This window comes from Luteimonas padinae (genome assembly GCF_014652935.1).
GTDB classification, from domain to species: domain Bacteria; phylum Pseudomonadota; class Gammaproteobacteria; order Xanthomonadales; family Xanthomonadaceae; genus Luteimonas; species Luteimonas padinae.
On the sequence record NZ_BMZT01000005.1, the window covers coordinates 167,934 to 225,049 of the forward strand.

Genomic DNA, 57,116 nt, shown 5'->3' on the forward strand with positions numbered 1-57,116 from the left:
GTGCGGGATGACGATGCTGCCGCCCACCACCAGGCCGATCGAGAAGGCCTCGAACATCGCGTCGCGGCCGACCCCGGCGTCGCGGCACTTGGCCACGTGGTAGCTGATGCAATCGTCGCAGCGCAGCACCAGCGAGGCGACCAGGCCCAGCAGCTCCTTGGTCGCCACGTCCAGCGCGCCGGCCTGGTAGGCCTGGGTATCGAGCGCGAAGAACCGGCGCACCACCTGGTTGGGCTCGGCCAGGATGCGTTGGTTCATGCGCTCGCGGAACTCGGTGAAGGCGCGGACGCGGTCGTCGCTCATGCGCCCTTCCCTCCCAGCAGCGGCTCGAAACCACCGGCGCGGTGCAGCGCCATCATGTCGTCGTAGCCGCCGACGTGGACGTCGCCGACGAAGATCTGCGGCACCGAGGTGCGTCCGGCCAGGGCGACCATCTTCTCGCGCTCGGCGGGGTCGGTGTCGATCCGCACCTCGGTCCACTCCAGGCCCTTGCTGCGCAGGAAGTTCTTGGCGGCGACGCAGTAGGCGCATACGGCGCTGGTGTACATCGTGATCTGGGGGGTGGCTTGCTCGTTCAAGTCGGTCTCCGGAAACTTGCGGGGTCGGCGATGGTCCGATTGTGCGGCCCCGGCGCGTGAAAGCCACCCCGCACGTGCGGGCCGCAGCGTCGCGGCCATGCGGATTAACACGGTATTCACTCCCTGCGCCGGGCACGCCCGCATCCTGTCCCCAGCCTTTTCAGGACCCGACCGCACATCCACATGCGCCCGCTTTCCGCCGCCATTGCCATGGTCTTCGCGCTCGCCGTCGCGCCTTCGGCCGCGCAGCAGCGCCTGCCCGACATCGGATCCTCCGCCGACACCGTGCTCGCACCCGCCCAGCAGGAGGAGTACGGCCAGATGCTGCTGGCGCAGCTGCGCCACTACGACTACGTCCTCGACGATCCGCTGGTCGACAGCTGGCTGCGCGGCCTCGGCAACCGCCTGGCGGCCGCCAGCGACCAGCCGGCCCAGCCCTTCACCTTCTTCATGATGAAGGACCGTTCGATCAACGCCTTCGCCACCCTCGGCGGCTACATCGGCACGAACGCCGGGCTGGTGCTGGCGGCGGAGACCGAGGACGAAGTCGCCGGCGTGATCGCCCACGAGGTCGCCCACGTCACCCAGGCGCACGTGCTGCGCAGCGTCGAGCGCGCGCAGCGCGACAGCATCCCGCTCCTGCTCGCCATGCTGGGCGCCGTGGCCGTGGCCTCGCAGAGCGGCAGCTCGTCCGGCGACGCCGGCATGGCCGCCCTCGCCAGCCTGCAGGGCCTCGCCCTGCAGCGGCAGATCGACTACACCCGCTCCAACGAATCCGAGGCCGACCGGCTCGGCATGCGCACCCTGTCGCGCAGCGGCTACGACACCGCGGCCATGGCGCGCATGTTCGAGCGCATGCAGGCGATGTCGCGCACCAACCAGGGCGGCGAGCGCGAACGCCTGCCCGACTACATGCGCACGCACCCGGTCACCACCACCCGCATCAGCGAGACGCGGCAGCTCGCCGAGCAGTACCAGGGACGCGAGGCCGGCGCCTTCGCCACCGGCGGCCTGGCCGGGAACAGCCTGCTGCTGCCGCCGGGCCTGCGCCCGGGTGCGGGCGGCGGCGTCCCGGGGCCCGCCGACACCACGGTCCAGTTCGGCTGGGTCCGCGAGCGCCTGCGCGTGCTGAGCGCCAACACACCCCGCGAGGCGATCGCCGAATACGGCCGGCTCGGCCGCGCCGGCCCGCTCGACGACGCCCAGCGCTACGGGCTGGCGGTGGCGCAACTGCTCGCCGGCAGCGGCGCCGAGGCGGCGCGCGGCTTCCAGGCCCTGCTGGCCACGCACCCCGACGACACCTGGCTGCTGCTCGGCCTGGCCCAGGCCGAAGCCCGCCAGGGCCACCACGCCGCCGCCGACGCCCGCTTCGAAGCGCTGGTCCGGCGCATGCCGCGCAACCGCGCGGTGGTGCTGGCCTATGCCGAAGTGCTGGCCGAGCGCAACAACGCCGAGGCCGGCCGCCGCGCCCAGGACATCCTGCGGCCGCTGATGGCGGCGTCCGGGGACGATCCCGTGTTCCAGCGCACCTTCGCGCGCGCCAGCGAGATCGCCGGTGACCCCGTGCGCGCGGGCGAGGCCTGGGCGGAGAGCGCCTACCTGAACGGCCGCGCCGAGCAGGCGCTGATGCAGCTGAACACCCTGCGCCGGCGCGACGACCTCGACTACTACGCCCGCGCGCGCATCGACGCCCGCATCGCCGCCATCACCCCGACCGTGCTCGAACTCCGCCGCCAGGGCATCCGCGACCCCGACCTGCGCAAGTAGGGCCAGCCGGCCGCCTCGTGACAGTGTCACCAGACTGTCACCAAACCGTCGTCTAATGGCGCCGACCCCCCAGAAGCGAGCGGTGACCGCGTGCAGAAGCGCATCCTCATCGTCGATGACGAACCCGCCATCCGCGACATGGTCGCCTTCGCCGTGCGCAAGGGCGATTACGAACCGGTGCATGCCGGCGACGCCCAGCAGGCGCAGGAAGCGATCGCCGACCGGGTGCCCGACCTGATCCTGCTGGACTGGATGCTGCCCGGCACCAGCGGCATCGAGCTGGCGCGCCGCTGGCGCCGCGAGTCGCTGACCCGCGAAGTCCCGATCATCATGCTGACCGCGCGCGGCGAGGAGAACGATCGCGTCGGCGGCCTCGAGGCCGGCGTCGACGACTACGTGGTCAAGCCGTTCTCCGCGCGCGAACTGCTGGCGCGGATCCGCGCGGTGATGCGGCGCTCGCGCGACGACGACGAGGACGGCAGCGTGACGGTCGGCGTCCTGCGCATCGACGGCGCCGCGCACCGCGTCTTCGCCGGCGACGAGCCGGTCTCGATCGGGCCGACCGAATACCGCCTGCTGCACTTCTTCATGACCCATCCCGACCGCGTCTACACGCGCTCGCAGCTGCTCGACCACGTCTGGGGCGGCAGCGTGTACGTGGAGGAGCGCACGGTCGACGTGCACATCCGCCGCCTGCGCAAGACGCTGGAGCCCTTCACCCTCGACGCCATGGTGCAGACGGTGCGCGGCGCGGGTTACCGATTCTCCGCCTCGGTCTAGACTGGCGGCATGCCGCCGACCCTCCAGCCCCCCTGGCAGCGGACCCTGGCCACGCTTGCCGTGGTCCTCGGCGCCGCCGTGCTCGCGGGACTGGCCGTGGGCCATCCGTGGCCGGCGCTGGCACTGGCGGCGCTGGCGCTGCTGGCCGCGCACCTGCTGCGCCTGCGCCGGATCTCGTACCTGCTCGAAGCGCGCGTGCGCCTGCCGCCACCGCGGTCGGGCGGCGGCGCCTGGGCCAACGTCGAGCGCCTGCTGCACCGCGCGCGCGCCGAAGTGCGCGGCCGCGAGCGCCGGCTGGTGGAGATGATGCGCGCCTACCGCGCCGTCGCCACCGCCCTGCCGGACGCGCTGGTGGTGGTGGATCGCAACACCCAGCGCCTGATCTGGTGCAACGCCGGCGCCGACCGCCTGCTCGGCCTCGACTATCCACGCGACAAGGGCGCCAGCCTGGTCGAACGGCTGCAGCCGCTGCCGATCTCGCACTGGCTCAGCGCCGGTCGCCACGCCGAACCCATCGTCGACGCCGCCTCGCCCGCCGACCCGGCGATCCGCATCAGCCTGCGCCTGATCCCCTACTCCGACGCGCTGTGGCTGCTGGTGGCGCGCGACGTCGGCAAGCTGATGCGCCTGGAGCAGGTGCGCCGGGACTTCGTCGCCAACGTCTCGCATGAACTGCGCACGCCGTTGACCGTGGTCCATGGCTACCTCGACATGCTCGACCCCGCCGACAACGAGGAATGGGAGCCGATCATTGGCGAGATGCGGCGGCAGTCGCAGCGCATGACCCAGCTGGTCGAGGACCTGCTGGCGCTGTCGCGGCTGGAGGCGCAGGACGCGCTGGAGGACGAGGACGTGGCCATGGGGCCGATGCTGTCCACCCTGCGCCGCGAGGCAGAGGCGCTCAGCCAGGGCCGGCACGCGATCGTGGTCGAGGACCTGGCCGGCGTCGACCTGCTCGGCTCCAGCCGCGAACTGCACAGCGCGTTCTCCAACCTGGTCGCCAATGCCGTGCGCTACACCCCGAGCGGGGGCCGCATCGTGGTGCGCTTCGCCCCGTCCGAAGGCGGCGGTGCGACGCTGTCGGTGGAGGACAGCGGCTACGGCATCCCCGAGTCGCATATTTCGCGGCTGACCGAGCGCTTCTACCGCGTCTCGAGCAGCCGCACCCGCGAGACCGGCGGCACCGGCCTCGGGCTCGCCATCGTCAAGCACGTGCTGCAGCTGCATCAGGCCCGCCTGGACATCACCAGCGAGGTCGGCCGCGGCAGCACCTTCACCTGCAGCTTCGGCGCGGACCGCATCGTCCAGCGCGGAAAGGATCCCCATGAGCACCCGCAAGACCAGCACGCCTCCAGGCAGGGCGCCTAGCCCGCGCACGCGCCGCGCGAAGGCCCCGGCCGACGCCGCCTCGCCCGTCGTGGCCGCGCAGCCGCAGGCCGAGGATCTCCTGCGCGATCCTTCGCTCTACCTCAACCGCGAGCTGTCGCAGCTCGACTTCAACTTCCGCGTGCTCGCACAGGCGCGCGACGCCACGATCCCGCTGCTCGAGCGCCTGCGCTTCCTGTGCATCTCCTGCACCAACCTCGACGAGTTCTTCGAGATCCGCGCCGCGACCGTGCGCCACGCGCAGGACTTCGACGTGCCGCTGGCGCCCGACGGCCTGTCGCCGGTGACCGTGCTGCGCCGCATCCACGAGCGCACCGCCGAGCTGGTGGACGCGCAGTACGCCTGCTGGAACGACGTCCTGCGCCCGGCGCTGGCCGATGCCGGCATCCGCGTGCTGGCGCGCGAAACCTGGAACGCACGCCAGCGGCGCTGGCTGCGCGCCTATTTCCGCGAAGAGATCCTGCCGGTGCTGTCGCCGCTGGGCCTGGACCCGGCCCATCCGTTCCCCAAGATCCTCAACAAGTCGCTCAACCTGGTGGTGGTGCTCAAGGGCCGCGATGCGTTCGGCCGCAGCGGCCACCTGGCCATCGTCCGCGCGCCGCGCTCGCTGCCGCGCATCATCCGCCTGCCGCAGCGCGTCTCCGGCGGCGAGCACGACTTCGTGTTCCTCTCGGCGATGCTGTCCGAATTCGTCGAGGACCTGTTCCCGGGCATGGCCGTGCGCGGTGCCTACCAGTTCCGCGTCACCCGCAACTCCGAGCTGATCGTCGACGAGGACGAGGTCGAGAACCTGGCGCTGGCGCTGCGCGACGAGCTGGTCGGCCGCGGCTACCTGCGCGCGATGCGCCTGGAGATCGCCGCCGACTGCCCGGAACCGATCGTGCGCGACCTTCTGCGCAACTTCGACCTGCCGGACAACGCGGTCTACCGCATCAACGGGCCGGTGAATCTCAACCGGGTCATCCAGGTCTACAACGAGGCCGACCGGCCGGAGCTCAAGTTCCCGCCCTTCCAGCCGCGCCAGCTGGCCGGCAGCGACGCCATGTTCGAGCGCCTCGCCGCCGGCGACGTGCTGCTCCACCATCCGTTCGACGCGTTCACCCCGGTGCTGGAACTGCTCAAGCAGGCGGCGTCCGATCCGGGCGTGCTGGCGATCAAGCAGACGCTGTACCGCACCGGGCGCGACTCGCCGATCGTCGAGCACCTGGTGCAGGCCGCGCGCAACGGCAAGGACGTGACCGTGGTGGTCGAACTGCGCGCGCGCTTCGACGAGGAGGCCAACCTCGGCCTCGCCGACCGCCTGCAGGACGCCGGCGTGCAGGTGGTCTACGGCGTGGTCGGCTACAAGACCCACGCCAAGATGCTGCTGGTGGTGCGCCGCGAGGGCCGCCGCCTGCGCCGCTACGTGCACATGGGCACCGGCAACTACCACAGCGGCACCGCGCGCGCGTACACCGACCTCAGCCTGATGACCGCCGATCCCGACATCGGCAGCGACGTGCACCAGATCTTCCAGCAGATCTCCGGCCTGGCGCCCGCGATCCGCCTGGAGCGCCTGCTGCAGTCACCGTTCACCCTGCACGACGGCGTGCTGGAGCGCATCGAGCGCGAGGCGCGCCTGGCCGCCAGCGGGCGCCCGGCGCGCATCATCGCCAAGATGAACGCCCTCAACGAGCCGCAGGTGGTGCGCGCGCTGTACGCGGCCTCGCAGGCCGGCGTGCAGATCGACCTCATCGTGCGCGGCGCCTGCACCCTGCGTCCCGGCGTGCCGGGGGTCTCGGACAACATCCGCGTGCGCTCGATCGTGGGCCGCTTCCTCGAGCACACCCGCGTGTACTGGTTCGGCAACGACGGCGCGCCGGAGACCTGGTGCGCGAGCGCCGACTGGCTCGAACGCAACCTGCTGCGCCGGGTCGAGACCTGCTTCCCGATCCTCGACCCCGCGATCGCGGCGCGCGTCTTTCGCGAAGCGCTGCAGACCTACCTCGACGACAACACCAACGCCTGGGAACTGCAGGCCGACGGCAGCTACGTGCAGGTGTCCCCGGCCGACGGCGAAGCGCCGCATTCGGCGCAGTCGGCGCTGCTGGCGGGGATCTGCGGATGAGCCCCGCGGTCGCCGCGGCGTCGCAGAGCCAGCCCTTGGCCGACGGCGACATGCTCGCCGCCATCGACCTCGGCTCCAACAGCTACCACATGGTCGTGGCCCGCTACACGCTGGGCCAGCTGCGCATCGTCGACCGCCTGCGCGAGACCGTGCGCATGGCCGAAGGCCTCGATGCGCGCGGCGGCCTCGAGGCCGAGGTGCGGCAGCGCGCGCTGCAATGCCTGGCGCGCTTCGGCCAGCGGATCCGCGACATCCCGCCGCACCGCGTGCGCGCGGTGGCGACCAACACCGTGCGCCGGCTGGCGGCGCCGCAGGCCTTCCTGATGCCGGCCGAAACCGCGCTCGGGCATGCGATCGAAGTGGTCGCCGGCCGCGAGGAGGCGCGCCTGGTCTACCTCGGCGTCGCGCAGGCGCAGCCGCCCAAGCCGGGCCACCGCCGCCTCGTGCTCGACATCGGTGGCGGCTCGACCGAATGCATCATCGGCCGCGGCTTCGAGACGCTCGAACGCGAGAGCGTGCAGCTCGGCGCCGTCGCCGGCACGCTGCGCTACTTCGGCAACGGCCGGCTGTCGCGGCGCAAGTGGCGCGACGCGCTGATCGAGGCATCGGTGGAGTTCCAGCAGTTCGCCGCGACCTATCGCAGCCTCGGCTGGCAGGAGGCGGTCGGCGCCTCGGGCACCAACAAGGCGATAGGCGAGATCTGCGCGGCGATGAAGCTCACCAAGGGCGCGATCACCGCCGAGGCCCTGCCCGTGGTGCGCGACGCGCTGCTGCGCGCCGGCCACGTCGACGACATCGACCTGCCGGGGCTGTCGGCCGAACGCCGGCCGATCATCGCCGGCGGGCTGCTGGTGCTGGAAGCGGCGTTCACCAGCCTCGGCCTGCAGCGCATGATGGTCAGCAAGGCGGCGCTGCGCGAAGGCGTGCTCCACGACCTGGTCGGCCGCGCCGGCGACCAGGACCCGCGCGAGGCCTCGGTCGACGCGCTGGTGCAGCGCTACGGCATCGACGTGGCGCAGGCGCTGCGCGTCGAGGCCAGCGCGCTGCGGCTGTTCGACCTGGTGGCACCCGCCTGGCAGCTGACACCCGACGACCGCCTCATGCTGTCCTGGGCCGCGCGCCTGCACGAGCTCGGCCTCACCATCGCGCACAGCCAGTACCAGGTCCACGGCGCCTACATCCTTGCGCACTCCGACATCGCGGGGTTCTCGCGCCAGGAGCAGGAGTTCCTGGCCGCACTGGTGCGCGCGCACCGGCGCAAGGTGCCGAAGAACGTGTTCGAGGCCCTGCCCGACCGCCTGCTGCCGGCGGCGCGACAGCTCTCGGTCCTGCTGCGGCTGGCCGTGCTGCTGCACCGTGGCCACGAGAGGCCCGAGATCCCCGGCCTCGATGCCGTGGCCCGCGGGGCCACGCTGGAGCTTCGCCTGCCCGCCCGCTACCTCGATGAACGCCCGCTGCTGCAGGCGGATCTCGCGGGCGAACCGGCCGAGATCCCGGCGCTGGGCATCACGCTGCGCATCGGCTGACGCGCACCATCCGCCACCGTATCGAGCGGTGCTATGCTCCGGCGATCCATTCCGGAGACAGCAATGGGTCGTCGAATCACCGTCCTGGTCCTGTCGCTGGTCGTCGCGCTGGCGGCGGCCTGCTCCAGCGGTCCCGCGCGCCGCGTGTCCGAACCCGCCGCAAGCATCCAGGAGCTGGCCGTGCAGGCCGACGGCAGCTGGTCGATCAGCCTGCGCCTGCAGAACTACAGCAGCGTGCCGATGCGCTTCGACGCGATCGACCTCCAGGTCACCGTCGGCGGCCAGGCCGCGGGCACGCTGGCCGACGCACCCGCGCTGGAGATCGGGCCGGAGTCGGCCGACGTGGTCGCCGTGCGCATGCAGCCCGCATCCGGCGCCCGCATGCTGCTGGCCGACACGCTCGCCGCCGGCCGCGGCGTCGACTACGCACTGGACGGCACCATCAGCGCGGCCCCCGCCGACCGCGGCAACGCCCGCAGCTACCCCGTGAAGCGCAAGAGCGCGCTGAGCCCCGCCCCGGGCCTGGCAGGCGTGCTGCGCTGAGCGCGTCCCCCATCGCAGACAGACAGGATCCTCCCTGCCCATGAGCCAGTACACCGCCCCGCTTGCCGACTTCCGCTTCGTCCTCGACGACGTGCTCGACGCGCAGGCGCAGTTCGCCCGGCTGGGCCATGCCGACGCCACGCCCGACGTGATCGACGCCGTGCTCGAGGAAGCCGCGCGCTTCAGCGGCAGCGTGCTCGCGCCGCTCAACGCCGTCGGCGACCAGCAGGGCTGCCGCCACGACCCCGCCACCGGCGACGTCACCACGCCCGAGGGCTTCAAGGCCGCCTATGCGCAGTACGTCGACGGCGGCTGGCCGGGCCTCACCGCCGCGCCGGAGCACGGCGGCCAGGGCCTGCCGCACCTGGTCGGCACCGTCGTGAGCGAGATGATCAACGGCGCCAACCTGGCCTGGGGCAACTTCCCGCTGCTCTCGCACGGCGCGGTGGAAGCGCTGCGCCAGCACGGCCAGGACTGGCAGCGCGAGGTGTTCCTCAAGCCGCTGATCGAAGGCCGCTGGACCGGCACCATGTGCCTCACCGAGCCGCACTGCGGCACCGACCTCGGCCTGCTGCGCACCCGCGCCGAGCCCGTCGGCGACGATGCCTACGCGATCACCGGCACCAAGATCTTCATCACCGCCGGCGAGCACGACTTCACCGACAACATCATTCACCTGGTGCTGGCCAAGCTGCCCGACGCACCGGCGGGCGCCAAGGGCATCTCGCTGTTCGTGGTGCCGAAGTTCAAGGTGGCGCGCGACGGCAGCGTCGGCGAGCGCAACGCGGTGCGCTGCGGCTCGATAGAACACAAGATGGGCATCAAGGGCTCGGCCACCTGCGTGATGAACTTCGACGGCGCCCAGGGCTGGCTGGTCGGCGAGGCGCACGGCGGGCTCAAGGCCATGTTCACCATGATGAACTCCGCGCGCCTGGGCGTCGGCCTGCAGGGCATCGGCCTGTCCGAGCGTGCGTACCAGAACGCGCTGCGCTATGCGCGCGAGCGCCTGCAGTCGCGCGCGCTCAGCGGCCCGAAGCGCCCCGACAAGCCGGCCGACCCGATCATCGTCCACCCCGACGTGCGTCGCATGCTGCTGTCGGTGAAGGCGCTGACCGAAGGCAGCCGCATGCTGGCGATGCACGCCGGCAGCCTGCTCGACGCCGCCAGCCACGCCGACGACGCGGCCGAACGCGAGCGCGCCGAGACCCTGGTGAGCTTCCTCACCCCGATCTCCAAGGCCTGCCAGACCGAATGGGGCATCGAGAACACCTACAACGCCCTGCAATGCTTCGGCGGCCATGGCTACATCGCCGAGCACGGCATGGAGCAGCTGGCGCGCGACGCCCGCATCACCACGCTCTACGAAGGAACCACGGGCATCCAGGCGCTGGACCTGGCCGGACGCAAGACCGCGTCCTCGCGCGGCGCCGGCCTGAAGCTGTTCCTGGCCGAGGTCGAAGCCTTCTGCGCGGCGCACGAAGGCGACGGCGAGCTGGCAGCGGACATCGCCACCCTGCGCGCGAAGTGCGTCGAGTGGAGCGAACTCACCACCGGGATGCTGCAGGCGGCGGCGGGCAACCCCGACGAACTCGGCGCGGCTTCCTGGGACTATCTCTTCTATTCCGGCTACGTGGTGCTGGCGTACTGGTGGCTGCGCGCGCGCGCGGCCGCCCGGGACTCGTCGATGCCTGCGGCGTTCAAGGACGCCAAGCGCGAGGCGGCGCGGTTCTACTTCGCCCGCATCCTGCCGCGCACGCTGGCCCATGCCGAGGCGATCCGCGCCGGCGCCGGCCCGCTGATGGCGCTCGACGCCGACAGCTTCGGCGACTGAGGCCGCGCCGCTACACAAGCTGTCACCATGGGCGTATAAGCTGTTGTTCCCATGGAACCCGACAGAGCGCGGCTACGCCTTGTCAGCGGCATTGAACCCCCGGCAGCGCCGGCGTCCCGGCAGGTGGCCGGCACGGGGGTCCCGGCGCTGGGACGCGTGCGCCTGCTGGCCTTGGATGCACACGGGCGCGCCCTCGACTGGATGAGCTGGCAGGAAGCCACCTGCCTCTACGTGCGCGGCGCGGTGGCCTGGACCCTCGGCCAGCCCTGCCTGTCGGTGCGCGGCGGCACCAGCCGCGCGACCGGCCTGCGCAGCCTGGTGGAACTGCATCCGATCGTGGCCGCGCGCGGCCATGCCCACGCCCGGGCCATCGACCCCACGCCGGCGCTGACCAACAGCGCGCTGTTCGCACGCGACCAGCACCTGTGCATGTACTGCGGACAGGGCCATCCCCGCCAGCAACTCACCCGCGACCACGTGCATCCGGTCTCGCGCGGCGGCGCCGACATCTGGGAGAACGTGGTCACCGCCTGCTTCGCCTGCAACTCGCGCAAGGGCAACCGGACGCCCACGCAGGCTTCGATGCCGCTGCTGGCGGTGCCGTACCGCCCGAGCTGGATCGAGCACCTGATCCTCTCCAACCGCAACATCCTGGCCGACCAGATGGCGTTCCTGTCCAGCCAGCTGCCGAAGCGCCGCAGGCACTGAGCACGGCAGCGCCGCAGTTCGCAGCGCAAGCGCGACAGACGTCACCAAACAACGCCACGAGTGACGCGCAGCAGCCGGAACTGCCGCGCAGCGCGCGTTGACGCAGGTGGCGGCCTCCGCAACACTCCTCCGACTCACCACCGTCGGGAATGCCGCGCGATGTCCTTGACCCTCGGCCTGACCGGGATGGATCCAGCTACCGAAGCCGCCCTCAAGGCCGCGTTCCTGGAAGCCAACGCGCGCCTCGGCGATCGCTGGTCGCTGGTCCCCGATGCGGAAGCCGGCCATGTCGTGGTCGACATGGACAGCATGTACGGCCCGATGAGCTGGCTGCGGCTGCACGCCGCCGGCCGCCACGTGATCGGACTGACCTCGGCGCCGCGGACGCAGACCGACTTCCGGCTGGGCCGCCCCTTCGACGTCGAGCAGCTGATGCAGCTGCTGGCCGAGGTGGCGCGCGCCGCAGGGATCGAACTGCAGGCCGCTGGCGAAGCGCCGCCGGCCGCGGACGCCACCCGGGCCACGGCACCGCCAGCCGACGCGGCGATCGCAACGGAGGCGACCACCGCGCCCGCGGCGGCACCCGAAGTCGAACCCGTTCCGGATCCGGCGGCGACCTCCGGTTCCGGGCACGCCGTACACGAGTCCTCGGTTCCCGAAGCTCCGACTCCGAACCCGGCCCCAGCATCCGAGGCCGAGGCCGAGCGAGAGTCCGCGTCCGCTCCCGCACTGGACCCCGCCCCCACCGCTGCGGACGAGCCCGCACCACACGCCGCACCCGCGGCCGTCGCGGCCACCGAAGCCGGACGCGACCTCGCGGCCTGGCTTCAGCCGGGCGCACTTGCCGGGCGCGTGCGCTGCCGCGGCGCCGATGGCACCGTGCTGCTGATCGATGCGGGCGCGGACACCTGGCACGGGCCGACGGCCCTGAAGCCGGTGGCCGGATGCTTCGAAGGCGTCATCGCCGCAGACGAACTCGAGAGGGTCGACGATGCCACTTGGCTGCGCGAATCCGCGGCCGCCGGTGCCCCGCAGCCCCTGTCCCGCCTGCGCTGGCTGGGTGGCCTGCTCGCGGGCAAGGGCGAGCTGCTGCCCGGCTTCAGCGCCTCCGACCGCTTCCAGCTCAACAAGTGGCCGCAGACCGAGCGCGAATACCCGCGCCACTTCCGCATCGCCACCCAGATGATGAAGGGCCCGGCGACGCTGTCCGAGATCGCGCAGGCCAGCGGCGTGCCCGAATCGGACGTGGCCGACTTCATCAACGCCAACCTCGCCACCGGCTTCGCCGAACCCGCCGTCGAAGCGCCGCCCGTGGCCGAGGAGCCGGCCAGGGCGCGCGTCGGGCTGCTGGGCCGCCTGCGCAACCGCTGAACAGGCTCGACGGCGCCCCGGCGGCGCACATGCGCCGCGGTACGCCGCACCGTCTTACAATGCGCGGATGATCGACTCCACGCGCCATCCGCGCCTCGCGCGCATCGACAGCCCGGCCCGCCTCCGCGAATTCGACGAAGCGGAACTGCCCGCGATCGCCGACGAACTGCGCGCCTACCTCATCGAATCCGTCGGCCGCAGCGGTGGCCACTTCGGCGCCGGCCTGGGCGTGGTCGAGCTGACCACGGCCCTGCACTACCTCTACGACACGCCCCGCGACCGCATCGTCTGGGACGTCGGCCACCAGGCCTATCCGCACAAGATCCTGACCGGCCGCCGCGACGCCATCCACACGGTGAAGCAGAAGGACGGCATCGCGCCGTTCCCCAAGCGCGAGGAAAGCGAGTACGACACCTTCGGAGTCGGCCATTCCTCGACCAGCATCTCGGCGGCGCTGGGCATGGCGATCGCATCGGCGCGCGCCGGCGACGACCGCCGCGTGGTCGCCGTGATCGGCGACGGCGCGATGACTGCGGGCATGGCCTACGAAGCGCTGAACCACGCCGGCGGCATGGAGCCCGAGCCCGACATCCTGGTGATCCTCAACGACAACCGGATGTCGATCAGCGAGAACGTCGGCGGCCTGACCAAGATGCTCGGCCGCGCCACCGGCAGCCAGACGCTCAACGCGCTGCGCGAAGGCGGCAAGAAGCTGCTCGGCGACAGGAACGGGCCGCCCGCGCGCTTTGTGCGCCGCTGGGAAGAGCACTGGAAGGGCATGCTGCTGCCGTCCACCCTGTTCGAGGAGATGGGCTTCCACTACACCGGCCCGATCGACGGCAACGACATGAAGGCGCTGGTCTCGGCGCTGAAGGTCGTGCGTGGCATGAAGGGCCCACAGTTCCTGCATGTCATCACCACCAAGGGCAAGGGCTACGAGCGCGCCGAGGGCGACCAGATCGGCTACCACGCGGTCTCGCCCTTCGATCCCGACCAGGGCGTGGTGGCCAGGCCCGGCGCGGTGAAGAAGCCCACCTACACCGACGTCTTCGGCGACTGGCTGTGCGACATGGCCGCCGCCGACCCGAAGCTCATGGGCATCACCCCGGCGATGCGCGAAGGCTCGGGCCTGGTGCGCTACTCGAAGGAGTTCCCGGAGCGCTATTTCGACGTCGCCATCGCCGAGCAGCACGCGGTGACGCTCGCCGCCGGCATGGCCTGCGAGGGCGCGAAGCCGGTGGTCGCGATCTATTCCACCTTCCTCCAGCGCGGCTATGACCAGCTGGTGCACGACGTCGCGATCCAGAACCTCGACGTGCTGTTCGCGATCGACCGCGGCGGCGTGGTCGGGCCGGACGGCGCAACGCACGCCGGCAACCTCGACCTGAGCTACCTGCGCTGCGTGCCGAACATGGTGGTGATGGCGCCGGCCGACGAGAACGAGTGCCGGCAGATGCTGTCCACCGGCTTCCGCTTCGAAGGCCCGGCCGCGGTGCGCTATCCGCGCGGCAGCGGCCCCGGCATCGCAGCCGACGCTTCGCTCGACACCCTGCCGATCGGCAAGGCGCAGCTGCGCCGCCAAGGCACGGGCATCGCGCTGCTGGCCTTCGGCGCCACGGTGCCGGCCGCCGAGGCGGTGGGCGCCGAGCTCGGCCTGACCGTGGTCAACATGCGCTTCGTGAAGCCGCTCGACCGCGAGCTGCTGCTGGAGCTGGCGCGCACGCACGAAGGCTTCGTGACCATCGAGGACAACGTGGTCGCCGGAGGTGCCGGCTCGGGCGTCTCCGAACTGCTGGCCGCCGAGCGCGTGCTGCTGCCGGTGCTGCACCTCGGCCTGCCCGACGCCTTCCAGCACCACGCCAGCCGCGAGGACCTGCTGGCCGAGGCCGGCATCGACGCCGCGGGCATCCGCGCCGCAGTGCTCGACCGCTGGCCGCAGGCCGGCCAGGCCGACGCCGCGGGCCCTCGCAGCGCGGCGGGCTGAGGTTTTCCGCGGGGCCTATACTCCCGGCATCCGGCGCGCCGCTGCCCGGCGGCCGACCGGGGGGAGGGCCAGGTGAACACAGGACCATCGGGCACGGAGGCCGCGCAGGCGACGGTCTTCAGCTCGCCACGCGCACGCGCCGCGCTGCCCAGGCGCATCTATCGCTATCGCATGCTCGGCATGGGGCTGGGCGCGCTTGCGATGGCGATGGTGCTCTGGGAGCTCCAGGCCGGGCCGCTGCGCTGGATCCTGTGCGCGCTCACCGGCCTGGCCTGGCCGCACCTCGCCTACCAGCTCGCGAAGCGGAGCGCCGATCCGTTCAAGGCCGAACAGCGGAATCTGCTGGCCGATTCCGCGATCGCCGCGTTCTGGGTGCCGCTGATGCACTTCAACCTGCTGCCCAGCGTGCTGCTGCTGGCGCTGTCGGCCGCCGACAAGGTCAACTCCGACGTGCCCGGGATCTTCCGCCGCACGCTTCCGGTCTCCGTGGCCGCACTGCTGGCCGGCGGCCTGGCGACCGGCTTCGCCTTCGAGCCGGCCTCCAGCACCGCCGTGATCCTGGCCTGCCTGCCGATGCTGCTGATCCACACCGGGCTGGTCAGCCTCGGGCGGCAGCAGCTGGTGCGCAAGGTGGTGCAGAAGAACCGCGAGCTTGACCTGCTCGGCCGCGTCGACCGGGTCACCGGCCTGGCGCTGCGTGGCCACTGGGAGCGCGACGCCGCCCTGGCGCTGCACGATGTCCACGCACTGGACCGCCCCGCGACCCTGCTGCTCATCGACGTGGACGGCTTCAAGCGCGTCAACGACGACAGCGGCCACCTCGCCGGTGACGCCCTGCTGCGCGCCGCCGGTGCCGCCTTGCGCACGCTGCTGCGCCCGGGCGACATCGCCGGCCGCTATGGCGGCGACGAGTTCGCCGTGGTCTGTCCCGCCACCGGACTCGAGGAGGCCGCCCGGCTGGCCGAAGCCTACCGGGCCGCGGTCGAGACGATCGTGCTCGCGGAGGCGCCGGACCACGGGCACTCCGTGAGCATCGGCATCGCACTGGCGGGCCGCGGACACGCGCGCATCGAGGACTGGATCCACGAGGCGGACGCTGCGCTTTACGAGGCCAAGCGCAGCGGTCGCAACCGCCTGGTGCTGTCGCCGGGGGAAGCACTGGGCGCGACCGGCTGAGGTTGGCCGCAGACGTTCCAGGGCGCTTCGATGGCATGGCCACGGGCCGCCAGCTTCTCCAGCATCCCGTCCGCGCCGGGCAGATGGTGCATCGGCAGCATCGCGAAGCTGGACGGGTGCTCGGCCAGCGCCGCATCCACCGGAAAGCACGAAGCCCGCGCGAGGCGGGCTTCGTGTTCGAGATGGTCGGGGTAGCCGGATTCGAACCGACGACCACTTGTCCCCCAGACAAGTGCGCTACCAGGCTGCGCTATACCCCGGTCGGAGAATTATAGCCGCCGCGGCGCCCCGATGGGAGCCGCGCGGCATCGAAACTTTCACCGTGCTCAGCGCCGCAGCAGCTGCAGCACGTCCTCCAGCTCCATCCGCACCTGGCGGACGATCTGGGTGCTGAGCGCGGATTCCTGGCGGGCGTCCTCGCCCTCCAGGCGCAGGCGCGCGCCGCCGATGGTGTAGCCCTGCTCGTACAGCAGGCCGCGGATCTGGCGCACCATCAGCACGTCGTGGCGCTGGTAGTAGCGGCGGTTGCCGCGGCGCTTGACCGGGCTGAGGCTGGGGAACTCGGTTTCCCAGTAGCGCAGCACGTGCGGCTTGACGTCGCAGAGCTCGCTGACCTCGCCGATGGTGAAGTAGCGCTTGGCCGGGATCGGCGGGAGTTCGCGGTTGCTGCCGGGGTCAAGCATGGGTGCCTCCCGCGTACGCTTCCACGCGTTCCTTGAGCTTCTGGCCGGGGCGGAAGGTGACCACGGTACGGGCCGAGATCGGGATCTCCTCGCCGGTCTTGGGATTGCGGCCGGGGCGCTGGTTCTTGCGGCGCAGGTCGAAGTTGCCGAAGCCCGACAGCTTGACCTGGCGGCCGCCCTGCAACGCCTCGCGCAGCGCGTCGAAAAACGCGTCGACGAACTCCTTCGCCTCGCGCTTGTTCAGGCCGACCTCCACGTAGAGCCGCTCAGCCATTTCAGCCTTCGTCAACGCCATGCCGCCAGTCTCCTCAGCCCCTGATCCGCGCTCCATGCGCGACCGCGACGGCATCGGTGACCGAGGCCACCACCGCATCCACGTCGCGGTCGACCAGCGTGCGCGATGCGTCCTGCAGAATCAAGCCCATGGCGACACTCTTGAATCCTGTTTCCACGCCTTTCCCGGCGTAGACGTCGAACAGGTGCAGGGCCTTCAGGAAGGGGCCGGCCGCCGCCGAGGCGGTCGCTTCCAGCTCCCCCCAGGACACGCTGTCGGCGACGATGAACGCGAGGTCGCGGCGCACCGAGGGGAACTTCGACAGCGTGCCCGCCCGCGGCAGCGCGCGCGCGGTGATGGCGGTCAGGTCGAGCTCGAAGGCCACCACCGGATGGTCGAGGTCGAGCGCCTGCTGAAGCCGCGGATGGAGTTCGGCGATCGCACCCACCACCCTACCGTCGCGCAGCACCTCGGCGGCGCGCCCCGGATGTGCCCACGACGGCGCGGCGGCGCGGAACTCCAGCCGTGCACCCGACAGCGCGGCCAGTGCCTCGAGGTCGCCCTTGAGATCGTGGAAGTCGACCCGGCGCGCGGGCACGCCCCACTGCTCCGCCAGGGCGTCACCGCTGGCGACGGCCGCGATGCGCGGGGTTTCCAGCGGGGCTTCGCCAGCCCGGGCGCTGAACACCTTGCCGAGTTCGAACAGGCGCACGCGCCCCTGCTGGCGCGCGGCGTTGCGCGCCAGCGCGTCGACCAGCCCTGGCAGCAGGCGCGGACGCATCACGCCGAGTTCGGCGCTGAGCGGGTTGGCCAGCGGCACCAGGGCCTCGTCGGCCTGCCAGCGCGCGAGCAGCGTGGCGTCGACGAAGGCGTAGTTGATCGCTTCCAGGTAGCCGCGTCCGGCCAGCGCGCGGCGCAGGTCGCGCTCGGGCACGCGGCCTTCGGTCGGCGCCACCAGGCGCGTGGCACCGCCGGGCAGCGTGGTCGGGATGGCGTCGTAGCCGTGGATGCGCGCGATTTCCTCGACGAGGTCCTCCTCGATCGCGAGGTCGAAGCGGCGGGTCGGGGCGGTGACCGTCCAGCCTTCGGCCGTGGCCTCCACGCCCAGGCCCAGCGCGCGCAGGATGCGCTCGACTTCGGCATCGGCGATGTCCACGCCCAGCACGCGGGCGAGGCGGGCGCGGCGCAGCACGATCTTCGCCGGGCGCGGCAGCGCCTCGGGCAGCACGGCCTCGGTGACCGGACCCGGCGAGCCGCCGGCGATGTCGAGGACGAGCTTCGTGGCGTACTCGATCGCGGTGCGCGGCAGCTCCGGGTCGACGCCGCGCTCGAAGCGGTGGCCGGCATCGGTGTGCAGGCCCAGGCGGCGGCCGCGGCCGATGATCGCGGCCGGGGCGAAGTGCGCAGCCTCGAGGAAAACCGTGCGGGTCGCATCGGTCACGCGGGTGTCGTGGCCGCCCATCAGGCCGGCCAGCCCGACCGGGCGGTCGGCGTCGGTGATCACCAGGAAGCCGTCGTCGAGCGCGGCCTCGCGCCCATCAAGCAGCTTCAGCGATTCGCCGGCGCGGCCGCGGCGCACGCCCACCGGGCCCTTCAGCAGGCCGCGGTCGTAGGCGTGCATCGGCTGGCCGAGTTCGAGCATCACGTACTGGGTCACGTCCACCAGCAGCGAGACCGGTCGCACGCCGCTGCGGCGCAGGCGCTCGGCCATCCACGCCGGCGTGGCGCGGGCGGCGTCGACGCCCTCGATCACGCGGCCGAGGTAGCGCGGGGCGTGGGCGCCCGCCTCCAGGCGCACGTCGACCGTGGCCTCGCTGGCGGCCGGAACCGGCGCGGCGTCGAGCGCGGCCACTTCGCCACCGCAGGCCGCGGCCACGTCGAAGGCGATGCCGCGGATGCCGAAACAGTCGGCGCGGTTGGGCGTGAGCTTGAGTTCGAAGCTGGCGTCCGGCAGGCCGAGGTAACCGGCCAGCGGCGCGCCGAGGGGCGCGTCGCCGGGCAGCTCGAGCAGGCCCGAGGCGTCGGCGTCGAGGCCGAGCTCCTTCGCCGAGCACAGCATGCCGTTGGATTCGACGCCGCGCAGCTTCGCGGCCTTGATCGTGAGTTCGCCGACCGTGGTGCCGATGGTCGCCAGCGGCGCGACCAGGCCGGGGCGCGCGTTCGGCGCGCCACAGACGATCTGCAGCATGCCGGCGGCCCCGGCATCGACCTGGCAAACCTGCAGGCGGTCGGCCTCGGGATGCTTTTCGGCGGACACGATGCGCGCCACCACCACGCCGTCCAGCGCCTCGCCCAGCGGCGTGACCTCTTCGACCTCCAGGCCGATCGCGGTCAGGGTCGCGGCCAGCCCGTCGCGGGTGGCCGTGGTCGGCACGTGCTGGCGCAGCCAGTTCTCGGAGAATTTCATCGCAACACCCGGTTGTCAGGGTCGAAGGACTGACGCTGGCGCGTCAGGCGAACTGGCGCAGGAAGCGCAGGTCGTTGTCGAAGAAGCTGCGCAGGTCGTCGACGCCATAGCGCAGCATCGCGAAGCGCTCCACGCCCAGGCCGAAGGCGAAGCCGCTGTAGCGCTCGGGGTCGATGCCGACCGCGCGCAGCACGTTCGGATGCACCATGCCGCAGCCCAGGACCTCCAGCCAGCGGGTGCTGCCGTCGGGCTGCGCCCAGGCGATGTCGACTTCGGCCGAGGGCTCGGTGAAGGGGAAGTAGCTCGGGCGGAAGCGCATCTCGAAGTCGCGCTCGAAGAAGGCGCGGACGAATTCCGACAGCGTGCCCTTGAGGTCGGCGAAGCTCGCGTGCTCGTCGACCAGCAGGCCCTCGCACTGGTGGAACATCGGCGTGTGGGTCTGGTCGGAGTCGCTGCGGTAGACCTTGCCCAGCGCGATCATGCGCAGCGGCGGCTGGCCGCCGCGGGCGAGCAGGTCCTGCATGTAGCGCACCTGCACGCCCGAGGTGTGGGTGCGCAGCAGGCGCCCGTCGGGGAAATAGAAGGTGTCGTGCATGGCCCGCGCCGGATGGTGCGGCGGGAAGTTCAGGGCCTCGAAGTTGTGCCAGTCGTCCTCGATCTCGGGGCCGTCGGCGAGCTCGTAGCCCAGGCGTCCGAAGATGTCGGCGATGCGTTCCATGGTCCGGCTGACCGGGTGCAGGCCGCCTGCTTCGCCGTTGCGGCCCGGCAGGGTCACGTCGATGGTTTCGGAGGCCAGGCGGGCGTCGAGCGCGGCGGCGTCGAGCGTTGCCTTGCGCGCGGCCAGCGCCTCGCCGATGGCGTCGCGGGCGCGGTTGATGGCTTCGCCCGCGGCCTTGCGCTGGTCGGCCGGCAGCGCGCCCAGCGACTTCAGCTGCGCGGTGACGCTGCCGCTCTTGCCCAGGAGCGCCACGCGCAGGCCCTCGACGGCGTCGGGGCCCGCGGCTGCGGCGATGTCGGCGAGCGCCTGCTCGCGGATGGATTCGATCTCGGTCATCGGAGCACCATCGGGGGCCCTTTCCCGGGCCGTAAACGAAACATGGGGAAGGACTTGCGCCCTTCCCCATGCGTGTATCGACTGCCTGTGTTCCGCCAAGCGCTCCTGTAGGAGCAGCTATAGCTGCGACCCCGTTCTGGCCATCTTGTCGGTCGCAGCTGTAGCTGCTCCTACAACGTCGGCAGGACGGCGCCGGGCAGGTTTACGCTGCGAGCGCGCCCTTCGCCTTCTCGGCCAGCGCGGCAAAACCCGCCGCGTCGTGCACGGCGATGTCCGCCAGCACCTTGCGGTCGAGGGTGATGCCGGCCTTCATCAGGCCGTTCATGAAGCGGCTGTAGCTCATGCCGTTGATGCGGGCCGCCGCGTTGATGCGGGTAATCCACAGCGAACGGAAGTTGCGCTTCTTCTGCTTGCGGCCGATGTAGGCGTACTGCAGGGCCTTGGTGACGGCCTGCTTGGCGACGCGGAAGACCTTGCGGCGCGCGTTGTAGTAACCCTTGGCCTGCTTGAGGACCTTCTTGTGACGGCGGCGCGCCTGAACGCCACGCTTGACTCGTGCCATGGTTCAGTCCTCCTCAGAGATACGGCAGCATGCGGTCGAGACGACCGGAGTCGCACGCCGGGATGTGGTTCGTCTGGCGGAGGTTGCGCTTACGCTTCGTCGCCTTCTTGGTCAGGATGTGGCTGCGGTTGGCGTGGCCCGCCTTGTACTTGCCGGAAGCGGTCTTCCGGAAGCGCTTGGCCGCGCCCCGATGCGTCTTGATCTTGGGCATTGCTGTGTCCTTGTCGGTATTTCGTACTGGCCCGGGCGGTGGCCTGCGCCACGCTTTCCGTCCTGCCCTTGCCGGTGTGATGGCCGCGGCCCCATGGGAACCGTGGCGGGTCCAACCGGCCCGCGCGCAAGGCACGCGGACCGAGCCGCGCATTATGCACGGCAGGTGGTTCCGTTTGCAAATCAGGGGGTTCGGGCCGCCTGGGCGGCCCACGCGCGCGCGACGGCGCGCGGCGTCACTTCTTCTTCGGCGCGATCATCATGACCATCTGGCGGCCTTCCAGGCGCGGCCGGGACTCGATCACGATGTCCTCGCCGAGATCGGCCTCGATGCGCGCGGCCATGCCGCGGCCCAGCTCCTGGTGGCTCATTTCGCGGCCACGGAAGCGGATGTTGACCTTGATCTTGTCGCCTTCCTCGAGGAACCCGCGCATCTTGCGCAGCTTGATCTGGTAGTCGCCCTCGTCGGTCACCGGACGGAACTTGACTTCCTTGATCTCGACCTGCTTCGACTTCTTCTTGGCCTCGTTGGCGCGCTTCTGCGCCTCGAAGCGGAACTTGCCGAAGTCCATGATCTTGCAGACCGGCGGATCGGCGTTGGGCTGGATCTCGACGAGGTCCAGTCCTTCCTCCTCGGCCATGGCGATGGCTTCGTCGCGCGAAAGCACGCCGACCATCTCGCCGTCCGAGCCGATCACGCGTACGCGGGGGACGCGGATTTCGAGGTTCCTGCGGTTCTGCTTGTCCGGGGTACTGATATTGCAATCTCCGTGGGTGGCACTTCTGGCTGGGCCCATTTCCGGGACCCACGGCACCTGCCGCATGGCAGGCACCGGGCTACATGATACTCAGGGACCCCGCTCCGCGTGCAGACGGGCCGTGAAGTCGGCCAGCGGCATCGAACCCAGGTCTTCCCCTCCGCGCGTGCGTACCGCAACCGCCCCCTGCTCCTTCTCGCGGTCCCCCACCACGAGCAGGTACGGCACGCGCGCGAGCGTGTGCTCGCGAATCTTATAGCCGATCTTCTCGTTGCGCAAATCCGATTCCACCCGGAGCCCTTGATCCGCAAGGGTTTTCCGGACCTCGGCAGCCCAGTCGGCCTGGGCGTCGGTGATGTTCATCACCACCGCCTGGACCGGGGCCAGCCAGGCCGGGAAGGCACCGGCGTGGTGCTCGATCAGGATGCCGATGAAGCGCTCCATCGAACCCACGATGGCGCGGTGCAGCATGACCGGCGTGCGCTTGGCACTGCTCTCGTCGACGTATTCAGCGCCAAGGCGGCCCGGCATCATGAAGTCGACCTGCATCGTGCCCAGCTGCCAGGTGCGGCCGATGGCGTCGCGCAGGTGGTACTCGATCTTGGGGCCGTAGAAGGCGCCCTCGCCCGGCAGCTCCTGCCACTCGACCCCGGCCGCGGACAGTGCGCCGCGCAGGGCGGCCTCGGCCTTGTCCCAGGTGGCGTCGTCGCCCAGGCGCGATTCGGGGCGCAGGGCCAGCTTCACCTGCACGTCGGTGAAGCCGAAATCGGCGTAGACCTTCATGGCCTGGGCGTGGAAGTCGGTGACCTCCTGCTCGATCTGGGCCTCGGTGCAGAACACATGGCCGTCGTCCTGGGTGAAGCCGCGCACGCGCAGGATGCCGTGCAGGGCGCCGGAGGGCTCGTTGCGGTGGCAGCTGCCGAACTCGCCGTAGCGGATCGGCAGGTCGCGGTAGCTGTGCAGGCCCTGGTTGAACACCTGCACGTGGCCCGGGCAGTTCATGGGCTTCACCGCGTAGGTCCGCTTCTCGGACTCGGTGAAGAACATGTTCTCCTTGTAGTTGTCCCAGTGGCCGGACTTCTGCCACAGGCTGACGTCGAGGATCTGCGGGCAGCGCACCTCGCCGTAGCCGCTGGCGCGGTAGACGCCGCGCATGTACTGCTCCACCACCTGCCACAGGGCCCAGCCCTTGGGGTGCCAGAACACCAGGCCCGGGGCCTCTTCCTGCAGGTGGAAAAGCTCCTGCTGCTTGCCGATGCGGCGGTGGTCGCGCTTCTCGGCCTCCTCGATGCGCTGCATGTAGGCCTTGAGCTGCTTGGCATCGGCCCAGGCGGTGCCGTAGATGCGCTGCAGTTGCTCGTTCTTGGCATCGCCGCGCCAGTAGGCGCCGGAGGTCCGCAGCAGCTTGAAGGCCTTCAGGAAGCGCGTGTTGGGCACGTGCGGGCCGCGGCACATGTCCACGTACTCCTGGTGGTGGTACAGGCCCATGGCCGTGACCTCGGGGCCCATGTCCTCGATCAGGCGCAGCTTGTAGTCCTCGCCGCGGGCCTTGAACGTCTCGATCACCTCGTCACGCGGGGTCGTGCGCTTGATGACGTCGTACTCGGTGTCGATCAGCTCGCGCATGCGGGCCTCGATCGCAGCCATGTCCTCCGGCGTGAAGGGCTGGGCGCGCCAGATGTCGTAGTAGAAGCCGTCCTCGATCACCGGGCCGATCACCATCTTGGCGTCCGGGTAGAGCTGCTTGACCGCGTGGCCCACGAGATGGGCGCAGGAGTGGCGGATGATCTCCACGCCCTCCGGGTCCTTCGGGGTGAGGATCTGCAGGCTGGCATCGTGGTCGATGAGGTCGGAGGCATCGACCTGGCGGCCGTCGACCTTGCCGGCCACGGTGGCCTTGGCCAGGCCCGGGCCGATGGACTCGGCGACCTGCATGACGGTGACGGGGGCGTCGAACTCGCGGCGGCTGCCGTCTGGGAGCGTGATCGTGATCATGGCGATGGGGTGTCTGGTGGGTTCGGACCACGGTATTGGCCGAGGCCCGTGGGCATGAAAAAAGGCGCCACGCGGGCGCCTTCCGGAATCGGCCGCGGGCGGGATCAGCAATGGGCGGAGGTAGTGTCCATGTCGCACGCTCGGCCGGCGCGTTGGCGCGGGCCACCTGTCTCCCGGGGATGCGGCCCGATTCTAGCCGAAACCCGGACGCCCGGACGGAACGCGGCACCTCAGCCGCCGCGTCCGACCACGCCGGGTGGCAGCCCCGAACCCGGCGGCGGGGCCGCCCCGCCTCCGGTTGCCACGCCCACCGCGTTGTAGGGCGAAAACTGGCCCAGCACGCCGTTGAAGAACATCGCCGCCATCGGCGGCGCGCTGACAATCAGCATGGTCAGGATCAGGCCCATGCCCCCCTGCTGCATCGCCATCGAAGCCAGACTCTCCTGCGGCGCGCCGGTTAGCCAGTCGGCCACCCAGAACGCCAGGCCCACGGCGATCAGCATGTCCAGGGCGAGCGTCACCATCACCGTCAACAGCGCGAGCGAGAACAGCGTCCCCAAGCCGTAGTACAGCCATTTGCTGAACAACTGGCGCGTGGCCCGGAACAGCAGGCAGAGGATGAAGAGCGGCCCAAGCCCCACCACCAGCGCGATGGCCACCTTGTTCAACAGCAGCATGGCCGCGGCGATGATCGCCGGTCCGCCAAGTCCGACGCCTGCAAACCACATTGCGCGTGATTTGCGCCCTTCGGTGAGCAGGTCGCCGCCAGGGTCGATCGAATCGATCACCTGGAGCGCGACCTGCATGATCGCCAGCACCTCGTCGATGTCTTCATAGGCGCCGCCCTCCTCCCGGCCGGTCACCATCTGCGACACGGCCTCTCCCAGCCCGTCGGTGAGCACGCGGTATGTCGAACCCGCGCCCGCCGCCGCGCCGGTCGCGATACCGATCACCAGCACCGCCTTCAGCGCATCCCCCACCAGCGCCATCATCGGCTCCCGGGACAGCCCCGTGGCGATGCGATAGCCCTGGACCAGGATCCAGAGCGTGAGCAGGGTCAGCGCCGCGCTGCCGGCGACCGTGACCACGCGGCCCAGCAGGTTCCCCGCGAACTCGCCGATCTCGTCATCGAGGAAACCGTTGATCTCCTGGAAAAAGACCATGTTGGGCAGGCCCTGGGCCTGGGCCCAGTCCATCCCGGCCGCCACCAGCCATGCCACGCTCTCGATCGCCACGTCCGCGCCCCTACCGGTCGCGCTCGCGGGCGGCCCGGAGCGCGAGCTTCAGCATCACGCCCTGCACGACCGCACCGCGCGCCCCGGAACCTTCGAGGGCTTCGTTGGCGACGCGGACATGGTTGTCGCGCAGCGCGCGCAGCGCGGTGTCGTAGGCCGACATCAGCCGCTCGCCGCTCTGGACGTCGTTCTGCAGCTGGCCCTGGATCGAGAGGATGCGGTTGGTGTTGGAGGCGAGCTTGCCCTCCTCCTCCGGCTGGATGCCACCGCGCTCTGCATAGGCCTCGCGCAGCTCCCGGTCACGCTCGTTCACGTCGTCCAGCATCGCCACCAGGGCGTTGAAGCGGCGGTTCTCGGTCCGCACGATGGACACGCAGTAGGCGTGCAGTTCCGCGCCCTTCGGATTCCTGGCCGATGCCGTTCCGCAGCGCTTGTCGACGCCGGCATCCTCTTCGACCTGCTGGAAGTTCTCGCGGTGGCTGCCGCCGCCCGCATAGGCCTCGCCGGTCACCAGCGCCTGCTCGAACTGCTTGTCCAGGGTCTGCAGCTGTTCGACCTGCCGCTTGTAGTCCTCGATCATCTGCTGGTACTGGGCCACCCATCCCAGCGCGGTCTTGACGGTGTGCGGGACATCCACCACCGCCCACTGTGCGGACGCAGGCCACGCCGCCATGGCGCCACACACCCCCAGTACCAGCGCCGCCATCCGCAGACGGGGCGTCCTTGCCCCTGCAACTTCCCTGTCGTCCATGTCCCTCTCCCTGGGTTGAATCAGCTGCCGCCATGTCCATCGGCGGTCCCGGATGGCCGCCTGCCCCTGCGCCTCGCCTGGAACGGCCCGAGCCAGTCCTGCGGGCGCAGCGCGTCCGGCGCCACGCCTCGTGCGGCGGCCTGTTCGGCGACCACCTCGTGCATCACCGCGATGTTGTCCGTGGAGGCCGAGATAACGGCAAGAATGTCGTCCAGCCCTTCCAAATCGAGCCTGCAGACGGCCGAAGCGTGCCCCTGCTTGACCAGGAAGCTTCGCGAGCGCTCGTCGAGCGAAACGACGACGCGATACTCGGCCTCGGTGAGCTTCAGCCCTTCCACATAGTCCCGACGGCTGGCGTTGGGATTGGGCAGCAGCACGAGCGTCGCGGTCTGTTCGACCAGCGCGGCGGCGATGTCGCTCGCCAGCGCGTCCTCCGGGCTCTGCGTCGCGAAGATCCCGAGACCGTTCTGCTTGCGGATGGTCTTCTGCTTGTTGCGCGCGAACGCCTTGAGCGCGCCGCCGCCGTCGAGGATCTTCCAGAACTCGTCCATCACGTAGACCAGCCGGCGGCCATCGATGATCCCTTCCAGCCGGTGCAGCAGATAGCGCACCACCGGCACCCTGACCTCGGCGTTGTCGAGGATGTCGGTGTAGTCGAAGCCGATGATGTTCGAGCGCGACAGGTCGATCGTGTCCACCGGGTTGTCGAACACCCACCCCAGGCTGTGGCCCGCGGTCCACTTGCGCAGGCGAGCGTGGAGGCCGTCGTCGCCCATGTTCGGCAGGCTCTTCTGCAGGTTGGCCATGCTGCGCAGGTGCATGGGCGTGTCCAGCAGCCCGGCCACGGCGCGGAAGATGTCCTCGTCCTCGCGCGCGGTGTACGCCGGCTTGCCCGCGAGCAGCTTCACCAGCTCCACCAGGAACTGGGCGTTGGCATCGCTGCGCTCGCACTGCAGGGGATTGAAGCCCGTGGGCCGGCCGTTCTCCAGCGCCAGGTAGTTGCCGCCGCAGGCACGCACGAAGATCTCGGCCCCGCGGTCCTTGTCGAAGAAGAACACCGTCGGCGCGGGGTCGAGCTTCTGCGACTGCGCCAGCAGGAAGTTCACCAGGGCCGTCTTGCCGGTGCCGGACTTGCCGATCACGAGGGTGTTGCCCAGCGCCTTCTCGCCCAGCGAATCCTCGGCCGGATGCGTGGCGTGGAAGTTGAAGTGGTAGGGCTGGCCGTTGCTGGCCTGCAGCGTGGTCACACAGTCGCCCCACGGGTTGCCCGCGCGCTTGCCGCCGGCGAAGTTGTGGAGCGGCGAGAGGCCGAGGAAGTTCAGCGAGCTGACATTGGCCAGGCGCGTCCGGTAGCGCCAGTTGCCGGGAAGCTGGGCATAGAACGCCGACGCGACGGCAAGATCCTCCTTCGCGGACACGAAGCCGGCATTCGAGAGCTCCGCGCGGGCCTCGGCGACGTGCCTGGACAGCAGGTCCTGGCTGGCGGCATGGACGGCGAGCGAGAAGTGGTACTCGCCCAGCACGAAGTTTCCCGAAGCGAGCTGGTCCATCGCCTGGTCGAGCTCGGCGATCTGGCTGACCGCGCGGTCGCCGGACGACACCATCATCCCCTTGGTGCGGTCGAGCACCCGCAGCGCGTCCTGCCGGCCCATGGGACTGAAGGACTGCGTGAGCACGTACTCGAAGCCGAGATACTTGAGCCCGTTGAGGATCCCGGGCCAGGTGGCGTCCGTGTACTCCTTGATGTTGAGGATGGCCCCGTATTCGTGGGTGCCGTCCGGAAGCGCGACGACGAAGTCGCCCGTCCGTGCCGAGAACGTGTGCCGGCTGACGGAGAGATAGTCGGCGATCGGCGCGTGCAATACCGGAACGGGCTCGTCCAGCCGGTTGAGGACGTAGCCATACAGCTCCAGCACTTCGGAAAACGCGATCCCGTTGTCGCGCTCGTACATGCCGAGGCGCTGCGGGGAATAGTCCCTGAGCACCGCTTCGACGTTGCCTGCGAGCTCGTGCACCCGCGCGATCGCCTGCTGCTCCGCCGCGGCCAGCCTGTCCAGGTCGGCGGAGCGCTCGACCAGGCGACGGCCCGCGACCACGGGCCGGTAAAGCAGGGTGAGGTAGAGATCGTTCTGCAGTGACTCCTGCCCTTCCAGCTTGCGGAAATAGGCGTCCGAGAGGTCCTGGTTGAAGGCGCCTTCGAAGCGCCCTCCCCCTTCGATGCGCCGACGCCCGCGGATGTCGTGGGTCCAGAACGCGACGTTGGCGAAATCCGGCGCCCGCAGCGTCTGCAGCATGCGGTTGAAGGTGGCATGCCGGTGCTCGAGATCCCACTCCTCCCGGCCGACGAACGGCAGCCCGTCAAGCCGCCACGCGACGAGGTAGTCCCCCCCGGTGGTCTTGACCACGTCGCTGGCGACATGGCTCGACAGCGGCACGAAGCCGGCGACCGCGGCATCGGCGACCCGGGGGTTCACACGCGCCTCCCGGGCGCACGGCCGGCCAGCGGCGAGAACGACCAGTCACCCCCGCGGAGGCCGCGATTGCGCACCTTGGCGAGGACCTGCCAGCGCAGGCCCAGCAGACGGAAGACCATCTCGTCGCGCCTGGCCATCTGGCGCATGCCGAGGATCACCAGCGGCATCAGCACCAGCAGCAGCAGGTTCACGTACACCGCGAGCAGCAGGCAGGCCCCGGCGCCGATGAAGAACGGCACGTAAGGCACGCCCAGGAACATCGCCGGCCGGGTGCAGCCGCGGAAGAGCACGTCCTTACGCACGGAACACCGGCAGGACGGCATCGAGCATCGCCGTGCACTCGCCCGCCTCGGGCCCGAGCAGCATGCGGGCGATCTGCGCCGCCGCGCCGATCAGCAGGCCGCCCACCAGGATCGGAGCCACGTCCGAGATCCGCTTGTGCGCGAAGGCGATCTGGTAACCGGCAAAGATGATGGCGATGGTGACCACCGCGATCGAGGCCATGTTGAGCAGGCCGTTGACGTTGTCGAAGAAGCCGCAGACCTTGGCGTCGGCGCCGCCGAAGGCCTGCGCCAGGACTGCGGCGGGCGCGGCGGCGAACGTGGCGACCAGGCCCCTGGTCGCGCTGGGCAAGCCGGGCCGGCGGCGTTCGTGGCGGCCGGTGGAGCGGGCGGAACCGGTTCGGTGCGTGCTGGTGTCCATGATGCGTCCTTGCGTTGGTGGTGGTTGGGCGCCGCGTTTCCTGTCGCGGCGGAGTGTCAGAACACGAAGGCGGCGTCCCTGCCGGGCCCGGGGCCCTCGGGATCGTCCGTTGACGCCGCAGGTGGCGCTGGCCGCGGGCCGGTCACGTGCGGCACGAACGGCTGCGTCGAAGGCGTCGGTACCGGTGGCAGGAACACGGTCTCCGCGGGCACGACGGCGTCCGTAGCGACCTGGACCTGCGTGGCCGCGAGCGCCGCCGGCATGGCGCGGCGCTCGCGCAGGCTGGCGACGCCTGCACCGCGCGCATCCACGGGTCGCCGCCTGGCCAGCGGGGTGGCCGGCGGGGATTCCGTGGCCGGGAGCACGCCCGCCCGCTGCATCGAACCCTGCACCTTCTGCACGTAGCCGTCGCGGAAGCCGCGGACGAAGTTGCCGGAGTAGTAGCAGCTGAAAGCCTTGCCCCAGTCACCCCCGGCGCGCGCATGGCAGTCGGCGAGGATCCGCGCGCCAGCCGCGAGGTTCGGACACGCCGTGAAGGCCTTCTCGTAGCTGTCCAGCCCCTGCTTCGCGAGGTTGTGCCGGTTCACCTGCGCCAGGCCCAGCGAGAAGTTGTAGCCCTCGCGCTCGAGATGCTTCGCCGTCGCGACGGCCTCCTCGAGGCTGCGCGGCTGCCTGGCCAGGCGTGCGCCGACAACCCCGATGGCATATGGATTGAACGAGGATTCCACGCTCACCACATGTTCCATCACGGTGATCGGCACCGCCAGGTCCTGGCAGGCCAGCGCCTCGAGCCCGGGGATCATGCCTGCCCTCCGGCCACAGCCCCGCCACCGAACTCGATCCCGGTGATATGCCGGCGCCCACCCTGCGCGCTGACATGGACAACGATGTCGATGGTCATCGCCAGGAGGCGTCGAATGGTGTCGAACTCCAGCCCCGCGCCTTCGTCCGAGGCCTTCACCATCAGCGCGAGCTGGTCCCAGGTCTGGGCCGTGCTGCCCGCGTGGCAGCTCGTGATCGACCCCGGATGGCCTGATGCGCAGTTGCGGATGAAGTAGAACGCCTCGTCCCCGCGGAGCTCGGCCAGGATGATCCGGTCCGGCTTCATCCGCAGGCAGGCCTCCATGCACGACTTGGCGGTGACCTTCGCCGTGCCCTGGCCGCCCTTGGAGTACAGCAGGTGCACGGCATTCGGCTGGCTGATGAAGAGTTCGCGCGCGTCCTCGATCGTGACCAGGCGCTCGTCGGCCGGGATGTGTTCGACCAGCGCCTTCATGAACGTCGTCTTGCCGCTGCCGGTCGCGCCCGACACCACGATGTTCCGCCGCAGCTGGACCGCACGCCGGAAGAACTCGGCGTGCCGGCCCGCGGCGTGGAGTTCCAGCAGTCCGGCATCGCGCGTGCCGTCGCCCCCGCTGGCCTGGATCGACGAGAAGAACCCGTCCGCTTCGTAGTCCTCCAGGCGCCGGAGCCGGCGCGACGGCAGGCGGATGGTGATCGACACGGCACCCGCTTCGCAGGCGGGCGGGATCACGAACTGCGCCCGCTGGCCGGTGGGGAAGGTCAGCGAGACCACCGGTTCGGCGTCGGTGATGCGCTGGCCCGTATTGCTCTCGTTGACTACGGCGGTGCAGAACTGGCGTGCCCGCTCGAAGCTCAGGCCCGGGACAGCCACCCGCTGCCAGCCCCCGTGCCGCTCCAGCCAGACCTCGCCGGGCCGGTTGATGCAGATCTCGGTCACGTCCGGCGCCGTCATGTATGTATCGATGCCGAGCACCTGGTACTGGTACTCGAGGAAGGCGTCGCCTGTCCCCGCGGTCGTGGCAGGGGCTGCGGCAACCGTCACAGCTGCGCCACCACGGCCGAGAAGTCGACGTCGCGGGCAACGTAGACATTGAGCAGGGTGCCCTGCTGGATGGAAACGGTCGGCGGCCGGCGGTTGTCCAGCGCCTGGTTCGCGAGCCGCTCCATCGTGCGCGCGGTGCTGCTTTCGTAGGGCGAACTCATCACCACCCCACCCTCGCCGATCACGGTGCCGGCCGGCCCTTCCTTGGCGGCCGCGTACTTGAACGCGTCGCTGACCAGGCTGACCAGCAGCGCCGAACCGATCCTCGAGCCCCAGTGCGCGCTGTAGTGGCCGGGATGGCCCGCGCCTCCCAGCCCGTCCACGCCAGGGCTGGCCATGCTGATGTCGATGCCCTCGGGCGTGGTGATCCGGTCCCAGACCACCGCCACCCGCGGCCCCCTGGGCTCGGCGTCGTAACGTCCGAGCACCTTGGAGCCGCTTGGCAGCAGCAGGCGCCGGCCGTTGATCGAATACACCGGCTCGGTGACGACGCAGGACGTGAACCCGGGAATGTCGGTGACGATGCGCGTTTCCAGCACGCAGCGGATGTAGGTACCGCGCACGAGCAGCGCATCCGGACGGGTGATCGGCCTCGCGGCGGTCGTCGCGGGCCCCGGCGGCCCGGCCGCGTCGGCTGGCTCGGCTCCCGGCAGCCCCGCGAGCATCGCCTGCATATACGGGTCTGGCGCCTGAGCGGCCTCGGCCCCGGCGCTCCGTCGTTCGCGCAGGCTCGGCGCCGATGGCGGCTGGGGCAGTGCGAGCGCAGGTCCGTTCCAGGACGGCGTATCCGGCGCCCGCGGCGGCAGTGGCACGACCGGAACCGGCTCCATCGCCATCGGTGGCGCCGGTGGAGGTGCTGGAGCCGCTCCCACGCGCGGCAGCTCTGGAATCACGACATCCTGCGCGCGCGGGCCGGCGGTGGCGGCATCGTCGCCTCCAGCCGCGCGCAGCATGCCGACGATGGCCAGCACCAGCAGCAGGATGATGCCGGCCAGGAACACCAGGGCCTTGCGATTGAGGCGCTGGACATCCTCGGCGCGAAGCACCGGCGCGGCGGCGTCGAGGTCGGGAGCCGCCTGGCGCGCTGCATAGTGTCCCTGACCCGCAGCCACGGAATCGTCCCTGCCAGCTGCGGTCATCGTGCGTTCCTCCTCAGTCCCACCACCTCGCGGCCGTGGCGCACGACCAGGAACGGATATGTGCCATGCACCACGAGGACGTCGCCTTCGACCGTGGTGTTGACCACGAACTCGTCGCCGTTCCGGCTCCGTCGGCCGAACACGGCCGGGAAGGTTCCGGTGGGCAGCGACGCGTGGCGTCCCATGCGCAGGTAGGTGAAGCGGCCGTCGTCGTAGACGTGCATCGGGACCAGCCAGGCAGGGGCGCGGCGGGCCGCGACGTCGTAATCGAAGTGGTAGGCCCTGTCCCCGGCCAGCACGGTGCTCTGCCCGGCGCCGTCCGGCTCGTCCGCCTGCGCGAAGGCGGCATCGGCGGGATAACGGAAGCCGATCCTGTACTGCACGCCTGCGCGCCGCACCTGTTCGAGGCTGGTCCAGTCGGCAGCCACGACCTTCAGCTCGAAAATGTAGGAGTGCGCCCGCGTCCGCACCAGCATGTTCGTGTCCACGTCGACGTCGCGCGGGCGCAGGTAGAACACGTTGCCGCGGCGCGTCAGGTCCCAGCCAGCGCTGAAGCCGGCGCTGAAATCGAGAATCTCCTCGGCCGGATCGAGCTCGATCTGGGTGGTGATGCCGAGCGCCGTGCGGACCTGGTAGATGCCGTCGGGCACGTAGTCGAAGGTATCGACCTGCGGCGATGCACTGGCCGGTTGCATCGCGGCGGGACACGCGAGCGGAAGGCACATCCACAGGACAAGCGCGGCGATGACGTGTCTCATTGGCTGGCTCCTTCCGTGGCGACTCCGCCGACGTTCGCGTGCGTTGCCTCCGGCAGGTCACTGTCTGCCACGAAGGGGTCGGGCCCGAATACCGCAGGCTCGCTTTCCGCGGGTGGCAGCGGCGCATAGTCGGTGTCGACGCGGTAGCTGGTGACCTGGAACCCCAGCGGATTCTCGAGCCGGTCCGGTTCGTCCATGCGCAACGCGAGGTTGTAGGTGAAGCCCAGCGTGGCGATGCGGCTGTCCAGCGGCCGCGTCGCACCGCTGGCCTTGTCGTACACGCTGCGCTGGAAGCGCACGGTGGCGCCGCCAGGCGCGCCATCCGGCCCATCGAGAAGCTGGATGCTCAGGATCCGCACGCGGATCGCGCGGCTGCGCCCCCAGGTATTGAACGGGCTGTCCGCATTGTTGGCGGCATGCAGCGCGGCGTATTCCTTCCCGACCTCCGGCGCCGACATCGCGTGCACCGCGCGCCAGTCGCGCAGATTCATCATCGCCACGTCGTAGGACTCGCGCAGGCTGATGAAGCCCGCCACGTTCGCGCGCGCGATCGCTTCGCTGGCGGTGAGGCTCCGGTGCCGGAAGTCCTCGTCCAGCCGCGCGACGGTGGCGTTGCCGCTGGACGCATCGGCCATGACCAGGAACGGCACGCGCTCCTTCAGCGGCATGACCCGCAGGTAGCCGGCACCAAGCAGCAGCGCGAGCATCGAAGCCACGGCCGCCACCCACCAGGCCCGGCGTTCGCCCCGACGCGCAAGGTCGGCGATGCTGGTTTCGTAGTTCACCGCGCGGGCGATCGCTTCCCTGCCCGCCGGCCCCGGCTGTCTGTCACTGGACATTCTGCAATCCATGCAATGTTGTTGGAGCGCCGCCAGGCGCCGGTCAGCCGTCCGCAGCGGCCTGCGCCATCACCACGAGCCGGTTCCCTTCCATCCGCAGCAAAAGCCCCTGCCCGCCGAACGCGCGTGCCAGCTGCGCAAGCGCGTCGGGCAGGCTTTGCGCACGCACATCGCGCACGGGCTGGTGGAGGGTGAAATCGGCAGGATGCCGGTAGTCGAGCTCGCTGCCGCTGTCACGGGCCCAGCGCATCAACAGGTTGCGCAGCGTCCCGTCCATCGGCGAGGCTTGGTACACCGGCGCCCCCACCAGCGGAATCGCTTCGGTCGCCGCCGCATACTGGTTCGCGGGCGTCCACCTGCCCCCGAAGTCGCGCGCCTCGCGGCTGGCGCAGCCGGTGCCGGCGGACATCACCACCACCGTGGCCGCAACAGCGCAGACGAATAAAAAGGGCTTCCTGCCCATGCCACCCTCCCTGGCCTGTTTCCGTCATCGAAATGAAGAGGCCGGAACGATCCTTGTCCTCGGCCGTGGTACCCCTTTCTGCCGCGTTCCGCTGCGGACTGCGCGATGCCTCCCCTCGCGCCATGACTGAACGCTAACCGCGGACGAAGTGCGGTTCAATACGGTTTTTGTGGCATTTGTGTGACTTCGGCCAGAGAACGGAGAAGTCCTACGACGCTTTCAGATCCCGGTCCCGGAGCGAAGCCGTCATGCAGTCGCCGTATCATGGCCGCATGCAACCACACGCACGATCCACGGCAAGGCTTGCCGTGCTGCTGGCCGCCGCCTTCGCCCTCGCTGCCTGCAGCACCACGCCCGGACAGCCGGCGCCCCCTCGTTTCGACGGCCAGCACCAATCCACGGCGGCCCCGGACGCACTGCTGCTGATCTCCATCGACGGCCTGCATCCCGACCGCATCAACCCCACCGACTCGCCCAACGTCGCCCGACTCGCCGCCACCGGCGTCCAGGCGCGCTGGATGACGCCCTCCTACCCCAGCCTCACCTTCCCCAACCACTACACGATCGCCACCGGACTGCGCCCGGACCGCCACGGCATCGTCCACAACTCGATGCACGACGAGGAACTTGGCACCTTCCGCCTCTCCGACCGCGACGCCGTCGGCACCAGCGACTGGTGGGGCGGCGAGCCGATCTGGGTGGGCGCTGAAAAGGCCGGCCTGCCCACGGCCACGATGTTCTGGCCGGGCTCGGAAGCCGAAGTCGCGGGCGTGCGGCCCACGCGCTGGCACCTGTACGAGGAGTCGATCCCGGCGGCCGAGCGCGCCGCGACCGTCGGCGGCTGGCTGCTGGAGCCGGAGGCCACGCGTCCGCGCCTCGCAACGCTCTATTTCCACGCCGTCGACAGCGCGGCGCACGCGCACGGCCCGGATTCGGACGAGGCGCGCGCGGCGCTGGCGGAGATCGACGCCGCCATCGGCCAGCTCCTCGACCAGCTCGCGCGTGGCGGCCGCCTGGAGCACACCAACATTATCCTGGTGTCCGACCACGGGATGGCGCCGGTGCCGGCAGGCCAGCAGCTCTCCGTCAGCGACATGGTCACGATGGAGCAGGCGCGCCTGTCGAGCATCGGCCAGGTGGTCCAGGTGCAGCCCGATCCCGGCTTCGAGGCCGAAGTGGAGGCGCGCCTGCTCGGCCGCCACGACCACTACGAGTGCTGGCGCCGCGAGGCGCTGCCCGCGCGCTGGCACTACGGCACGCATCCGCGCATCCCCGCCATCGTCTGCCAGATGGACGAAGGCTGGGACGCGCTGCCGCCGCAGGTGCTGGAATCGCGGGCGCAGGGCGGCACGCGCGGCTCGCACGGTTACGACCCGGCGCTGCCCTCGATGCGCGCGGTGTTCATCGCCAGCGGGCCGGCGTTCCGACAGGGCGCCGTGATCGATCCGATCGACAACGTCGACGTGTATCCGCTGATGGTGCGGCTCTTGGGGATCCCGGCGGCCGACCACGACGGCGACGCCGCGGCGCTGCTGCCTGCACTTCGCGAACCCGCGCGCCGTTGAGGCACATCCGGGGCGGCTTCCCGCTGCGCCTTGTGCGCGGCGGTGCCGGTCCCCGGACCAGCTTCGCACCCCGAGGCCGCGCTGAAGCAGCACGGCCCGCAGGTGGCGGTCAAAGCGCCGCGGTCACCACGATCTCGACCTTCCAGCCCGCGTCGGCCAGCCGCGCCTCCACCGTGGCGCGCGCCGGCGCCTGCCCCGGCACCACCCAGGCATCCCAGGCGCGGTTCATGCCGTCGAAGTCGGCGAGATCCGCCAGGTAGACCTGCGCGCGCAGCACGCGGGTCTTGTCGGTGCCCGCCTGCGCGAGCAGCGCATCGACGGCGTCCAGCACCTCGCGCGTCTGCACTTCGATGTCCGCGCCCGCGGTCTCCGGCACCTGGCCGGCGAGGTACGCGATGCCGCCGTGGATGCAGGCCTCGGACATGCGCGGGCCGGCGTCGATGCGGGTGATGTGCTGCGCCAGCGCGAAGTCGAGCGCGGCGCGCACGGCCACGGCCTGGGCCTCGTTGCACTGCGCGGGCGTGGCGCGCGGACTGTCGGGATAGACCTCGGTGGTGGTGGTGTAGCGCGCGCCGGACACGCGGGCGCACAGCCCCAGCCCGACCACGTCGTATTCGATCACGCCGGGCGCCACCACCGGCGAGCCGATCAGGGTGCCGTCGGGATCGGCCGGGGCGATGTGGGTCACCCGCGCGACCGCGTCGTTGATCGCGCGCTGGAACGCCGGCCGCGGGTTGCGGCTGTCGTCGACCAGGTAGAAGCCGTCGGGGATGGTGCCGGGCTCGAAGGGCTTGCCGTCGCGCGCGGCCAGCGCCGGGCGGAACTCGCTCTCGTCGCTGTCGGTGGTCTCGTGCAGGTCGATGTGCGCCAGCACGCGGCCGCGCAGCGGGGCCACCAGCGCCATCAGCGCGGCGGATTCGCCGGCCGGGCTGTCGGCCACGAACGAGCGGTTGGGGTCGACGGCGTCCGCGTTCCAGCGCTGGAAGCGCTCGTAGCCCCAGGGGCTGACGCAGGGGACGATGAGCAGGTTGGCGCGCCCGGCATAGGCCGCCGCGTCCTCGCGTGCGAAGCGCAGCGCGCCGTGCACGCCGCTGTTCTCGTAGCCGTGCACGCCGCCGGTGACCAGGGCGACGGGCAGCGCCTCGTCCCAGTTCCGGCTGCGCAGCGCGAACAGCGGGTAGCGGCCGTCATCACCGTAGTCGAGCTCGCCGTACTGCTCGACGTCGAAGCGGTCGCGCAGGGCGTCGATCGCCGCGACGACCTCGTCGTGGTAGCTGCGCTGGCGCTGCTGGCGCTCGCGCCAGGCGGTCTTTTCGGCGGCGCCCCAGGGCGTGCCCGGGGTGCCGATGTCGTGGAAGGAAGTCTGGTTCATGCGCCCATGGTAGCGATGCGGCCACTGCGCCGCGCGTCCGCCGGAACCTTGGCCAGCGGTGCGCGGCGCGACCGCTACTTCCGCGGGCCGCTCAGCACCCCGCCGCCCTGGTGCAGGTCCAGCGACACGACTTCGCCGTCGGCACCGCGCTTGAACGCGATCTCGATGCCGTACGCGGCGGCTTCGAACCGGTCCTGCCCGGCGGCGTCGAGCGCGAATTCGCCCTGCCCCGTCGCCTGGGCGAACAGCCCGCCGTCGCGCGCCCGCACGGTCAGCGCGAAGCCGGGCATCAGCGTGTACTCGCCGACGTAGCCCGCGAGCATCGCCGCATCCAGCGCGGGCTGCGGCGCCGCGGCGCCGGGGCCATCCAGCCGCGTCGCCGGCAGCGCGCCACCACCCTGCATCCAGGTGAAGACGTAGCGGCCATCGGCCTTGCGCTGCGGCTTCAGCAGCGCATCCACCACGCCGGGGAAGAAGTCGCCCTCGCTGTCGTAGCCGAGCGCGAACTCCGGCTGCCCCTCCGCCTGCGCGAACAGCGTGCCGTCGCGCTGGCGCAGGCTGATCTTCATCGCGCCCTGCAGCTGGTACTCGCCGACCAGGCCGTCGAGCAGCGCCTGCGGCGGCGCCTCGACCGTGCGCGGCTTGCCCAGCGGGAACGAGGCATCGACCAGGTGCAGGCCCAGGCTTCCCAGGTTGCCGACCGCGCTCCATGACGTGTCGGACAGGATCACCACGCCGCGCTGCGCGTCGCGGTCGACCGAGACGAAGGACGAGAACCCGCCGGTGCCGCCCTCGTGCACCAGCACCGTGCGCCCGGCCACCGGCAGCAGCATCCAGTTCATCGCCATCGGCGGCTGTTCGCTGACGGGCGTCTGCGCCAGTTCGATCGCCGCCGCGAGCGGGGTCGCGGACGGGTCGAGGTTGGCCTGCACGTAGCGCACCATGTCGTCCAGCGTCGCCCGCACGCCGCCGACGCCGGCCAGGTCGGCGGCGAAGGTCCAGGCAGGCGTCGGCAAGCCGTTGGCGGTGTGCCCGCCGGCGGCGCGCACGCCTTCCGGACGCCGGGCCGGATCGACGTGGGCCGCCTTCATCCCGAGCGGCTCGAACAGGCGCTGCCGCAGCAGGGTCTCGAAGTCCACGCCGGCCCGGCGGGCGACTGCCAGCGACAGCAGCATCGAGGCGAAGTTGGAGTACTCGAACTGCGTGCCCGGCACACGCGACAGGGTGGCGTCGCCCAGCGAGGCCAGCAGGTCGTCGGGCGTCAGCGCGGCATAGGGGTTGCCGGGATCCGGCGTGCCCATCCGCGACGGCAGCGCCGGCAGCCCGCTGGTGTGGGTCACGACGTGGCGCAGCAGGATCGGCTGGCCTTCGAACTGCGGCACCGTCGTCCCCGCGGGCAGCCAGGCCGACAGCGGGTCCTCGAGCGAACCCCTGCCCTGCACGATGAGCTCCGCGAGCAGGGTCGAGGTCATGGTCTTGCTGACCGAGCCGATCTCGAAGGCGCTGTCGGCGCCGATGCGCACGGCGTCTCCCGGCGTCGCGCAGCGGAAGGCGCGCGACACCGCGCCCTTGTCCAGCACGGCCACCGCCATGCAGGCGCCGGTGCGGTCGTTGGCCAGGCGCTGGTCGACAAGCGCCGACAGCGCTGCGTCATCGGACGCTGCGACGTTGGCGGGCAGGGCCATCGTGGCGGCGGCCAGCAGCGGCAGGATCGTGATCCGTGTGTTCATGGCGTCTCCTTGCGGGAACTGGAAAGACGGGGATGGGCGCGCAGCGCGGAACGTGACCTCACTCGCCGTCGGCCGACAGGGCATCGATCTGCTGCTGCAGCGTGGGTCTCGAAAGGATTAGTCGCCGCGACCGCCGGAAATTTTCATCCGGCCGCATTGCGCGGCCGGGACATCGTGCATCCATCGCGGCGACCGGCGCGATGCCGGTCGCTGCCGGGCCGGTTATTCGGCCCAGACGCCCCGCTCGGGCGTCCAGTACAGGGTCTTGCGCTCGAACGACTGCTTGCGTCCGTTGCTGCCGTGCGCCTGCTCCGCAGCCTTCGGGTAGCCGAGCGCGGCCTCGCGCCCGTTGTTCTCGAAGTGCGCTAGGATCGCGCCGTGGACCGGGTGCGCGCCGGTGGCCGCCGTCCACAGGAACAGGCCGTCCTCGAAGTACTGGAAGCGACCGCGCTGGCCCGACACCGGCGACACCGCCGCATCGAGCTCGTCCATCAGCGCGAAGCCCCAGCGCGTCTCCGATCCGGTGGCGCGATACCTGTCGAGGATGCGGCCGTGCACCGCGAACGCGCCGGTATCGGCGTGCCACAGGATCATCCCGTTGCGGAACTGCTGGAAGCGCCCGCCCAGCTGGGCCGCCGCTTCGGCGAGCTCGGGCACGCCCAGGTGGCTGCGCACGCCGCCCATCGCATAGTACTTCTCGCCGATCTTTCCGTATGGCAGCAGGTCGCAGCGCGGGATGTCGTAGCCGTCGTTGTCGCGCGCCTCGTCGTTGCCCCAGCGCGAGAGGTAGTAGGCCGAGACGTACTGGCCCGCCGGGCCGACGTCGAGGTCGGTCTTCAGCCACCAGCGGTTGAAGGCGGTGCCGCTGCGGATCTCGCGCCCCCAGGCCTTGCAGTAGACATAGTGCGTGCCGCGGTTGAGCGTGCCGCTCTGCGCGGTGCTGGTGGGCGACGGGAAGCCCGGCGCGGCGGCGTGGGTGTCGACCCAGTAGGTCGGCGCGGTCGCCGGCGGCGGCGAGCCGCCGTTGATCAGGGTGTAGAAGTTCGCCCACGGGAAGTAGCGGCCGGGGTCGTAGCGGTTCTGGTTGCTGGTCAGCATGCCGTGGCCCTTGATACGTACGCTGTCGGGCACGACGTGCCAGTAGTCATAGCCCGGGCCCTTCCAGGCCGATGCGCAGTTGACCGGCTGGCGCGCGCAGATGCTCCGGGTCAGGCGCGCCGACGCGTTCACCATCGCGGACGTCCAGTTGCCGGCGTCGCCGGCGCGGCCGTCGTGCTCGATGCCGATGGTGTAGTGGTTGTGGTACGCCGCGTGCCAGGCCTGGTGGTGCTCGCGCACCATCTGGGTGATCTGTCCGTCCGAACGGCGGACCACGTAGTGCGCCGACACATTCGCCGCGGGGTTCTGGAACCAGGAGATGCCGCCGGCATAGCTGCCTTCGATGGTGTGCATGATCACCGCCGAGCGGCCGTTGCCGGCGGTGCTGTAGTTGCTCGAATGCGCCGGATTCCAGATCGCCTCGCCGAAGTCCAGCGCGGCGCGGCCGACGTCGCCGGCCTTCGCCACCGCGCGCGGGGCGGCGGCAAGCGGCGCCGGGGCCGCAGCGGCTTCGTCGATGGCGGTGACGGTGTCTGCACCGTGGTCCATGCGCAGTGCCGGAGCGCCGAGCAGCGCCAGGCGCTCGCGCGGGAACGCACGCGCCATTTCCACCGGCATGGCGGGAATGCGTACACCGTCGGCCTCCACGCCGCGCGACAGGGTCTGCAGCACCTCGTAGGCGAAGCTCTGCCGCGCGAAGCCCTGGATGTTGCCGTCGCCCGGGCCGTACCCGGCGTAGCGTGCCAGCGCGCCGGCCATGGCTTCCACGCCGCCGTCGGCGCGCACCTGGTGGCCGTCCTGCTTCGCCGCGCGCGCCAGCAGCGCCGCTGCGGCGAGGATGTTGGTTTCCGGATCGGACATCACCAGGCGCTCGCTCACGCCCAGCAGCTTCGCGCCCTCGGCGACCTGGTTGGCGAAGCCCTCGCCGCGGTACAGGCCCATGACGCCATAGGAGGCAGGCATGTGGCGGTGCCCGGACTTCTCGTGCGGATCGGGCTGCGCATGCGTCCAGTTCGTTTCGGCGAACGCGATCGCCTCGAGCACGCCGCGCGGCAGCGTGTCGTAGCGCTCGTAGGCTCGCGCGAAGTACTCCGGGTAGGCGGCCCGCTCGCGGGCCTGCCGCGCCAGTGCCTCGCGCCGTTCCAGATCCTGTGCCTTCGCCTCCGCGCGGAGGCTGCTCCCCTGCCCGTCGGCATGCGCCAGACCGGCGTACCCCGTTCCCGCGGCGGCCAGCAGCAGGGCTGCGGCCGGCAACATCAACTTGTTCATGGACTCTCCCGTCCCGTGTGGTTCGTGGCCCCCTGATGCCGCCACGAGGCCACAGCGCCGGCGGCCGCGCCACATGGGGTAATCCCCAAGCCGTGCCGAAGCGTGACCGCCATCCAGGCTGGGTCCCGCCCCAGCTTGTCCGGGCCCGGCGGCCTCCGGAGACTCGGCGCACGCCACCGCAACGGGACCCGCCGCATGCTCCAGCCGCTCATCCAGGACGCGATCCGCGCCGCCGACCAGTTCCTGCGCCAGGTGCAGGCGGAGTTCAATCCCTCGCGCGGCCAAGTGCCCGGGCGCGACGGCGGCTTCGACCAGTCGGTGAGCGGGGCGGAGCCGAAGTGGGGTTTCGACGGCGCCATGGCCGACGTCGCCGGCGCCGTGTACTCGCGCAGCGACGCACCGGGCTGGACGCGCATGGGCGACGGCGAGCTGCAGGCCGCGGGCATCGACGCCGGGCTGCTGTACGCCGATGGCATGGAGGCCGGCGTCTACACCGATGGCGACGGCCGCTACGTCGTGGCCTATGCCGGCAACGACACCGGCGGCGTGCAGGACGTGGGCACGGTGATCGCGCAGTCGGCCGGCTTCCAGACGCGGCAGTACGACAACGCGGTCACGCTCGCGCACCAGGTGGAGCACACCTTCGGTGGCGACAACGTGGTCTACACCGGGCACTCGCTGGGCGGCGGCCTGGCCTCGATCGCGGCGGCCGCCACCGGCAGCACCGCGGTGACCTTCAGCGCCCAGGGCGTGCACGACAACGTGCTGCGCCAGCACGGGCTGGACCCGGTGGTGGTCCGGCACCGCGCCGACCAGGGCCAGATGCGCCACTACAGCATCGACGGCGACTTCGCGACCTTCGCCCAGCGGCAGATGCCCATCATCGACATGCTGCCCGACACGCTCGGCACCCACATCCAGTTCAACAATCCCGCCGGCCTGTCCAACATCGGCGACGCGCACAACATCGGGCCGCTGAAGGCGCAGATCGACGCACGCGCGGACTACCGGCACGAGTTCGTCGACCCGGTCGAGCGCGTGCTGCAGGAGGTCTATTCGGCGGTGACCTCGGTGATCGCCAACGCCTGGCGCGCGGTGGCGCCGCCGATCGTCTGACCGGAGCGCCTCACGGCGCGCGCTTCGGGTCAGGAATCGCGCAGCAGCGTGGCCAGGGCGCGCGCGTAGCCTGCCGCTGCGGCATCGCGATCGCGGTGCACGCCGCCGGCCACCAGCCGCCGACCTCCCACCTGCACGTCGCGCACCATGCTGCGGTTGCCGCTGAAGATCCAGCGGTCGGCGACGTCCGCGGCGGTGGCGCCGGCCAGCAGCGGCGAAGCGCCGTCGAGCACCACGGCATCCGCGTCCGCGACCAGATCCCCGGCGAAGCCGGTGGCATCGGCGGCGCTCGCCACCACGCCGGCGAGCAGCGTGCCGCCCACGCTCGACGAGGCCGGCGACACCGCGATGTTGCGCCGGTGCGTCGCCAGCCGCTGTCCGTACTCCAGCCAGCGCAGCTCCTCCACCGGCGACACCGAGATGTGCGAGTCCGAGCCGATGCCCCAGGCGCCGCCGGCATCGAGGAAGTCGCGCAGGCGGAACAGGCCGTCGCCGAGGTTGGCCTCGGTGGTCGGGCAGATGGCCACGGTGGCCCCGCTCTTCGCGATGCCGGCCACTTCCCAGTCGTTGAGATGCGTCGCGTGCACCAGGGTCCAGCGCGCGTCGACGTCGGCGTTCTGCAGCAGCCATTCCACCGGACGCCGGTCGCGGATGGCGAGGCAGTCCTGCACCTCGCCCACCTGTTCGGAGATGTGGATGTGGATGCGCGCATCGGCCGGCAGCGCGGCCAGCACCGCACGCATGGCGTCGGGCGGAACCGCGCGCAGGCTGTGCAGGGCGCAGCCGACGTGGAGCATGTCGCCCTGCTCCGCGCGCAGCGCCTCGAACAGGCGCAGGTAGCCGTCGACGTCGTGGCCGAAGCGCCGCTGGCGCTCGCCCAGCGGGCGGCCGTCAAAGCCGCCGGTCATGTACAGCACCGGCAGCAGGAGCAGGCGGATGCCGGTGTCGCGCGCGGCCTGGACGAGCGCGCGCGACATCGCCGCGGGATCGTCGTAGGGACGGCCGTCCGGCGCGTGGTGCAGGTAATGGAACTCGCAGACCGTGGTGTAGCCGGCCTCCAGCATCTCGACATAGAGCTGGCTCGCCACCGCATGCAGCGTGTCGGGATCGAAGCGGCCGGCCATGCGGTACATCGTCTCGCGCCAGGTCCAGAACGAATCCTCGGGGTGCGTCAGGCGCTCGGAGAGCCCGGCCATCGCGCGCTGGAAGGCGTGCGAATGCAGGTTGGCGATGCCGGGCAGCCGCCAGCCGCCGTCGACCGGCTCGACGATGGCGGCAGCGTCGCGGGTGGAAGTGGCGGTCATGGCGGGCGATCCGGCGGCGGGGTGCGATAGGCTACCGCGTCGACGCCAGACGAGGTCCGCTCCATGCCGCATCCGCACGACGACGACAACGCCGGAGCCCGCGATGGCCGCTGAGCGCTGGGACGGACTGCTCACTGGGGCGCGCCTGGCCACGCTGGACGCGGCGACCGACGATGGCGGCTCCGCTGCGGCTCCGTCGGACGACAGGGACGGCGCGTCACGATACGGGCTGATCGAAGCCGGCGCGCTGGGCTGGCGCGACGGCCGCATCGTCTTCGCCGGCCGCATGGACGCCCTGCCCGCCGCGCCCGCCGACCTGGCGGCCGACGTGATCGATGCCGGAGGCGACCTGGTCACGCCGGGCCTGGTCGACTGCCACACCCACCTCGTGTTCGCCGGCGACCGCGCATCCGAGTTCGAGCAGCGCCTGACCGGCGACAGCTACGAGGACATCGCGCGCGCCGGCGGCGGCATCGTATCCACGGTGCGCGCCACCCGCGCCGCGTCGGAAGACGAGCTGCTGGCGCAGTCGCTGCCGCGCGCACGCGCGCTCGTCGCCGACGGCGTGACCACGCTCGAGGTGAAGTCGGGCTACGGCCTGGACTTCGCCAACGAGCGCAAGATGCTGCGCGTGGCGCGCGCGCTCGGCGACGCGCTCGGCGTCCCGGTGCGCACCACCTTCCTCGGCGCGCATGCGCTGCCGCCGGAGTTCGGCGGCGATGCCGACGGCTATATCGATGCGGTCTGCGACTGGCTGCCGCGCCTGCACGCCGAAGGCCTGGTCGACGCGGTCGACGCGTTCTGCGAGCGCATCGGCTTCACCGGCACGCAGACCCGCCGCGTGTTCGAAGCCGCGCGCGCACTCGGCCTGCCGGTGAAGCTGCATGCCGACCAGCTCAGCGACGGCGACGGCGCGGCGCTGGTGGCGGAGTTCGGCGGGCTTTCGGCCGACCACGTCGAACACACGTCGGCCGCCGGCGTGCGCGCGATGGCCGCGGCCGGCACCGTCGCGGTGCTGCTGCCGGGCGCCTTCCACGTGCTGCGCGAGACGACGCTGCCGCCGATCGACGCCTTCCGCGAGGCCGGCGTGGCCATGGCCGTGGCCACCGACTGCAACCCGGGCACCTCGCCGCTGATGTCGCTGCGCCAGGGCATGCAGCTGGCCTGCACGCACTTCCGCCTGACGCCCGCCGAAGCGCTGCGCGGCGCCACCGTGCACGGCGCGCGCGCGCTGGGGCTGGGCGATCGCGGCGTGCTGCGCACCGGATTGCGCGCCGACTTCGTGCGCTGGCGCGTGCGCGAGCCGGCGGCGCTGTGCTACTGGCTGGGTGGCGACCTGGTCGCCTCCGTCCATTGCGGCGGGCGCAGGGTGGTTTGATGGCGCGGGCCATGGCCTTCATCCGGTGAGGAGCGGTCGCAGCTGTAGCTGCTCCTACAGGAAACACCTCGACACTCCACTGTAGGAGCAGCTACAGCTGCGACCCGCCCCCAATTCCCGCCATCCGCCATCCGCCATCCGCCACAGCCAACCATCAACCCCACAGGACCGCCCGATGCCAAGCCCCCAACACCGCCACGCCCTCGCCTGCGCCTTCGCGCTCGCACTCGCCGCCCCCGCCGTCGCGCTGGCCCAGGCCACCGACGCGGCCCGTGCGCTGGCCGCCGACGCGCTGATCGTCGACACCCACATCGACGCGCCGGGCGTGCTGGTCTCGAGCTGGGCCGACCTCGGCGGGCCGGCGCCCGACCGCGAATTCGACTATCCGCGCGCGCGCGAAGGCGGCCTGGACATCGCCTTCATGTCGATCTACACCTCCGCGCGCCAGGACGAGGCCGGCAGCGCCTGGCAGGCCGCCAACGCGCAGATCGACGCGGTCGAGGCGCTGGTCGCGCGCCATCCCGACCGCTTCGCCATCCTGACCTCGCCCACCGACGCGCAGCGCCTGCTCGAAGGCGGCCGCGTGCTGCTGCCGCTGGGCATGGAGAACGGCGGCCCGATCGGCGACGACCTCGCGCAGCTGGCGTTCTTCCACCAGCGCGGCGTCCGCTACATCACCCTCGCGCACAGCGGCAACAACCGCATCGCCGACTCCTCGTACACGGTGGAGAAGCGCTGGAACGGCCTGAGCCCCTTCGGCCGCGAGGTGATCGCCGAAATGAACCGGCTCGGCATCATGGTCGACGTCTCGCACATCTCCGACGAGGCCACGCGCCAGGCGATCGAACTGAGCACCGTGCCGGTGATCGCCAGCCACTCGGCGCTGCGCCATTTCACGCCGGACTTCGAGCGCAACCTCAGCGACGAGCTGGCGAAGCTGATCGCGGCCAAGGGCGGCGTGGTGCAGATCCCCTTCGGCACCGCCTTCGTCAATCCGCAGGCCGCGGCCAACACCCGCGACTGGTTCCGCGAATCGCTGGCCTTCGACCGCCGCAGCGCGGAGCGCGTCGCCGCCGGCGAGCCGCCGCTGGACCGCAAGGCCTTCGAGGCGCAGTGGGAGAAGGACCACCCGAAGGTGGACGCGCCGATCAGCGACGTGCTCGACCAGATCGACTACGCGGTGAAGCTCATCGGCGTCGACCACGTCGGCATCGGCTCGGACTTCGACGGCGTCGACGGCGAGCTGCCCGAGGGCCTGCGCACGGTGGCCGACTTCCCCAACTTCATCGCCGGCCTGCAGGCACGCGGGCATTCCGACGAAGACATCCGCAAGATCCTCGGCGGCAACCTGATGCGGGTCTGGGCCGAGATCGAGGCCGGCGCGAAGCGCTGACCGCCCCGCCCCTGCTTCCCCGCCTCCCCGACTCCCCGACTCCTGTAGGAGCAGCTACAGCTGCGACCGGGGCCGCGGAGAATGCCGGTCGCAGCTGTAGCTGCTCCTACAGCGGCGGGGGGGGGGGGGATCCAGGGGCGAGGGAGATCCGGACATTGGAGGGTTCGAGGCCCGGATGGATTCCGGCGCCGGAAACGACGAAGCCCCGCTGGTCGCGGGGCTTCGCAGGTGACGCTGGCAGCCGGGACTCAGTCCCTGGCGACGGTCTTCTTGGCCACGACCTTCTTGGCCGGCGCCTTGGCCACGGTCTTCGCGGAGGCCTTCTTCGCGACCGGCGAAGCGGCCGAGCCGGTCGCCTTGTCGGTGGCCTTGCTGCGGGCGTTGCCGTAGCTGGAGTTGTAGCGCTTGCCCTTGGCCGTCTTGCGGTCGCCCTTGCCCATCTGTTGCTCCTGGATTCGTATCGTTCGGTGGGCGCGCCCTTGCACGCCACAGGGCGCGCATCCTAGCACGGGCGCGGGTTTCACGCCGGCTGGCGGGCCGCCGCGGCATGGGTCAGGCGCAGGTTCATCAGGTGCGCGCCGGCGATCATCAGCCCGCCCACGGTCATCAGTCCGGCGTGCAGCGGGCCGTGGTCGTGCAGCGGGCTGAACGCCCCTACCCAGACCAGCGCGAGGCCCGGCAGCAGCAGCATCCAGGCGCGGAAGGCGCGGTGGCGGCGCCATCCGATGGCCAGGGTGGTGCAGCCGAGCAGGGTCGCGAACACGGTGACCGCCTGGTCGATGTCGACCCAGCCGCCGACGGACAGCCCCAGCGTCGGCATCAGCGCCAGCGCCAGCGGCAGCAGCGCGCAGTGCAGCGCGCACAGGAAGGACGCCGCGAAACCGATCCTGTCGGCCCTGTCGAGCTTGCAGTCTGTAGCCATGTCATTGGTTGGGTGGCGTCGAAGTTGAAACAATATAACATTCCATCCGAACCCATGCACGTGATTCCGATGCCTTCTTCATTCCCGCCCCGCCCCGCCCTGCTCGCCACCGCCCTGCTGCTCGCCCTGTCCACCCCGCCCGCGATCGCCCAGGACGCCGGGGACGCGGCCGGGCACGCCCACGACCATGACTACGAACACGGCGTCACCGACCTGGATGCCCTCACCGTCCGCGCCAATCCCATCGCCCGCACCGCCGAAGACCTGGCCCGCCCGGTGGCCGTGCTGGCCGGCGAACGCCTTGACGAAGCCAAGGCCGGGTCGATCGGCGAAACCGTCTCGCGCCTGCCCGGCGTGCAGTCCTCGTTCTTCGGCGCCGGCGTCGGCCGGCCGATCATCCGCGGCCTCGAGGGCGCGCGCGTGCAGGTGCTCAGCGACGGCCTGGCCGCCGGCGACGTGTCGACGGTCAGCGTCGACCACGCGGTCAGCATCGAGCCTTTCCTCGCCACCCAGATCGAAGTGCTGAAGGGGCCGGCCAGCCTGCTGTACGGCAATGGCGCCATCGGCGGTGCGGTCAACGTGGTCGACGGGCGCATTCCCGAGGCCGCCACGTCGCGTCCGCTGGAGGGCCGCGCCGAGCTGCGCGCCGGCAGCGTCAACGACGAGCGCACCGGCATGGTGCGGCTGGACGGCACTTCGGCGTCCGGACGGCTCGTGTTCCACATCGACGCCCTGCACCGCGAAACCGGCGACATCGACATCCCCGGCTACGCCGAAAGCGCGGTGCTGCGCGATGCGCACGGCCATGACGACCACGATCATGACCATGACCATGACCACGACGAAGGCGACCACCAGGACGCGCGCGGCACCCTGCCCAACAGCTTCGTGCGCACCGACAGCGGCGCCCTGGGCCTGTCCTGGGTGGGCGACAGGGGCTTCATCGGCATCGGCCAGAGCCTGTTCAACACGCGTTACGGCGTGCCCGGCCACGTGCATGCCGAAGACGACCACGGGCACGGGCACGGTCACGACCATGGCCATGACCATGGCGAGCACGAGGGCGACGACCACGGCGGCGTCCACATCGTGATGGACCAGCGTCGCACGGAGCTGCGCGGCGGCCTCGACGACCTCGGTCCGTTCCAGAGCCTGCGCGCCCGCGTCGCGCATACCGACTACACCCACACCGAATACGAAGGCGCCGCCGTCGGCACCGTGTTCGACAACGAAACGGTGGAAGGCCGGCTGGAGCTGGCGCACCGGCCGCTCGGCGGCTGGGAGGGCGCGTTCGGCCTGCAGTGGTCGCAGCGCGATTTCGCCGCCGTGGGCGCGGAGGCTTTCGTGCCGGATTCGGAGTCGCGCGATGCCGGCCTGTTCTGGATCGGGGAGCGCGACTTCGGGGCGGCCAGCCTCGAACTCGGCCTGCGCCACGACCGCAACGCCATCGACGTCGCCGCCGACGCCGGGCCGTCGCGCGACTTCAGCACCACCAGCCTGTCGCTGGCCTCGCGCTGGGACCTCTCGCCGGACGTGCACGTCTCGTTCGGGCTCGACCGCGCGCAGCGCTCGCCCACCGCGGAGGAGCTGTATTCCAGCGGCCTGCACGTCGCCACGCAGCCATGAGCTGGGCGACGCCGCGCTCGACGTCGAGACCGCGAACCGCGCCGAGATCGGCCTGCACTGGCACCGGGGGCCGCTGCGCGTGGGCGCTTCGCTGTACCACGTGCGCTATCGCGATTTCATCTACCTCGCCGACACCGGCATCGTCGATGGCGGGCTCGGTGTGCGCGCCTGGAACCAGGCCGATGCGCGCTTCACCGGCGGCGAGGTCGAGGCCGAATGGACCTTCATCGACAACGACAGCGGCGCGTGGACCACGCGCGTGTTCGGCGACATCGTCCGCGGCCGGCTGGATGGCGAGGGCACGCGGATGATGGACATCGAGGTGCCGCATGGCGATCACGCCCACCACTACGTCGCCGAGCTGGCGCTGGACGGCCACCTGCCGCGCATCGCGCCTGCACGGCTGGGCGCGGAGCTGCGCTGGGCCGGAGCCCACTGGCGTGCCGGGCTGGGCGCGGTGCGCCATGCCCGACAGGACGACGTGGCGGCGCATGAGACCGCCACCCCCGGCTACACCCTGGTGCACGCGAACGTCGCCTGGCACATGGATACCGCGGCGGGCAACGCGGTCGAGCTGTTCCTCAACGGCAGCAACCTGCTCGACGAGGAAGCGCGCGTGCACACCTCGTTCCTGAAGGACCTGGCGCCGCAGGCGGGCCGCGGCGTGAGCGCCGGCGTGCGGATCCTGTTCTAGCCCGCGTCCGGGAGGGCCCACCGTGGCCCTCCCGGCGCCGATGTCCGAAAACGGCCAGTCAATGGCCCCGGACCGGTGCTAGCCTCGCTGCATGTCCCGGCCCGCCCTGCCACCGCCCGACACCTGCGACCAGGCGCGCCGGAGCCGCGATCCGCGCTTCGACGGGCTGTTCTTCACCGCGGTGCACAGCACCCGCATCTACTGCCGCCCGGTGTGCCCGGCGCCGTACGCGAAGCGCGTGAGCTACTACGCCAACGCCGCCGCCGCGGAGGCCGCCGGCTACCGGCCCTGCCTGCGCTGCCGGCCCGAGCTGTCGCCGTCCGACGGTACCTGGCGCCGCGGCGACGCCGCGATCGCGCGTGCGCTGACCCTGATCGACCAGGGCGCGCTGGCCGATGCACCGCTGTCACGGCTGGCCGCGCGCGTCGGCCTCGGCGAACGCCAGCTGCGCCGGCTGTTCGTGGAGCGCCTGGGCGCGCCGCCGGTCGGCGTGCACGGCACGCGTCGCCTGCTGTTCGCGAAGCAGCTGCTCACCGAAACCGCGCTGCCGGTCACCGAGGTCGCCATGGCCGCGGGCTTCGGCAGCCTGCGCCGCTTCAACGCCGCGTTCCAGGACGCCTACCGCATGCCGCCGCTCGACCTGCGCCGGCAGCCGGGCGTGGCCGCGCGCGCCGACGGCGACACGCTCACGCTGCGGCTGGGCTATCGCCCGCCCTACGATTTCGCCGCGATGCTCGACTTCCTGCGCGGCCGCGCCCTGCCCGGCGTCGAACGCGTGGACGATGCGGCCTACGCGCGCGTCATCGCCGGCCCCGACGGCGCCCACGGCTGGCTGCGCGTCTCGCCCTGGCCGGGCGAGCACGCGCTGAGGCTGGAGCTGCACGCCGTGCCGGCCGCGCGCCTGCTGGACGTGGTGCAGCGGCTGCGGCGGATGTTCGACCTCGACGCCGACCCGCAGGTGATCGCCGACGCGCTGTCCGCCGATCCGCGCCTGCGGCCGCTGCTCGCGCTGCGCCCCGGCCTGCGCCTGCCGAGCGGCTGGGACGGCTTCGAGATCGCGGTGCGCGCGGTGCTGGGCCAGCAGGTCAGCGTCGCGGCCGCGCGCACCCTGGCCACGCGGCTGTCGCAGCGCTTCGGCGAGCGGCTGCCGGAACCCTTCGGCGACGGACTCGAGCACCTGTTCCCGACGCCGGAGTCGCTGGCCGGGGCCGACCTCGAGCCGATCGGCCTCACCCGCGCGCGCGCCGCGACCGTCCGCGGCGTCGCGGCCGCGCTGCTGGACGGGCGCGTCGATTTCAGGCCGGAGCATGGGCTCGATGAATTCGTGGCGCGCTGGGTGGCGCTGCCCGGCATCGGCCCGTGGACGGCGCAGTACATCGCGATGCGCGCGCTCGGGCATCCGGACGCGTTCCCGGCCGGCGACCTGGTGCTGCGCAAGGCATTGGCGGACGGCGGCACCGCGCCGACGGAGAAGGCCACCGCGGCACGCGCCGAGCGCTGGCGCCCTTGGCGCGCCTACGCGGTGATCCACCTCTGGAAAGACTCCATGCGAGGAACAACCTGATGGGCAGCATCCGCTTCATGCACATGCCGACGCCGATCGGCGTCCTGACCCTGGCCGCCGACGACGACGGCCTGCGCCGCATCGACTTCCCGCCGCCGCGGACGCCACCGGCCGGCGAGGACTGGACCGAAGGCGACAGCGACGTGCTGCGGGAAGCCCGCCGCCAGCTGGACGAGTACTTCGCCGGCGAACGCCGTGGCTTCGACCTGCCGCTCTCGCCGCACGGCACCGACTTCCAGCACGAAGTCTGGCTCACGCTGGCGCGCATCCCCTACGGCGAGACCTGGAGCTATCGCGACCTCGCGCAGCGCATCGGCCGGCCCACGGCCACCCGCGCCGTGGGCGCCGCCAACGGCCGCAACCCGCTGCCGATCGTGCTGCCCTGCCACCGGGTGATCGGCGCGGACGGTTCGCTCACGGGATTCGGCGGCGGGCTGCCGACAAAGGCCTTCCTGCTGCGGCTGGAGGGCGCGCTTCCCGGCGACACCGGGGCCCTGTTCCAGGCCTGAGTCCAGCCCCCGGCGCGACACCGGGCGGCTTCGTGACGCCGCGCGGCGGGATTCAGCCGCCGGCGGCCGTTCCGGCCGAACAATCCGCGCAGGTGCCGTGTACTTCCAGCGTCTGCGCCCGCGGCTGGAACCCCAGCGCGCGCGCGCGTTCGTCCAGCGCGGCGACGATCTTGCTGTCCTCCAGCTCGACCGCCGCGTGGCAGTCGTCGCAGATGAGGAAGGGGACCGAGTGCTGCGCCGTGCTCGGATGGTGGCAGGCCACGAAGGCGTTGACCGACTGCAGCTTGTGGATGAAACCGTTGGCGAGCAGGAAGTCGAGCGCGCGGTACACCGTCGGCGGCCCCGCGGCGCCCGGGCCGTCGCCGCCGCGGACGCGGTCGAGCAGGTCGTAGGCCTTGAGCGGCTGCCCGGCGTCCGCGATCAGGCCCAGCACGTGCGCGCGGATCGGCGTCAGGCGCAGCCCCCGTTCCCGGCAGGCACGCTCCACCGCGGCCACGAAGGCCGGGCCGTCGTGGACATGGTGCTTGGGATCGGTGCAGGCATGCGCGGGCATGCCTTGATGATGGTGGCGAACGCAGGCGGACTCAAGCCGCTGCCGCTGTCACCGCCGCCCACCGTTCGCCGTTCGCCACCCGCCGCCCGCCGCCACCTGTAGGAGCCGCTATAGCGGCGACCCCTGCACCACGGCAATTCGGGTCGCAGCCATGGCTGCTCCTGCAGGTGAGGGGGGCGGCGTCAGGCGGGAATCAGCGCGATCGCCGCATCGATGCGCTTCAGGGCTTCGTCGCGGCCGGCCAGATACACGGTGTGCGCGATGTCCGGGCTGACCTGGGTGCCGGTGATCGCCACCCGCAGCGGCTGCGCGACCTTGCCCATGCCCAGCCCGAGCGCTTCTGCGGTGGCGTGCAGGGCCTCGCCGATCGCCTCCACGTTCCAGTCGGCCAGCGCCTCCAGGCGCGCGCGCGCCTCGGCCAGCGGCGCCGCGGCCTCCGGCTTGAGGTGCTTGGCGACGGCCTTGTCGTCGTACTCCGTCAGCGGCTGGAACCACACCGCCGCGCGCTCGGCCATGTCCTTGAGCGTCTGCACGCGGTCGCGCAGGGCGAGCACCACGTCGGCCGGCGCCGGGCCGGCGGCGAGGTCGTAGCCGGCTTCGCGCAGCTGCCATTCGAAGTGCTTTGCCACGTCCTCCGGCGCGTCCTCCTTCAGGTACTGCTGGTTGAGCCAGCCCAGCTTGGCCATGTCCAGGCGCGAGGCCTTGGCGTTGACGTCCTTGAGGTCGAACAGCGACTTCATTTCGTCGATCGAGAAGATCTCCTGGTCACCATGCGACCAGCCCAGGCGCACCAGGTAGTTCAGCAGCGCGTGCGGCAGATAGCCGGCATCGCGGTACTGCATGACGTCGGCGGCGCCGGTGCGCTTGCTGAGCTTGGCGCCCTGCTCGTCGAGGATCATCGGCAGGTGCGAGAACGCCGGCACCTCGGCGCCCAGCGCGCGGTAGATGTTCATCTGGCGCGGGGTGTTGTTGACGTGGTCGTCGCCGCGGACGACGTCGGTGATGCACATGTCCAGGTCGTCGACGACCACCGCGAAGTTGTAGGTCGGGTAGCCGTCGGGGCGGAAGATGACGAGGTCGTCGAGCTCGGTGTTGCTGATCTCGATGCGGCCCTTGACCTTGTCGTCCCAGGCGACGACGCCGTCGAGCGGGTTCTTCAGGCGGATCACGCGGTTGGGGTCGTCGCGGTACGGCGCGCCCTGGTCGCGGTAGGCGCCGTTGTAGCGCGGCTTCTCGCCCTTGGCCATGGCGGCTTCGCGCATGGCGTCGAGCTCTTCCTTCGACTCGTAGGCGTAGTAGGCCTGGCCGGCGGCGACGAGCTGCTCGGCGACCTCGCGATAGCGCTCCACGCGCGCGGTCTGGTAGATCGGGCCCTCGTCGTAGTCGAGGCCCAGCCAGTCCATGGCCTCGAGGATGGCGTCGATCGCGGCCTGGGTGCTGCGCTCGCGGTCGGTGTCCTCGATGCGCAGGATGAACTGGCCGCCGCGGCGGCGCGCCTCGAGCCAGCAGTACAGCGCGGTGCGGGCGCCGCCGATGTGCAGGTAGCCGGTGGGGCTGGGGGCGAAGCGGGTGCGGCAGGTCATGGCGGCGGCTGGCTCGGGTGAATCGGGGATTTTAGCCTGTCGCTGCGGAGTGGAGGGTTGGTGGCGCGGATCGTGGGATGACAAGAACATTGGCGTGCGCGCGTCCGCAGGCTGCGTGACGCGGTGGCTTCAGCAGGCCTCTACAATCCGGCGATGAGCATTCTTTTCATCTCCGACCTTCATCTTGACCCTGCGCGCCCGGAGATCACCCGCCTGTTCGGCGAGTTCATCGACGGTGAAGCGGGGGAGGCCGACGCGCTGTACATCCTCGGCGACCTGTTCGAGGCCTGGGTGGGCGACGACGATCCGTCGGACACCGGGGCCTTCGTCGCCACGAAGCTGAAGGCGCTGGCCGACAGCGGCGTGCCGGTGTTCTTCATGCACGGCAACCGCGACTTCCTGCTCGGCGAGGCGTTCGCAAGGCGCGCAGGGATGACGCTGCTGCAGGACCCGGTGGTGATCGACCTGCATGGGCGGCCTGCCCTGCTGATGCACGGCGACACCCTGTGCACCGACGACGTCGCCTACCAGCAGTTCCGTGCGCAGACGCGCGAGCCGCGCTGGCAACAGCAGTTCCTGGCGCAGCCATTGGCGGCACGGCTGGCCTTCGCACAGCAGGCGCGCGCCGCCAGCCAGGCGCGACAGGGCGAACTGCGCGATGCGGGGACGATGGAGGCGATCACCGACGTGGCGCCCGGGGCAGTCGCCGCCGCGTTCCGCGGCCACGACGTCGGCCTGCTGATCCACGGCCACACCCACCGGCCAGCCGTGCACGCGCTCGACGTCGATGGACGCGCCTGCACGCGCGTGGTGCTGGGCGACTGGTACGAGCAGGGCTCGGTGCTGCGGGTCGATGCCGACGGGATGCAACTCGACGCCCTCGCCCCCCCGCGCCTGTAGGAGCAGCTACAGCTGCGACCCCGGCATGCAACACGGATGGTCGCAGCTATAGCTGCTCCTACAGGTGGAGGCCCGATCAGGTGGAGTCCCGAACAGATGGAAGCCCGGTCAGGCGGAGGCCCGGTCAGGTGGAGAGTTGCTGCAGCGCGGCCAGTTCGTCCTCGCTGAAGCCAGCGGCGCTGCGCGCATCGACGTTGAACGGCCCGTGCAGCACGGCGCGCGCGTACTCGGCCAGCAGCTCGCGGAACTTCGGCTCGGGGTCGATGCCGCGGCGCTCGCAGTGCCAGCGGAACCAGCGACTGCCGGCGGCCACGTGCGGCACTTCCTCGCGCAGGATCACTTCGAGGATGTCGGCGGTGGCGTCGTCGCCCAGCGCGCGCAGCTTCACGATCATGCCCGGGGTCACGTCCAGGCCGCGCGCCTCCAGCACCCGCGGCACCAGCGCCATGCGCGCCAGGCCGTCGTGCGCGGTCTTCTCGCACATTTCCCACAGGCCGTTGTGGGCGTCGAAGTCGCCGTACGCATAGCCGAGCTCGCCCAGTCGCGCACGCAGCATTTCGAAGTGCCGCGCCTCGTCGTCGGCGATCCGCACCCAGTCGGCGTAGTAAGCCGCCGGCATGCCGCGGAAGCGGTAGACCGCGTCCCAGGCCAGGTCGATGGCGTTGAGCTCGATATGGACGATGGCGTGGATGAAGGCGGCGCGGCCCTCGACGGTGCCGAAGCCGCGGCGCGGCAGTTCGCGCGGGTGCACCAGGCGCGGGCGCTGCGGGCGGCCGGGCATGCGGATCGGCTCCGGCGGCGGCGCGTCGGCATCGGGCGCCAGCAGCCCCTGGCCGAACGCGAGCGCGGCGGCGTGCGTGGCCGCGACCTTGTCGTCCGGGGACGCCGCGGCCAGGCAGCCGCGCGCGGCGTCGAACAGCGATCCGGCCACGCGCTCAGGCGCCCACGCGGCGCTTCTTCTTCGCCTCGTCCGAACGCAGCTGGCGCAGGCGCTCGAAGTATCCGGGATCGATCCCGGTCACGTACTCGCCGCTGAAGCACGAGCTGTCGAAGGCCTTGCCGGGGAACTTGTGCCCGGCCACGGCCGCCTCGAGGTCGGCCAGGTCCTGGTAGACCAGCCAGTCGCAGCCCAGCAGGGCCTCGATCTCCTGCTCGCTGCGGCCGTTCGCGACCAGCTCCTCCACCGACGGCATGTCGATGCCGTAGATGTTGGGATGCCGCACCGGCGGCGCCGCCGAGGCCAGGTAGACCTTGCGTGCGCCGGCGTCGCGCGCCATCTGCACGATCTGCTTCGAGGTGGTGCCGCGCACGATCGAGTCGTCCACCAGCAGCACCACGCGGTTGCGGAATTCCAGCGGGATCGGGTTGAGCTTGCGCTTGACCGACTTCGCGCGCTCACCCTGCCCCGGCATGATGAAGGTGCGGCCCACGTAGCGGTTCTTGACGAAGCCCTCGCGGTATTTCACGCCGAGCACGTTGGCCAGCTCCATCGCCGAGTCGCGCGAGGTGTCGGGGATCGGGATCACCACGTCGATGTCGTGGTCGGGCCGCTCGCGCAGGATCTTCTCGCCCAGCGTCACGCCCATGCGCATGCGCGCCTTGTGCACCGAGATGTTCTCGATCATCGAGTCCGGGCGTGCGAAGTAGACGTACTCGAAGATGCAGGGCGCGTGCTCGGCCGGCTGCGCGCACTGGCGCGCATGCAGCTCGCCGCGCGCGGTGATGACGATGCCTTCGCCCGGCGCGACGTCGCGCATGCGCTCGAAGCCCAGGATGTCCAGCGCCACCGATTCCGAGGCCACCGCGTACTCGGTGCCGGCGTCGGTCTCGCGACGGCCCAGCACCAGCGGCCGGATGCCGTTGGGATCGCGGAACGCCACCAGGCCCAGGCCCAGCACCAGCGCGACCGCCGCATAGCCGCCGCGCGCGCGCCGATGCACGCCATCGACCGCCTTGAGCGCGGCCTCGGGCGTCAGCGCACGCTGGCCATCGAGCTCGTGCGCGAAGACGTTGAGCAGCACCTCCGAGTCGGACTCGGTGTTGATGTTGCGGCGGTCGGTCTCGAAGATTTCCTGGCGCAGTGCGTCCGTGTTGATGAGGTTGCCGTTGTGCGCCAGCGCGATGCCGTAGGGCGAATTGACGTAGAACGGCTGGGCCTCGTCGCTGCCCTCGCTGCCCGCGGTCGGATAGCGGCAGTGGCCGATGCCGACGCGGCCGTCGAGCAGCGCCATGGACTCGGCGTCGAACACGTCGCGCACCAGGCCGTTGCCCTTGTGCACGCGCAGGCGCGTGCCCTTGCCGGTGGCGATGCCGGCGGCGTCCTGGCCCCGGTGCTGCAGCACCGTCAGGCCGTCGTAGAGCGCGGCTGCGACTTCAGTGGTTCCGACGATGCCGACGATGCCGCACATGGGGGTCTTTCCAGGTCAGGGTGGAGCGGAGGAATCAGGGATGCGAACGCACCAGGCCGTCGATGCCGACGCTGGACTTCACCCGCGCCTTGAGCTGGTCGGCCTCGGCACGCGTCACCACCGGGCCGGCCTTGACGCGGGTGAGCGCGCCCTTGTCGGTCTGCACGGTCTCGGTGAAGGCGGTGATGCCGGCCGCGCGCAGGCGGTCGCGCAGCGCGGTGGCAT

General features: G+C 71.1%; 51 protein-coding genes, 1 tRNA gene and 2 pseudogenes (2 of these 54 cut by a window edge). 20 read left to right on the plus strand and 34 right to left on the minus strand.

The genetic code is table 11. The annotated features are described in order from the left end of the window. Positions 1–303: the 5' portion of a carboxymuconolactone decarboxylase family protein gene (locus tag IE168_RS07385; protein WP_189496745.1), read on the minus strand. The gene continues 75 nt to the left of window position 1, outside the view; 303 of the gene's 378 nt are visible here — the first part of the coding sequence; the start codon lies at positions 301–303; the stop codon falls past the left edge of the window. Next, a complete protein-coding gene (gene grxC / locus IE168_RS07390) occupies positions 300–548 on the minus strand; it encodes a glutaredoxin 3 (protein WP_229823245.1) in 249 nt (82 codons plus the stop codon). The genes IE168_RS07385 and grxC overlap by 4 nt, the downstream gene beginning before the upstream one ends. Positions 549–761: 213 nt before the next feature. Between grxC and IE168_RS07395 the strand changes: the two genes are divergently transcribed. The 11 genes from IE168_RS07395 to IE168_RS07445 all read left to right on the plus strand — a co-directional run bounded on the left by IE168_RS07395 (position 762) and on the right by IE168_RS07445 (position 15,757). Continuing rightward, positions 762–2,345, plus strand: coding sequence for a M48 family metalloprotease (locus tag IE168_RS07395; RefSeq protein WP_189496748.1), 1,584 nt, complete (start codon positions 762–764; stop codon positions 2,343–2,345). A 90-nt stretch (positions 2,346–2,435) separates the two neighbouring features. Further along, positions 2,436–3,125: a phosphate regulon transcriptional regulator PhoB gene (phoB, locus tag IE168_RS07400; protein WP_189496751.1), complete on the plus strand. Its 690-nt coding sequence runs from the start codon at positions 2,436–2,438 to the stop codon at positions 3,123–3,125. 9 nt (positions 3,126–3,134) lie between these two features. Next, positions 3,135–4,493, plus strand: a complete 1,359-nt coding sequence (gene phoR, locus IE168_RS07405; protein ID WP_189496753.1) for a phosphate regulon sensor histidine kinase PhoR — start codon at positions 3,135–3,137, stop codon at positions 4,491–4,493. Beyond that, on the plus strand, positions 4,450–6,618 hold the full coding sequence (ppk1, locus tag IE168_RS07410) for a polyphosphate kinase 1 (protein ID WP_189496755.1): 2,169 nt from the start codon (positions 4,450–4,452) through the stop codon (positions 6,616–6,618). The genes phoR and ppk1 overlap by 44 nt, the downstream gene beginning before the upstream one ends. Beyond that, on the plus strand, positions 6,615–8,144 hold the full coding sequence (locus tag IE168_RS07415) for a Ppx/GppA phosphatase family protein (RefSeq protein WP_189496757.1): 1,530 nt from the start codon (positions 6,615–6,617) through the stop codon (positions 8,142–8,144). Before ppk1 ends, IE168_RS07415 begins: the two co-directional genes overlap by 4 nt. A gap of 63 nt (positions 8,145–8,207) precedes the next feature. Next, positions 8,208–8,687, plus strand: coding sequence for an LEA/WHy family protein (locus IE168_RS07420; protein ID WP_189496759.1), 480 nt, complete (start codon positions 8,208–8,210; stop codon positions 8,685–8,687). A gap of 40 nt (positions 8,688–8,727) precedes the next feature. Then, positions 8,728–10,518 carry an acyl-CoA dehydrogenase C-terminal domain-containing protein gene (locus IE168_RS07425; RefSeq protein WP_189496761.1) on the plus strand — a complete coding sequence of 597 codons (1,791 nt, stop codon included), beginning with the start codon at positions 8,728–8,730 and terminating at the stop codon, positions 10,516–10,518. A 51-nt stretch (positions 10,519–10,569) separates the two neighbouring features. Further along, the gene (locus IE168_RS07430) at positions 10,570–11,226 is read left to right on the plus strand and encodes an HNH endonuclease (RefSeq protein WP_189496763.1); all 657 of its coding nucleotides are present in this window, start codon (positions 10,570–10,572) and stop codon (positions 11,224–11,226) included. 159 nt (positions 11,227–11,385) lie between these two features. Beyond that, on the plus strand, positions 11,386–12,597 hold the full coding sequence (locus IE168_RS07435; protein WP_189496765.1) for a hypothetical protein: 1,212 nt from the start codon (positions 11,386–11,388) through the stop codon (positions 12,595–12,597). Positions 12,598–12,664: 67 nt separating this feature from the next. Continuing rightward, the gene (gene dxs, locus IE168_RS07440; RefSeq protein ID WP_189496767.1) at positions 12,665–14,581 is read left to right on the plus strand and encodes a 1-deoxy-D-xylulose-5-phosphate synthase; all 1,917 of its coding nucleotides are present in this window, start codon (positions 12,665–12,667) and stop codon (positions 14,579–14,581) included. 72 nt (positions 14,582–14,653) lie between these two features. After that, a complete protein-coding gene (locus tag IE168_RS07445; protein WP_189496769.1) occupies positions 14,654–15,757 on the plus strand; it encodes a sensor domain-containing diguanylate cyclase in 1,104 nt (367 codons plus the stop codon). A gap of 183 nt (positions 15,758–15,940) precedes the next feature. On the opposite strand, the gene IE168_RS07450 is transcribed toward IE168_RS07445, so the two are convergent. The 20 genes and pseudogenes from IE168_RS07450 to IE168_RS07545 form a co-directional block, all read right to left on the minus strand. Beyond that, positions 15,941–16,017 (minus strand) — tRNA-Pro (locus IE168_RS07450). A 66-nt stretch (positions 16,018–16,083) separates the two neighbouring features. After that, positions 16,084–16,440, minus strand: a complete 357-nt coding sequence (locus tag IE168_RS07455; protein WP_189496771.1) for a MerR family transcriptional regulator — start codon at positions 16,438–16,440, stop codon at positions 16,084–16,086. Next, positions 16,433–16,735, minus strand: coding sequence for an integration host factor subunit alpha (locus IE168_RS07460; RefSeq protein ID WP_189496773.1), 303 nt, complete (start codon positions 16,733–16,735; stop codon positions 16,433–16,435). The genes IE168_RS07455 and IE168_RS07460 overlap by 8 nt, the downstream gene beginning before the upstream one ends. Positions 16,736–16,748: 13 nt before the next feature. Continuing rightward, entirely contained in the window at positions 16,749–19,121 is a 2,373-nt protein-coding gene (gene pheT, locus IE168_RS07465; RefSeq protein ID WP_189496775.1) for a phenylalanine--tRNA ligase subunit beta, read from the minus strand. 43 nt (positions 19,122–19,164) lie between these two features. Then, positions 19,165–20,175 carry a phenylalanine--tRNA ligase subunit alpha gene (pheS, locus tag IE168_RS07470; protein WP_189496777.1) on the minus strand — a complete coding sequence of 337 codons (1,011 nt, stop codon included), beginning with the start codon at positions 20,173–20,175 and terminating at the stop codon, positions 19,165–19,167. Between the two features lie 202 nt (positions 20,176–20,377). Further along, complete coding sequence (gene rplT / locus IE168_RS07475) at positions 20,378–20,737, minus strand: 50S ribosomal protein L20 (protein WP_133000809.1); 360 nt, start codon at positions 20,735–20,737, stop codon at positions 20,378–20,380. Between the two features lie 13 nt (positions 20,738–20,750). Continuing rightward, entirely contained in the window at positions 20,751–20,948 is a 198-nt protein-coding gene (rpmI, locus tag IE168_RS07480; RefSeq protein WP_055249161.1) for a 50S ribosomal protein L35, read from the minus strand. A 235-nt stretch (positions 20,949–21,183) separates the two neighbouring features. Beyond that, the gene (gene infC / locus IE168_RS07485; protein WP_189496780.1) at positions 21,184–21,744 is read right to left on the minus strand and encodes a translation initiation factor IF-3; all 561 of its coding nucleotides are present in this window, start codon (positions 21,742–21,744) and stop codon (positions 21,184–21,186) included. Positions 21,745–21,795: 51 nt separating this feature from the next. Further along, on the minus strand, positions 21,796–23,700 hold the full coding sequence (gene thrS / locus IE168_RS07490; protein ID WP_189496782.1) for a threonine--tRNA ligase: 1,905 nt from the start codon (positions 23,698–23,700) through the stop codon (positions 21,796–21,798). Positions 23,701–23,930: 230 nt separating this feature from the next. After that, on the minus strand, positions 23,931–24,935 hold the full coding sequence (locus IE168_RS07495; protein WP_189496784.1) for a TrbL/VirB6 family protein: 1,005 nt from the start codon (positions 24,933–24,935) through the stop codon (positions 23,931–23,933). A gap of 10 nt (positions 24,936–24,945) precedes the next feature. Further along, the gene (locus tag IE168_RS07500; protein ID WP_189496786.1) at positions 24,946–25,608 is read right to left on the minus strand and encodes a hypothetical protein; all 663 of its coding nucleotides are present in this window, start codon (positions 25,606–25,608) and stop codon (positions 24,946–24,948) included. Positions 25,609–25,706: 98 nt separating this feature from the next. After that, positions 25,707–28,160 carry a VirB4 family type IV secretion/conjugal transfer ATPase gene (locus tag IE168_RS07505; protein ID WP_189496788.1) on the minus strand — a complete coding sequence of 818 codons (2,454 nt, stop codon included), beginning with the start codon at positions 28,158–28,160 and terminating at the stop codon, positions 25,707–25,709. Further along, on the minus strand, positions 28,157–28,462 hold the full coding sequence (locus IE168_RS07510) for a VirB3 family type IV secretion system protein (RefSeq protein ID WP_189496792.1): 306 nt from the start codon (positions 28,460–28,462) through the stop codon (positions 28,157–28,159). The genes IE168_RS07505 and IE168_RS07510 overlap by 4 nt, the downstream gene beginning before the upstream one ends. Then, positions 28,455–28,862, minus strand: a complete 408-nt coding sequence (locus IE168_RS07515) for a TrbC/VirB2 family protein (RefSeq protein ID WP_189496794.1) — start codon at positions 28,860–28,862, stop codon at positions 28,455–28,457. The genes IE168_RS07510 and IE168_RS07515 overlap by 8 nt, the downstream gene beginning before the upstream one ends. Before the next feature lie 385 nt (positions 28,863–29,247). Then, a pseudogene (locus IE168_RS14835) lies at positions 29,248–29,665 on the minus strand (lytic transglycosylase domain-containing protein); the annotation flags it as partial. Next, the gene (virB11, locus tag IE168_RS07525; protein ID WP_189496798.1) at positions 29,662–30,708 is read right to left on the minus strand and encodes a P-type DNA transfer ATPase VirB11; all 1,047 of its coding nucleotides are present in this window, start codon (positions 30,706–30,708) and stop codon (positions 29,662–29,664) included. The gene virB11 and the pseudogene IE168_RS14835, both read right to left, overlap by 4 nt. Beyond that, entirely contained in the window at positions 30,705–31,847 is a 1,143-nt protein-coding gene (locus tag IE168_RS07530) for a TrbI/VirB10 family protein (protein WP_189496800.1), read from the minus strand. The genes virB11 and IE168_RS07530 overlap by 4 nt, the downstream gene beginning before the upstream one ends. Continuing rightward, positions 31,844–32,605: a TrbG/VirB9 family P-type conjugative transfer protein gene (locus IE168_RS07535; protein WP_386659213.1), complete on the minus strand. Its 762-nt coding sequence runs from the start codon at positions 32,603–32,605 to the stop codon at positions 31,844–31,846. Before IE168_RS07535 ends, IE168_RS07530 begins: the two co-directional genes overlap by 4 nt. After that, positions 32,602–33,444, minus strand: a complete 843-nt coding sequence (locus IE168_RS07540) for a VirB8 family type IV secretion system protein (protein WP_189496802.1) — start codon at positions 33,442–33,444, stop codon at positions 32,602–32,604. Before IE168_RS07540 ends, IE168_RS07535 begins: the two co-directional genes overlap by 4 nt. Before the next feature lie 43 nt (positions 33,445–33,487). Then, a complete protein-coding gene (locus tag IE168_RS07545) occupies positions 33,488–33,907 on the minus strand; it encodes a hypothetical protein (RefSeq protein WP_189496804.1) in 420 nt (139 codons plus the stop codon). 272 nt (positions 33,908–34,179) lie between these two features. Between IE168_RS07545 and IE168_RS07550 the strand changes: the two genes are divergently transcribed. Continuing rightward, positions 34,180–35,472, plus strand: a complete 1,293-nt coding sequence (locus tag IE168_RS07550; RefSeq protein ID WP_189496806.1) for an alkaline phosphatase family protein — start codon at positions 34,180–34,182, stop codon at positions 35,470–35,472. A 109-nt stretch (positions 35,473–35,581) separates the two neighbouring features. Here IE168_RS07550 and IE168_RS14520 read toward each other — a convergent pair whose 3' ends face one another. The 4 genes and pseudogenes from IE168_RS14520 to IE168_RS07565 all read right to left on the minus strand — a co-directional run bounded on the left by IE168_RS14520 (position 35,582) and on the right by IE168_RS07565 (position 40,941). Further along, a complete protein-coding gene (locus IE168_RS14520; RefSeq protein ID WP_268245200.1) occupies positions 35,582–35,923 on the minus strand; it encodes a RidA family protein in 342 nt (113 codons plus the stop codon). 6 nt (positions 35,924–35,929) lie between these two features. Then, a pseudogene (locus IE168_RS07555) lies at positions 35,930–36,844 on the minus strand (M14 family metallopeptidase); the annotation flags it as partial. Positions 36,845–36,918: 74 nt separating this feature from the next. Then, positions 36,919–38,574: a serine hydrolase gene (locus tag IE168_RS07560; RefSeq protein ID WP_189496810.1), complete on the minus strand. Its 1,656-nt coding sequence runs from the start codon at positions 38,572–38,574 to the stop codon at positions 36,919–36,921. 222 nt (positions 38,575–38,796) lie between these two features. After that, positions 38,797–40,941: an N-acetylmuramoyl-L-alanine amidase gene (locus IE168_RS07565; RefSeq protein WP_229823230.1), complete on the minus strand. Its 2,145-nt coding sequence runs from the start codon at positions 40,939–40,941 to the stop codon at positions 38,797–38,799. A gap of 195 nt (positions 40,942–41,136) precedes the next feature. Between IE168_RS07565 and IE168_RS07570 the strand changes: the two genes are divergently transcribed. Beyond that, positions 41,137–42,057, plus strand: coding sequence for a Tle-like phospholipase domain-containing protein (locus IE168_RS07570; protein WP_189496814.1), 921 nt, complete (start codon positions 41,137–41,139; stop codon positions 42,055–42,057). A 29-nt stretch (positions 42,058–42,086) separates the two neighbouring features. On the opposite strand, the gene IE168_RS07575 is transcribed toward IE168_RS07570, so the two are convergent. Further along, positions 42,087–43,361 carry a formimidoylglutamate deiminase gene (locus IE168_RS07575; RefSeq protein ID WP_229823235.1) on the minus strand — a complete coding sequence of 425 codons (1,275 nt, stop codon included), beginning with the start codon at positions 43,359–43,361 and terminating at the stop codon, positions 42,087–42,089. 103 nt (positions 43,362–43,464) lie between these two features. On the opposite strand from IE168_RS07575, the gene hutI reads away from it, so the two are divergent. Further along, complete coding sequence (gene hutI / locus IE168_RS07580; protein WP_189496816.1) at positions 43,465–44,739, plus strand: imidazolonepropionase; 1,275 nt, start codon at positions 43,465–43,467, stop codon at positions 44,737–44,739. A 175-nt stretch (positions 44,740–44,914) separates the two neighbouring features. After that, positions 44,915–46,132, plus strand: a complete 1,218-nt coding sequence (locus IE168_RS07585) for a dipeptidase (protein ID WP_189496818.1) — start codon at positions 44,915–44,917, stop codon at positions 46,130–46,132. 248 nt (positions 46,133–46,380) lie between these two features. On the opposite strand, the gene IE168_RS07590 is transcribed toward IE168_RS07585, so the two are convergent. Then, a complete protein-coding gene (locus tag IE168_RS07590) occupies positions 46,381–46,572 on the minus strand; it encodes a 30S ribosomal protein THX (RefSeq protein ID WP_189496820.1) in 192 nt (63 codons plus the stop codon). A gap of 80 nt (positions 46,573–46,652) precedes the next feature. Then, positions 46,653–47,054, minus strand: coding sequence for a MerC domain-containing protein (locus IE168_RS07595; RefSeq protein ID WP_189496823.1), 402 nt, complete (start codon positions 47,052–47,054; stop codon positions 46,653–46,655). Positions 47,055–47,123: 69 nt separating this feature from the next. Between IE168_RS07595 and IE168_RS07600 the strand changes: the two genes are divergently transcribed. The 4 genes from IE168_RS07600 (at position 47,124) to IE168_RS07610 (ending at position 51,447) form a co-directional block, all read left to right on the plus strand. After that, complete coding sequence (locus IE168_RS07600) at positions 47,124–48,680, plus strand: TonB-dependent receptor (RefSeq protein WP_268245197.1); 1,557 nt, start codon at positions 47,124–47,126, stop codon at positions 48,678–48,680. Positions 48,681–48,732: 52 nt separating this feature from the next. Continuing rightward, positions 48,733–49,374, plus strand: coding sequence for a TonB-dependent receptor domain-containing protein (locus IE168_RS14690; protein WP_268245201.1), 642 nt, complete (start codon positions 48,733–48,735; stop codon positions 49,372–49,374). A gap of 91 nt (positions 49,375–49,465) precedes the next feature. Next, the gene (locus IE168_RS07605; RefSeq protein ID WP_189496825.1) at positions 49,466–50,938 is read left to right on the plus strand and encodes a DNA-3-methyladenine glycosylase 2 family protein; all 1,473 of its coding nucleotides are present in this window, start codon (positions 49,466–49,468) and stop codon (positions 50,936–50,938) included. Next, positions 50,938–51,447, plus strand: coding sequence for a methylated-DNA--[protein]-cysteine S-methyltransferase (locus tag IE168_RS07610; RefSeq protein ID WP_189496827.1), 510 nt, complete (start codon positions 50,938–50,940; stop codon positions 51,445–51,447). Before IE168_RS07605 ends, IE168_RS07610 begins: the two co-directional genes overlap by 1 nt. A gap of 52 nt (positions 51,448–51,499) precedes the next feature. Here IE168_RS07610 and IE168_RS07615 read toward each other — a convergent pair whose 3' ends face one another. After that, complete coding sequence (locus IE168_RS07615) at positions 51,500–52,000, minus strand: Fur family transcriptional regulator (protein ID WP_189496829.1); 501 nt, start codon at positions 51,998–52,000, stop codon at positions 51,500–51,502. 182 nt (positions 52,001–52,182) lie between these two features. After that, a complete protein-coding gene (gltX, locus tag IE168_RS07620; RefSeq protein ID WP_189496831.1) occupies positions 52,183–53,583 on the minus strand; it encodes a glutamate--tRNA ligase in 1,401 nt (466 codons plus the stop codon). A gap of 153 nt (positions 53,584–53,736) precedes the next feature. Between gltX and lpxH the strand changes: the two genes are divergently transcribed. Next, positions 53,737–54,483 carry a UDP-2,3-diacylglucosamine diphosphatase gene (lpxH, locus tag IE168_RS07625; protein WP_189496833.1) on the plus strand — a complete coding sequence of 249 codons (747 nt, stop codon included), beginning with the start codon at positions 53,737–53,739 and terminating at the stop codon, positions 54,481–54,483. Positions 54,484–54,607: 124 nt separating this feature from the next. On the opposite strand, the gene IE168_RS07630 is transcribed toward lpxH, so the two are convergent. The 3 genes in view from IE168_RS07630 to IE168_RS07640 are tightly spaced (at most 34 nt apart) and all read right to left on the minus strand, a layout consistent with a single transcriptional unit that may run on beyond the window. Next, positions 54,608–55,414, minus strand: a complete 807-nt coding sequence (locus tag IE168_RS07630; RefSeq protein ID WP_189496835.1) for a ferritin-like domain-containing protein — start codon at positions 55,412–55,414, stop codon at positions 54,608–54,610. Positions 55,415–55,418: 4 nt separating this feature from the next. Continuing rightward, entirely contained in the window at positions 55,419–56,891 is a 1,473-nt protein-coding gene (purF, locus tag IE168_RS07635) for an amidophosphoribosyltransferase (protein ID WP_189496837.1), read from the minus strand. Positions 56,892–56,925: 34 nt separating this feature from the next. Next, positions 56,926–57,116: the 3' portion of an SPOR domain-containing protein gene (locus IE168_RS07640; RefSeq protein ID WP_189496839.1), read on the minus strand. The gene runs 946 nt beyond the window's last position; 191 of the gene's 1,137 nt are visible here — the last part of the coding sequence; its start codon lies beyond the right edge, outside the window; its stop codon occupies positions 56,926–56,928.

Coding starts and splice junctions, on each gene's coding strand:
- dxs (WP_189496767.1), top strand. CDS start 12,665: ATGATCGACTCCACGCGCCATCCGCGCCTCGCGCGCATCGACAGCCCG.
- IE168_RS07435 (WP_189496765.1), top strand. CDS start 11,386: ATGTCCTTGACCCTCGGCCTGACCGGGATGGATCCAGCTACCGAAGCC.
- IE168_RS07535 (WP_386659213.1), bottom strand. CDS start 32,605: ATGAGACACGTCATCGCCGCGCTTGTCCTGTGGATGTGCCTTCCGCTC.
- IE168_RS07460 (WP_189496773.1), bottom strand. CDS start 16,735: ATGGCGTTGACGAAGGCTGAAATGGCTGAGCGGCTCTACGTGGAGGTC.
- IE168_RS07600 (WP_268245197.1), top strand. CDS start 47,124: ATGCCTTCTTCATTCCCGCCCCGCCCCGCCCTGCTCGCCACCGCCCTG.
- IE168_RS07430 (WP_189496763.1), top strand. CDS start 10,570: ATGGAACCCGACAGAGCGCGGCTACGCCTTGTCAGCGGCATTGAACCC.
- lpxH (WP_189496833.1), top strand. CDS start 53,737: ATGAGCATTCTTTTCATCTCCGACCTTCATCTTGACCCTGCGCGCCCG.
- IE168_RS07415 (WP_189496757.1), top strand. CDS start 6,615: ATGAGCCCCGCGGTCGCCGCGGCGTCGCAGAGCCAGCCCTTGGCCGAC.
- ppk1 (WP_189496755.1), top strand. CDS start 4,450: ATGAGCACCCGCAAGACCAGCACGCCTCCAGGCAGGGCGCCTAGCCCG.
- IE168_RS07395 (WP_189496748.1), top strand. CDS start 762: ATGCGCCCGCTTTCCGCCGCCATTGCCATGGTCTTCGCGCTCGCCGTC.
- IE168_RS07515 (WP_189496794.1), bottom strand. CDS start 28,862: ATGGACACCAGCACGCACCGAACCGGTTCCGCCCGCTCCACCGGCCGC.
- IE168_RS07545 (WP_189496804.1), bottom strand. CDS start 33,907: ATGGGCAGGAAGCCCTTTTTATTCGTCTGCGCTGTTGCGGCCACGGTG.
- thrS (WP_189496782.1), bottom strand. CDS start 23,700: ATGATCACGATCACGCTCCCAGACGGCAGCCGCCGCGAGTTCGACGCC.
- IE168_RS07610 (WP_189496827.1), top strand. CDS start 50,938: ATGGGCAGCATCCGCTTCATGCACATGCCGACGCCGATCGGCGTCCTG.
- gltX (WP_189496831.1), bottom strand. CDS start 53,583: ATGACCTGCCGCACCCGCTTCGCCCCCAGCCCCACCGGCTACCTGCAC.
- IE168_RS07540 (WP_189496802.1), bottom strand. CDS start 33,444: ATGTCCAGTGACAGACAGCCGGGGCCGGCGGGCAGGGAAGCGATCGCC.
- pheS (WP_189496777.1), bottom strand. CDS start 20,175: ATGACCGAGATCGAATCCATCCGCGAGCAGGCGCTCGCCGACATCGCC.
- IE168_RS07500 (WP_189496786.1), bottom strand. CDS start 25,608: ATGGCGGCGTGGCCTGCGTCCGCACAGTGGGCGGTGGTGGATGTCCCG.
- purF (WP_189496837.1), bottom strand. CDS start 56,891: ATGTGCGGCATCGTCGGCATCGTCGGAACCACTGAAGTCGCAGCCGCG.
- pheT (WP_189496775.1), bottom strand. CDS start 19,121: ATGAAATTCTCCGAGAACTGGCTGCGCCAGCACGTGCCGACCACGGCC.
- IE168_RS07425 (WP_189496761.1), top strand. CDS start 8,728: ATGAGCCAGTACACCGCCCCGCTTGCCGACTTCCGCTTCGTCCTCGAC.
- phoR (WP_189496753.1), top strand. CDS start 3,135: ATGCCGCCGACCCTCCAGCCCCCCTGGCAGCGGACCCTGGCCACGCTT.
- IE168_RS07595 (WP_189496823.1), bottom strand. CDS start 47,054: ATGGCTACAGACTGCAAGCTCGACAGGGCCGACAGGATCGGTTTCGCG.
- infC (WP_189496780.1), bottom strand. CDS start 21,744: ATGGGCCCAGCCAGAAGTGCCACCCACGGAGATTGCAATATCAGTACC.
- IE168_RS07530 (WP_189496800.1), bottom strand. CDS start 31,847: ATGACCGCAGCTGGCAGGGACGATTCCGTGGCTGCGGGTCAGGGACAC.
- rpmI (WP_055249161.1), bottom strand. CDS start 20,948: ATGCCCAAGATCAAGACGCATCGGGGCGCGGCCAAGCGCTTCCGGAAG.
- IE168_RS07605 (WP_189496825.1), top strand. CDS start 49,466: ATGTCCCGGCCCGCCCTGCCACCGCCCGACACCTGCGACCAGGCGCGC.
- rplT (WP_133000809.1), bottom strand. CDS start 20,737: ATGGCACGAGTCAAGCGTGGCGTTCAGGCGCGCCGCCGTCACAAGAAG.
- IE168_RS07560 (WP_189496810.1), bottom strand. CDS start 38,574: ATGAACACACGGATCACGATCCTGCCGCTGCTGGCCGCCGCCACGATG.
- IE168_RS07570 (WP_189496814.1), top strand. CDS start 41,137: ATGCTCCAGCCGCTCATCCAGGACGCGATCCGCGCCGCCGACCAGTTC.
- IE168_RS07575 (WP_229823235.1), bottom strand. CDS start 43,361: ATGACCGCCACTTCCACCCGCGACGCTGCCGCCATCGTCGAGCCGGTC.
- IE168_RS07420 (WP_189496759.1), top strand. CDS start 8,208: ATGGGTCGTCGAATCACCGTCCTGGTCCTGTCGCTGGTCGTCGCGCTG.
- IE168_RS07550 (WP_189496806.1), top strand. CDS start 34,180: ATGCAACCACACGCACGATCCACGGCAAGGCTTGCCGTGCTGCTGGCC.
- IE168_RS07565 (WP_229823230.1), bottom strand. CDS start 40,941: ATGAACAAGTTGATGTTGCCGGCCGCAGCCCTGCTGCTGGCCGCCGCG.
- hutI (WP_189496816.1), top strand. CDS start 43,465: ATGGCCGCTGAGCGCTGGGACGGACTGCTCACTGGGGCGCGCCTGGCC.
- IE168_RS07585 (WP_189496818.1), top strand. CDS start 44,915: ATGCCAAGCCCCCAACACCGCCACGCCCTCGCCTGCGCCTTCGCGCTC.
- IE168_RS07615 (WP_189496829.1), bottom strand. CDS start 52,000: ATGCCCGCGCATGCCTGCACCGATCCCAAGCACCATGTCCACGACGGC.
- grxC (WP_229823245.1), bottom strand. CDS start 548: ATGTACACCAGCGCCGTATGCGCCTACTGCGTCGCCGCCAAGAACTTC.
- IE168_RS07590 (WP_189496820.1), bottom strand. CDS start 46,572: ATGGGCAAGGGCGACCGCAAGACGGCCAAGGGCAAGCGCTACAACTCC.
- IE168_RS07455 (WP_189496771.1), bottom strand. CDS start 16,440: ATGCTTGACCCCGGCAGCAACCGCGAACTCCCGCCGATCCCGGCCAAG.